Raw genomic sequence first — 57,671 nt, forward strand, 5'->3', positions numbered from 1 at the left:
TCAACATATCTGGCGTTGATTTTTGGCACGCTGTTGAGTTCTCAAGGAACGGACGCTTCCTTTGTACTCACCCTCTCGGGCTTTCCTCCGGGCTTTTCCCTTCGGTCTTGCGTTTCCGACTCTATCAGACCGTTTCCGGACCCGATTTCCTCGGTGCTTTCCAGGTTTCCGCTTCCGCGTTTCCCTTTCCGGCGGTTCCGACTTTATCAGAAGTTCTGAGTCGGATTTTCCGGCCCTTCGGGAGCGGCTTCCGTACACGCGAAGTGTCCGGGTTCTCCCTCAGGCGGAGCCGTAAACGTACTGGAGCGGGCCGCCTCGATGCAAATCGAGGCGGCCCGCTCCAGGTTCACGCGTACGAGGGGGTCGTACGACGGTCAGACCTCCACGACGACCGGGAGGATCATCGGCCTGCGCCGATAGTTGTCGGAGACCCACTTGCCGAGCGTCCGACGGATCAGTTGCTGCAGCTGGTGCGGCTCCACCACGCCGTCCTGGGCCGAGCGCTCCAGGACCTCCGCGATCCGGGGGACCACGTCCACGAAGGCGGAGTCGTCGATGCCTGAGCCGCGGGCCTGGATGTGCGGGCCGCCCGTGATCTTGCCGGTGGACGAGTCCACGACGACGAAGACCGAGATGATGCCCTCGTCCCCCAGGATCCTGCGGTCCTTCAGCGCCGGTTCGCCGACATCGCCGACCGAGAGGCCGTCGACGTAGACATAACCGGCCTGGACCTTGCCCGAGATCTTGGCCTTGCCCTCGATGAGGTCGACGACCACGCCGTCCTCGGCGATGACGATCCGGTCGTGCGGGACGCCGGTCATGGCACCCAGTTCGGCGTTGGCCCGCAGGTGGCGCCATTCGCCGTGGACCGGCATCAGGTTCTTCGGCCGGCAGATGTTGTAGAAGTACAGCAGCTCGCCGGCCGAGGCGTGTCCGGAGACGTGGACCTTGGCGTTGCCCTTGTGGACGACGTTGGCGCCCCAGCGGGTGAGGCCGTTGATGACCCGGTAGACCGCGTTCTCGTTGCCCGGGATGAGCGACGACGCCAGGATCACCGTGTCGCCCGCGACGATACGGATCTGGTGGTCGCGGTTGGCCATGCGGGACAGGGCGGCCATCGGTTCGCCCTGCGAGCCCGTGCAGACCAGGACGACCTGGCTGTCCGGGAGGTCGTCGAGCGTCTTGACGTCCACCACCAGACCCGGCGGGACCTTGAGATAGCCGAGGTCCCGGGCGATGCCCATGTTCCGGACCATCGAGCGGCCGACGAAGGCGACCCGGCGGCCGTGCTCGTGCGCCGTGTCCAGCACCTGCTGGATGCGGTGGACGTGGCTGGCGAAGCTCGCCACGATGATCCGCTTACGGGCGCTGCCGAAGACCTGCCGCAGGACGTTCGAGATCTCGCGCTCGGGCGGGACGAATCCCGGGACCTCGGCGTTCGTCGAGTCGGCGAGGAGCAGGTCGATGCCTTCCTCGCTCAGTCGTGCGAACGCGTGTAGATCTGTCAGCCGACCGTCCAGCGGCAGCTGGTCCATCTTGAAGTCGCCGGTGTGGACGACCATGCCCGCGGGGGTGCGGATGGCGACCGCGAGCGCGTCCGGGATCGAGTGGTTGACCGCGACGAACTCGCAGTCGAAGGGGCCGATCCGCTCGCGGTGCCCCTCGGCGACCTCGAGCGTGTACGGGCGGATGCGGTGCTCCTGGAGCTTCGCCTCGATGAGGGCGAGGGTCAGCTTGGAGCCGATCAGCGGGATGTCCGCCTTCTCACGAAGGAGGTACGGGACCGCGCCGATGTGGTCCTCGTGGCCATGCGTGAGGACGATGCCGTCGATGTCGTCGAGGCGGTCCCTGATGGACGTGAAGTCCGGCAGGATCAGGTCGATTCCGGGCTGCTCCTCCTCGGGGAAGAGCACGCCGCAGTCGACGATGAGCAGACGGCCGCCGTATTCGAAGACCGTCATGTTTCGGCCGATTTCCCCGAGGCCGCCGAGGGGGGTGACCCTCAGGCCGCCTTCGGGGAGCTTGGGCGGCGGGGCGAGTTCAGGATGCGGATGACTCAAAAGACTCTCCTACCCATGCGCGCCACGTACCTGTGGGCACGTGGCGCGCATGACGTTCGTGCAAATGCAGTTATCGGATGTGGGGTGCGGGCGCCGAAGCCCCGCGTATTCAGTTGTGAAGTCCGTTGTCAGAGCTGTACCCCGCCGGCGGCAAGATCGATCTTGAGCTGTGCGATCTCCTCGGGCGAGCACTCGACCATCGGTGAGCGCAGCGGTCCGGCGGGCAGTCCCTGGAGGGTGAGCGCGGCCTTGGTGGTCATGACGCCCTGGGTGCGGAACATGCCGGTGTAGACGGGGAGCAGCTTCTGGTGGATCTCGGTGGCCTTCTGGACGTCACCGGAGACGTATGCCTCCACCAGGGTGCGCAGCTCGGGTGTGACCACATGGCCGACGACCGAGACGAAGCCGACCGCGCCCACGGAGAGCAGCGGCAGGTTCAGCATGTCGTCGCCGGAGTACCAGGCCAGGCCGGTCCGGGCGATGGCCCAGCTGGCGCGGCCGAGGTCTCCCTTGGCGTCCTTGTTGGCGACGATCCGCGGATGCTCGGCGAGTCGGACCAGTGTCTCGGTGCCGATCGGGACGCCGCTGCGACCGGGGATGTCGTAGAGCATGACCGGCAGTTCGGCGGCGTCCGCGACCGCCTTGAAGTGCCGGTAGAGGCCCTCCTGTGGGGGCTTGTTGTAGTACGGCGTGACTACGAGCAGGCCGTGTGCGCCGGTGCGTTCGGCCGTGCGGGCGAGTTCGACGCTGTGGTGGGTGTCGTTGGTGCCTACGCCGGCGATGACGTGGGCGCGGTCTCCGACCGCTTCCAGTACGGCTCGTACGAGATCCGTTTTCTCCGTGTCGCTGGTGGTCGGGGACTCACCGGTGGTGCCATTGATGATCAGGCCGTCGTTGCCTGCGTCCACCAGGTGGGTAGCGAGCCGCTGAGCGCCGTCGAGGTCGAGTGCGCCGTCCGCCGTGAACGGCGTGACCATGGCGGTGAGGACCCGCCCGAAGGGGGTCTGCGGAGTGGAGGTCGGAGCCATGGGTGACACGCTACTCGCTGCTCAATGCGGGGTCTGCCCTAGGGGCAGGCGACAAGTCATGACAAATATGGAGCCCGGCACTGCCTGCTCGGGGGTTCAAGCAGTGCCGGGTCCGTTTGATCAGGCTAGATGAACTTCTCCAAATGCCGCAATACGGACACTTCGTGCGGCCCATCCGTACATGTGTGCCCGATCGGCAAACAGAGGTGCGCTACGGGGCGACACGGCCGTTGGCATTGAAGGCCGAGTAGGTGAGCGGCATGAGCTTGGCCCACTGCTCCTCCATCTTCTCGCCGACCATCTCGATCTCCCGCTGCGGGAACGACGGCACCTTCGCCAGCTCGTGCTGCGTGCGCAGGCCCAGGAAGTGCATCAGCGAGCGTGCGTTGCACGTGGCGTACATCGAGGAGAAGAGACCTACGGGGAGAACGGCCCGGGCGACCTCGCGGGCGACGCCGGCGGCGAGCATCTCCTGGTACGCCTCGTACGCCTGGCGGTACGAGTCCTCCATGGTGCGGCCGACCAACTCCTGCTGGGCCTGCGTGCCCTCCACGAACACGTACTTGCCCGGGCGGCCCTCCTGGACCAGCTTGCGGGACTCGCCGGGGACGTAGAAGACGGGCTGGAGCTCCCTGTACCTTCCCGATTCCTCGTTGTACGACCAGCCCACCCGGTGCCGCATGAACTCGCGGAAGACGAGGATCGGGGCGCTGATGAAGAAGGTCATCGAGTTGTGCTCGAAGGGGCTGCCGTGCCGGTCGCGCATCAGGTAGTTGATCAGACCCTTGGAGCGCTCGGGGTCCTTGCCCATCTCCTCCAGGGACTGCTCGCCGATGGTCGAGACGCGGGCGGCGAAGAGCACGTCCGCGTCGGACGCGGTGTGCTTGACCAGCTCGACGGTGACATCGCTGCGGAAACTGGGCTTGAGGTCGTCGGCGGGAGTGTCGGTCACGGCTCGGAGGGTCCTTCCATCACGTCTCTCGGGCGGCGCCCACTCTACGGCCCGGCACTGACATCGGGGCGTTCGGTGCCGGGCCCAGACATTCATTGGCGAACTTCTGCGAATTCGGTGAAACAGGGCACCAATTGAGGCGTTCGCTCGTCTGTCTTGGTGAGAGTCACCCGTTCGATCCCGAATCGACCCCAGAGGGGAGAAGCACCACCGATGTTCCGTCGGAGCGAACCCGTCCCGTTCGCCTTCATCGCCGAGACCGACCGCTTCCGCAGCAATGTCGCACCGCCGCCGCGCGAGCGTGCGTCCGCCGGTCAGATAACCGGGCGCTGGCTCCTGGGTCTCACCATCGTCGCCGGGATCGTGGGCTCCCTGGTCCTCGGGATGCCGGCGCTGTCCCAGAACAACCTCTCGACACAGAACCAGCAGTCACAGGCCGCGGACAACCGCTGACCTGCGACGCAGCCGAAACTGACTCATCCGGACCCCCAATGGTGGTGAGCGGGAACACGGCCGGATAGCCTCACCGGGCACAGCCCACGCATGGATTCAGTGAGGACACCAGCCGTGCCCCTGCCCTTCCTTACGGCCGACCGCGCATTCGAGGCCGCGGACGAGCTCGCGCTGCCGTTCGACGACCGCGACCGCTGGCGGCGCCCCTACCGGCCTGGACCGTGGCGGGTGGCGGCGGCGGCGCTCGTGCTGCTGCTCGCGTCGTACGTGCTGTTCGCCGCCGTCATCATCGCGTTGACCGGCTCGCGGTCCGAGGCCGCGGTGATCCTCGGCATCGCGGTGGTCGTCATCCTCTGTGCCCTGCGGCTGCTGCGCATGGGCGTGTGGGTGAGCGCGCGCGGGCTGCGCCGAGTGCGGTTCTTGTACACCCTCACGGTGCGGTGGGACCGGGTCGCCGCCGTGCGCACGGTGCAGCAGCCGGTGCGCTGGCTCGGGCTGCCGCGCACGGTGCAGGGACAGGCGCTGCTCCTCGTACGGAAGGACCGTGCTCCCGAGGATGTGGCCGCGCTGCTGACCACGCACGACATCGACTTCGTGGCGCGAGCCTCCTCCTTCGACCGGGCCGCGGACTCGGTCGAGGTGTGGTCCGACGAGTACCGGCGGAGCTGACCGGGCGAGAGCGACGTGATAGGGCCGGTCCGCAGCGAATGCGGGCCGGCCCCTTCTGCTTACGGGTGTTCAGGCCTGGACGGGGCGGCCCGCGTGCAGGGCGATCGCGCGTTGCATCGCCTTGCGGGCACGTGGGGTGTCGCGGGCGTCGTGGTAGGCGACGGCGAGGCGGAACCAGCTGCGCCAGTCGTCGGGGGCCGCCTCCGTCTCGGCCTTGCGCTTGGCGAAGACCTCGTCGGCGGAGTCACGGTCGATACGGCCGCCGGCGGTGCGCCTCAACTCGTCGACGGGCAGGCCGCCTTCGGCGTCGAGGAGGGTGGCGAGGCGGTTGGCGTTGCGGACGAACTGGGTGTTCTTCCAGAGGAACCACACGCCGATCACCGGCAGGATCAGGACCGCGATCCCGAAGGTGACGGTGATGAGCGTGCCCGACTGTATGAGCATGACGCCGCGGCTGCCGACCAGGACGAAGTAGAAGACCAGGACGGCGGCCGTGACTGCGTAGGTGAGTTTGGCGCGCATGTCGTGAGCCTCAGCCCAGGTCCAGGAAGTGTTCCAGGCCGAAGGTGAGGCCCGGGGTCGTCACCACGCGGCGGGCTCCGAGCAGGATGCCCGGCATGAAGCTGCTGTGGTGCAGGGAGTCGTGCCGGACGGTCAGGGTCTCGCCCTCGCCGCCGAGCAGCACCTCCTGGTGGGCCAACAGGCCGCGCAGCCGGACGGAGTGCACGGGGATCCCGTCGACGTCCGCGCCCCGCGCGCCGTCCAGGGCCGTCTCCGTGGCGTCCGGCGCCGGAGCCGTGCCCGCCTTCGCGCGCGCCTCGGCGATGAGCTGGGCCGTGCGCGTGGCCGTACCGCTCGGGGCGTCGACCTTCCTCGGGTGGTGCAGCTCGATGACCTCGACCGACTCGAAATACGGTGCGGCGATCTGCGCGAACTTCATGGTCAGGACGGCCCCGATGGAGAAGTTGGGCGCGATGAGGACGCCCGTCCCCGGGGACTTCGCCAGCCAACCGGTGAGCTGCGCGAGGCGTTCGTCGGTCCAGCCCGTCGTGCCGACGACCGCGTGGATTCCGTGGCCCACGCAGAAGTCGAGGTTGTCCATCACCGAGGCGGGGGTGGTCAGTTCGACGGCGACCTGGGCGCCGGACTCCGTGAGCGTCTCCAGGGAGTCGCCGCGGCCCAGGGCCGCCACCAGTTCCATGTCCTCGGCGGCCTCGACGGCTCGTACCGCCTCGGCGCCGATCCGGCCCTTGGCACCGAGGACCGCCACGCGCAGCTTGCTCATCGTTCTTGCTTCCTTACGACGGGTGTTAGGCGACGGCGTCGTGCAGTCGGGCCGCCTGCTTGTCCTTGAGCGGGCCGATGACCGACAGCGAGGGCCGCTGTCCCAGGATCTCGCGGGCGACCTCGCGGACCTCGTCCGGGGTGACCGAAGCGATCCGGGCCAGCAGGTCGTCGACGGACATCTGCACGCCCCAGCACAGCTCGCTCTTGCCGATACGGTTCATCAGCGCGCCGGTGTCCTCGAGGCCGAGGACGGTGGAACCCTGGAGCTGGCCGACGGCGCGGCCGATCTCGTCGTCGGACAGGCCGTGTTCGGCAACCTGGTCGAGTTCGTCGCGGCAGATCTTCAGCACGTCGTGGACCTGCGAGGGCCGGCAGCCGGCGTAGACGCCGAAGAGGCCGCAGTCGGCGAAGCCCGACGTGTACGAGTACACGCTGTAGGCCAGGCCGCGCTTCTCCCGGACCTCCTGGAAGAGGCGGGACGACATGCCGCCGCCGAGGGCCGTGTTGAGGACCCCGAGGGCCCAGCGGCGCTCGTCGGTGCGGGCCAGCCCCGGCATGCCGAGGACGACATGGGCCTGCTCGGTCTTGCGGCCGATCAGCTCGACCTTGCCGGTGGAGCGAAGGACGCGGCGGCCGTCGCGCGGGACGATGGGGGCCGCCTCGGGAGTGCGGAAGGCGCCGGCCTTCTCGAAGGCCGAGCGGACCTGTCGTACGACCTTGTCGTGGTCGATGTTGCCCGCTGCCGCGACCACGAGGTGGGTCGGGTCGTAGTGCTTCTTGTAGAAGCGGCGGATGCGGTCCGCGGTGAGGGCGTTGACGGTGTCGACCGTGCCGAGGACGGGGCGGCCGAGGGGGTTGTCGCCGAACATCGTGCGCGCGAACAGGTCGTGCACGCAGTCGCCCGGGTCGTCCTCCGTCATGGCGATCTCTTCGAGGATGGCGCCGCGCTCGACGTTGACGTCGTCCTCGCGGATGAGCGAGCCGGTCAGCATGTCGCAGACGACGTCGATGGCGAGCGGCAGGTCGGTGTCGAGCACGCGCGCGTAGTAGCACGTGTACTCCTTCGCCGTAAACGCGTTCATCTCGCCGCCGACCGCGTCGACCGCGGAGGAGATGTCCAGGGCGCTGCGCTTGTGCGTGCCCTTGAAGAGGAGGTGTTCCAGGTAGTGCGTGGCGCCGTTCAGGGACGGTGTCTCGTCGCGGGAGCCCACGTGTGCCCAGATACCGAAGGTCGCGGAACGGACCGAGGGCAGCGTCTCGGTGACGATGCGCAGACCGCCCGGGAGGGTGGTCTTACGGACCGTGCCGATGCCGTTGGTGCCCTGGATGAGAGTTTGGGTACGGGCGACGGCCCGCGCCTCCGAGGAGGTGCGGGCCGTCGTCGTGGTGCTGGTCGACGTCACTTGTCGTCGTCGTCCTTCTTGTCGTCCTCGGCGTTCTCTTCACCCTCGATGACGGGGATCAGGGAGAGCTTGCCGCGGGAGTCGATCTCGGCGATCTCGACCTGGACCTTCTGGCCCACGCCGACGACGTCCTCGACGTTCTCCACACGCTTGCCGCCGGCGAGCTTGCGGATCTGCGAGATGTGCAGCAGACCGTCCTTGCCCGGGAGCAGCGACACGAACGCGCCGAAGGTGGTGGTCTTGACGACCGTACCCAGGTAGCGCTCGCCGACCTCCGGCATGGTCGGGTTGGCGATGCCGTTGATCGTGGCGCGGGCGGCCTCGGCCTGCGAGCCGACCTGGGCACCGATGTAGATGGTGCCGTCGTCCTCGATCGTGATCTCGGCGCCGGTGTCCTCCTGGATCTGGTTGATCATCTTGCCCTTCGGGCCGATGACCTCGCCGATCTTGTCCACGGGGATCTTGACGGTGATGATCCGCGGGGCGTTCGGGGACATCTCGTCCGGCGTGTCGATCGCTTCCATCATCACGTCGAGGATGTGGAGGCGGGCGTCACGGGCCTGCTTGAGAGCGGCGGCCAGGACGGAGGCGGGGATGCCGTCCAGCTTGGTGTCGAGCTGGAGGGCGGTGACGAACTCCTTGGTGCCGGCGACCTTGAAGTCCATGTCGCCGAAGGCGTCCTCCGCACCGAGGATGTCGGTGAGGGCGACGTAGTGCGTCTCGCCGTTGATCTCCTGGGAGATCAGGCCCATGGCGATACCGGCGACGGGGGCCTTGAGGGGCACACCGGCGTTCAGCAGCGACATGGTGGAGGCGCAGACCGAGCCCATGGACGTCGAGCCGTTCGACCCGAGGGCCTCGGAGACCTGACGGATCGCGTAGGGGAACTCCTCGCGCGTCGGCAGGACCGGGACCAGGGCGCGCTCGGCGAGCGCTCCGTGGCCGATCTCGCGGCGCTTCGGGGAGCCGACGCGGCCGGTCTCGCCGACCGAGTACGGCGGGAAGTTGTAGTTGTGCATGTAGCGCTTGCGGGTCACCGGGGAGAGGGTGTCCAGCTGCTGCTCCATGCGGAGCATGTTGAGGGTGGTGACGCCCAGGATCTGGGTCTCGCCACGCTCGAACAGCGCCGAGCCGTGCACGCGCGGGATGGCCTCGACCTCGGCGGCCAGGGTGCGGATGTCGGTGACACCGCGGCCGTCGATGCGCTTCTTCTCCTTGATGACGCGCTCACGGACCAGGGACTTGGTCAGCGAGCGGTACGCGGCGGAGATCTCCTTCTCGCGGCCCTCGAACTCCGGGAGGAGCTTCTCGGCGGCGAGACCCTTGACGCGGTCCAGCTCGGCCTCGCGGTCCTGCTTGCCGGCGATGGTCAGCGCGGAGGCGAGCTCCGGGCGGACGGCGGCGGTGAGGGCCTCCAGGATGTCGTCCTGGTAGTCGAGGAAGATCGGGAATTCGCCGGTCGGCTTGGCGGCCTTCGCGGCGAGGTCGGCCTGGGCCTTGCAGAGCACCTTGATGAAGGGCTTCGCGGCGTCCAGACCGGAGGCGACGACCTCCTCGGTGGGCGCCTCGGCGCCGCCCGCGACCAGGGTGATGGTCTTCTCGGTGGCCTCGGCCTCGACCATCATGATCGCGACGTCGCCGTCCTCCAGGACGCGACCGGCGACGACCATGTCGAAGACGGCGTCCTCGAGCTCGGTGTGCGTCGGGAACGCGACCCACTGGCCGTTGATCAGCGCGACGCGGACGCCGCCGACCGGGCCGGAGAAGGGCAGACCGGCCAGCTGCGTGGACGCGGAGGCGGCGTTGATCGCCACGACGTCGTACAGGTGGTCGGGGTTGAGGGCCATGATCGTCGCGACGACCTGGATCTCGTTGCGCAGGCCCTTCTTGAAGGACGGGCGCAGCGGGCGGTCGATCAGGCGGCAGGTGAGGATCGCGTCCTCGGAGGGCCGGCCCTCACGACGGAAGAAGCTGCCGGGGATCTTGCCGGCGGCGTACATCCGCTCCTCGACGTCCACCGTGAGGGGGAAGAAGTCGAGCTGGTCCTTGGGGTTCTTGGAGGCGGTGGTGGCCGACAGCACCATGGTGTCGTCGTCCAGGTACGCCACGGCGGAGCCGGCGGCCTGCTTGGCCAGGCGGCCCGTCTCGAAGCGGATGGTGCGGGTGCCGAAAGTGCCGTTGTCAATGACGGCCTCGGCGTAGTGGGTCTCGTTCTCCACTAGCGTTTTCTCCGTTACTTGTCGTCTTTCGTCCCTCCCCGCCCGTGTGGCGGGGGGACGGTGGCGGAGAAGCGCTGTCTGGTGCGGGCCGGTCTTCGATCGAAGCACCCGGGGCTCTTGCCCGGGCGCCACTACCGAGGACCGGCGGCTGCGAGGCGCGCTTCTCCTCGTTCGTTTCCTACGGTGTCGTGCTGTCCTGCGTTGTCATGCTGTGTCGTGCGTATTGCGTTGTGCTACCACACTACAAAGCGGCACTGACACTCCGCACGTTTCCGCACGTACGGGCAATCCGCACATACGGCAAAGGGAGCGGCTCCCGATCGTTTCGGGAACCGCTCCCTTCACGGCGTCTTACTTGGCGCCCGCAGCACCGCGGCGGATGCCCAGGCGGTCCACCAGCGCACGGAAGCGCTGGATGTCCTTCTTGGCCAGGTACTGGAGCAGCCGGCGGCGCTGACCGACCAGGATCAGCAGACCACGACGGGAGTGGTGGTCGTGCTTGTGGGTCTTCAGGTGCTCGGTCAGGTCCGAGATACGGCGCGAGAGCATGGCGACCTGGACCTCGGGGGAGCCGGTGTCGCCCTCCTTCTGACCGAACTCACTGATGAGCTGCTTCTTCGTAGCGGCGTCGAGCGACACGCGTACTCCTCGTAGTCTGAGATGTGCCACCGAGTGCCCCTGGTCCACTTCTCAGGGGAGCTTCCTTGACTCGGGAGGCGGGATCCGCTGGGCGCTGCCTCCGGAGCCGTGAGCTCCAGGGGTGCGTACACAAACGGCCGCTACACAGCGTACCAGCCTGGGGGGATGCCCCGGTCCAGCTCCATGAAGAGCCCTGACCGGGGCTGATGCGGCCACTAGGGTGATCTGCATCTACGCGTGGACCGTAGATCACGTCGGTTCGTCCGGAAGGGGTCGCTTCGCCATGGCGGAGACGGAGCAGGAGATCAAGGCACGCAAGGAGCGCGAGCGGGACGAGCTGTACGCCCTCGACATCTCGGGCGTCGAGTGGCGCAGCGCGCCGGGCACGGAGGAGCACGAGGAGCGCGTCGAGATCGCCGACCTGCCCGACGGAGGGGTGGCGATGCGTTCGTCGCTCGACCCGGAGACCGTGCTGCGGTACACGGAGGCGGAGTGGACGGCCTTCGTGCTGGGCGCCCGGGACGGCGAGTTCGATCTGGAGCCGGCTCCGGAGGAGCAGCAGTAGTCGTGGGCGTGGAAAAGGGGCGGCACGCGTGTGTGCCGCCCCTTTCGCATGCCTACGGCTCTCAGCTGGTCATCGCCCGTGCCTGCGCGTACACGTCGAAGACGGCCAGGGACAGCGGGATCAGGGTGAGCAGGACGAAGCTCTCGGCGATCTCCAGGAAGCGGCCCCAGAAGGGGGTGACTCCGCGCTTCGGGGTGATCAGGGCGATCGCGGTGACCAGCACGGTGGAGGCGCCGACCGCGGCCGCGAGCCAGACGCTGCGGATGTCGAGGGACGTCGCGTCACCCAGGACCGCGTCCCGCACGTACGCGTGCGGCGGGTTCAGGGCGAGGCCGAGGCCCAGGAAGACGAGCGCGGCGAGGCCCGCGGCGAGGGTGGCGCCGACCTGGGCGGTGTAGCGGAACAGGTGGGCGCGCATCAGCATCGCGATGCCGGTGGCCAGCGCGAGGAGCTGGGCCCAGATGTCGCTGGAGAAGCCGAGGACGATCGCGGCGCCCACGGAGACGAGGGCGCAGCCGCCGACCAGGCCGACGAGGAGTTCGTGGCCGCGCCGGGCGCGGGCCGCGATGCGCTCGGCGTCGACGGGCTCCTGGGGCGCGGGTTCGGCGTCGCCGTAGCCGCCGCGATTGGGGTTGGGGGGTTCGAAGCCGATGGGGAGGCGGGCGAAGCGCATGGACAGGCCCGGGAGGAAGGCGAGCGCGCACACGGAGAGCGGGGCGCAGACGGCGGCCGTCTCGATGGGCTTCAGGTGGGTGAGCATCGCGACGAACGTCGTCAACAGGCCGATGGCGGAGGCGAAGACGAAGGCCACGAAGGGGCCGTCGCCGCCGGGCGAGACCAGGGTGAGGACTACGGTGGCGACGAGGACGGCCGCGCAGGCGAGCAGGAACTGGAGCCGCCCGATGCCCTGTCCTTCGGAGAAGGGCAGGAGTCCGGAGCCGACCACGGCGATGTTCGGGAGCGCGCCCAGGCCCAGGGCGACCGCCGAGCCCCGGTCGTCGTACACACGCGCGCGTACGCAGGCGATGGTGACGAGGAGGAGGCCGGCGAGGCCGGCGACGATGCCCTGGAGGCTGTTCATGTCGTGGTGGATCTGGGAACTCCAGGCCACGAACGCGAGCAGCGCGGGCAGGACGCCGGCCGCGACGAGACCAGCGGCGCGCGTCAACTCGCCGTTCCACAGGGCACGGTCACGGGTGACGGCCGAGGCGACCGCTTCGGAGACGTCGTCGTAGACGGCCGGCGGCAGCGAGTCGGCGAAGGGGCGCAGGGTGAGCAGTTCGCCGTCGAGGATGCGCTGCGCGGCGAAGGAGCGGGCGCCGTCGAGGACGGTGCCGTCGCGGCGGACGAGGTGGTAGCCGACCGGGGCGCCCTCGGCGAGGCTCTGCTGGGACAGCCGCAGGATCTCCGGGTACAGGTCGGCGACCGGTACGTCGTCGGGCAGGGCCACGTCGATCCTGCTGTCGGGCGCCACGATGGTGACGCGGCAGAAGCCGAAGCCCATACCCGCGACGGAAGGGGCTCCGGTGCCCGATCCACCGGTCGCGCCGGTCGGCGCGGAGGCCGTGATGCTCACCTGTCTGTTCCCCCTTGTCAGTGACGGACGGTCCGCGAAGTTGCCGCGCGCATCCGACATAGAGATTCCGCCGTAAAGATCCTGTGCAGGTCGTACCGTGCCACCCGTCACGCCGGCCAACGGCGCTGTCGCGCCCGGGACTCGACAAGGACCCGACGGGATCCGCCCACCGCGAACGCTGCGGTTTTGCCCGGTTTTCCCGGAACGATTCGCAACTGCTCACACGTCTCACGGGCACCCTACCGCCCGTCGTTGTCAGTGGTTGTCAGTAGGATCGCGCAGTGCGGATCGGCGTCCGCCCGACACGGGGCGGCGGACGAAACAACTCGGTCCGGCAAGGGAATTGGTGCTTAGTGAGCCAGATCGTCGTCAAGCGCCCGCCGAGGTCGCTGCCGAAGGAAGTGCCCACGGACGAGGTCATGCTGCAGGCTCCGCCGGAGCTGCCGCGCGGCCAGCAGGAGGGCGCCATGATGCAGCTCCTGCCCATGCTCGGCATGGGCGGGTCGGTGGTGTTCTTCTTCAACCCCAGTGCCCAGCCGTTCATGAAGATCATGGGCATGGTGATGATCGCGTCCACGGTCGCGATGGGCATCTCGATGCTGGTCCGCTTCCGCCGGGGCAACCAGGGGCAGATGGCCGACATGCGCCGTGACTATCTGCGCTATCTGTCCCAGACCCGGCGTACGGCCCTGGAGACCGCGCGGGCCCAGCGCGACGCCCAGTACTACCTGCACCCTTCGCCGGAGCAACTGTGGGCACTGGTCGCCGAGGGCAGCCGGGTGTGGGAACGCCGCACGAACGACGAGGACTTCGGGCAGGTGCGGGTCGGCCTCGGCCCGCAGGGTCTCGCCACTCCCCTGGTCCCGCCGGAGACCGCGCCGGTCGACCAGTTGGAGCCGCTGACCGCGGGCGCCATGCAGCGCTTCCTGGCCACGCACGGCACCCTTGAGGACCTGCCGATGGCGGTCTCGCTGCGCGCCTTCTACCACGTGACGATCAGCGGCGAGCCTGTCACCGTGCGCGGCACCGCCCGCGCGGTCGCCGCCTCTCTCGCCTCGCTGCACTCCCCCGAGGACCTGGTCGTCGCCGTCGCCACTGGGCGCGAGTCGGTGCCCGAGTGGGAGTGGGCCAAGTGGCTCCCCCACGCGCAGGCGCCGGGTCTCGCGGACGGCGCGGGCAGCATGCGGCTGATCACCACCGACCCGATGGAGCTGGAGGAGATGCTCACGGAGCGGCTCCAGGGCCGCCCGCGTTTCCACCCCGCCGGAGCGCCGGTGCCCGAACAGCCGCACCTGGTGGTCGTGTTGGACGGCGTCTCCTTGCCGCCGACCTCGTTCCTGGCCAGCCCCGAAGGCCTCCAGGGCGTGACGATCGTCGAGGTCATGCCCGGTGACCTCAGCAGCGGACGCGGTGACCTCTCGATCGTCGTGCACCCGAAGGAACTCCGCCTGGAGTCGGGCCACGGCATGGTCTACGAAGGCACGCCGGACGTCCTGTCGTACGAGGCCGCCGAGGCGCTGGCCCGCCAACTGGCGCCGCTGCGCATGGTGTCGGGCGGTGACGACGACGAACCACTGCTCGCCAACCTGGAGTTCACGGATCTGCTGAACCTGGGGGACGCGGCCTCCGTCGACCCGAAGCGGACCTGGCGCCCCCGCTCGACCGCCGAGCGGCTGCGGGTGCCGATCGGGCTCGGTGAGGACGGCCGACCCGTGATGCTCGACCTCAAGGAGGCGGCCCAGGAGGGCATGGGTCCGCACGGGCTGTGTGTCGGCGCGACCGGTTCCGGCAAGTCGGAGCTGCTGCGCACACTGGTCCTCGGCCTCGCGGTGACGCACTCCTCCGAGACGCTGAACTTCGTCCTCGCGGACTTCAAGGGCGGTGCCACCTTCGCCGGCATGGCGCAGATGCCGCATGTCGCGGCCGTCATCACCAACCTGGCCGACGACCTGACCCTCGTCGACCGCATGGGGGACTCGATCCGCGGCGAGTTGAACCGCCGCCAGGAGATGCTCCGCGACGCGGGCAACTACGCGAACATCCACGACTACGAGAAGGCGCGCGCGGCGGGTGCCCCCCTGCAGCCCGTCCCGTCCCTCGTCCTGGTGATCGACGAGTTCAGTGAACTCCTCACCGCCAAGCCGGACTTCATCGAGATGTTCGTGCAGATCGGCCGCATCGGCCGTTCCCTGGGCGTGCATCTGCTGCTCGCCTCGCAGCGCCTGGAGGAGGGCCGGCTGCGCGGCCTGGAGACGTACCTGTCGTACCGGATCGGTCTGCGCACGTTCTCGGCGGCCGAGTCGCGGGCGGCGCTCGGGGTACCGGACGCGTACGAGCTGCCGAACGTGCCGGGCTCCGGCTTCCTGAAGTACGGCACCGACGAGATGGTGCGCTTCAAGGCGGCGTACGTCTCCGGGGTGTACCGCACGAGTTCGCAGCAGTCCGCCGCGCTCGGCGGGCCGCTCCCGGTGGACCGCAGGCCGGTGCTGTTCACGGCGGCGCAGGTGCCGGTGCGGTACGCGCCCGTGCCGCGGCAGCGCCAGGCGGAGGCGGCGGACGAGAAGGACGACGCGCTCGCCGACACCGTGCTCGACGTGATCGTGCGCCGACTTGAGGCGCAGGGGCCGGCCGCCCACCAGGTGTGGCTGCCCCCGCTGGACAGCCCGCCGTCGCTCGACTCGCTGCTGCCCGGCCTCGCCGCGGTTCCGGGACGCGGCATGACGCAGCCGGGCTACGAGGGCGCGGGCCGGCTCGTCGTCCCGGTCGGCCTGGTCGACAAGCCGTACGAGCAGCGGCGCGATCCGCTGTGGACCGACTTCGGTGGCGCGGCCGGCCATATGCAGATCCTGGGCGGCCCGCAGTCCGGCAAGTCGACGCTGCTGCGCTCCCTCATCGCGTCGTTCGCGCTCACCCACACCCCGCACGAAGTGCAGTTCTACGCACTGGACTTCGGCGGTGGCGGCCTGTCGGCGGTGGCGGCTCTGCCGCACGTGGGCGGGGTCGCCTCCCGTCTCGACCCGGAGAAGGTCCGGCGTACGGCGGCCGAGGTCTACGGCGTGATGACGCGCCGCGAGGAGTACTTCCGCACGGTCGGCATCTCCTCCATCGCGGAGTTCCGCTCCCGCCGCGCGCGGGGCGACATCTCGGTGACCGACCAGCCCTGGGGCGATGTCTTCCTCGTCATCGACGGCTGGGGCAACTTCCGTACGGACTATGAGGCGTTGGAGCCGGTCGTGCTCGACATCGCGGCCCGCGGCCTCGGTTACGGCATCCATGTGATCCTCACGGCGTCGCGCTCCATGGAGGTCCGCGCGAACATGAAGGACCACCTGATGAACCGGCTGGAGCTGCGGCTCGGCGACCCGATGGACTCGGAGTTCGACCGCAAGGTCGCCGCCAACGTGCCCACGGGCGTGCCCGGTCGGGGCCAGACCCCGCAGAAGCAGCACTTCATGGCGGCGGTCCCGCGCATCGACGGCCTGTCCTCCGACACGGACCTCGCAGAGGCCACGACGGCTCTCGCGGCCGAGGTCGCCCGCCACTGGCAGGAACCCGGAGCACCCGAAGTCCGCCTGCTGCCAAGGGAGTTCGCGGCGGCCCAACTGCCCCCCGGCGACCGTTTCCCGAACCGGGGCGTCTCCTTCGCGCTCGACGAGGACAACCTGGAGCCGGTGTTCGTCGACTTCGACCAGGACCCGTTCTTCCTCGTCTTCGGCGAGAGCGAGTCCGGCAAGTCGAACCTGCTCAAGCTCATCATCAAGCGCCTCACCGAGCGCTTCGACGGCTCCGACTGCAAGCTCTTCGTGGTCGACAACCGGCGTTCCCTGCTGGGCGTGACCCCGCCCTCGCACCTGGCCGAGTACATCCCCATGTCGAACCAGATGCAGCACCACATGGACGCGCTGGCCGACCTGATGCAGCGCCGGACACCGACGTCCGACGTCACTCCGCAGCAGCTCCGGGACCGGAGTTGGTGGCGGGGCCCGCAGGTGTTCGTGATCATCGACGACTACGACCTGGTGTCCACGTCGAGCGGCAACCCGCTGTCCGGTCTGACAGAACTCCTGCCGTTCGCCCGGGACGTGGGCGTGCGCTTCGTCGTCGCCCGCTCCACGGCGGGCGCGGGGCGCGCCGGTTACGAGTCCTTCATGCAGCGGATGAAGGAACTCGGCGCCCAGGGAGTGGTGTTGGCGGGCGATCCGGCCGAGGGCGACCTCCTGGGCGGCGTACGGCCGCGGCCGATGCCCGCCGGGCGGGGCGTGTTCGTGTCCCGAAAGCGCGGCAAGCCGCTGGTCCAGGTCGGCCAGGTCCCGGACACGACGGAGTGAGGAAGGTGCCGGCAGGAGCGGCACGGAAGGCAGTGCGGCGGACCGTCCTCGGTGTCGCGCTGCCGGTGGCGCTCGGCGGCGGCTGATACGGCTGCACGGACCGACGCAACACCGCGCTGGCGCCGCACTGTGCCGACCGGCCCGCTTCCCTCGTCGTGTCGATAGCGCACGCCCGGAAGACGGCCGGAGTCGGCACCGTCCACCGGACCTTCGCGTCCGTGCGCCCGACGCCGCGCGGTTCGCCGCTCTTCGTGACCACGTACACCGCCTCCGTGTCGACGCCGAGGAGTGCCGCCACCTCGGCCGCCGGACAGGTCCCCTTCGGTTCGCCGGTGGACGCGACGTACGTACGCAACCCGCCCCGGCTGTCCGTGCCCACCACCAGCCGGTCGGAGAGCGACAGATAGCCGTTCTTCGCCACGACGCCGGGCGCGCTCCAGCGGCGCGCGCCGTCCTTGACGCCGTAGGCCGCGTTACCGCCGCTCGCGGCGCGGAACACGAGGACGTCCCGCACGGTCAGGAGCCGCGGCGAGTAGACGTCGGCGACGTTCTCCAGCTCCCAAAGCGTGGGCGGCCGGCCGGAGTTGACATCACTCACCACCGCCTGCGCCGGAGTGCGCACCGCCGGTGGGACGTTGAAGGGGCTGCTCGTCAGGCGCCCGGTCACCCCGTCGTCCGAGCCGAGCAGCCAGGCCGTGGCACCGCCCCCGGCGGCGACCACCGCACCCACGGTGGAGAACCGCACGATCAACCGGCGCCGCGTCAACTGCGCTGCTCCGTCCGTCAGTTGAGCGGTGACCTCGGTGGTCAGCCGACGGGCGCCGGTCTCCCGGTCCCTGATGGCATCGGCGAGCCGCCCCCGGCCCCACACCCGGGCCGCCCGCCGGGACACGGCCATCCCCCGCGTGATCTGAGCGGGCACGGGCCGCGCCGCCGACTCCTTGGCCGGGCAGGCCTCGATGATCGCCCTCAACTCCGCTACTACGCCGTCCAGTTGCAGCTCCCCATGGACGACCGCGTACTGCACGACGGCCACATGGGAGCCCTCGAAGGTACGGCGTCCGGTGGCCGCGTAGGCGAGCACCGCGCCCAGCGAGAACACGTCCGCGGCCGAGGTGACACGCTGCCCGAGCACCTGCTCAGGTGCGCCGTAGCCGGGGGGACGGGGGCCTGGCCGGTGGTGGTGGTGAGGGTCAGCCCGTGTTCGGGGCGGGCGATGCCGAAGTCGATGACGCGCGGTCCGTCCGAGGTCAGCACGATGTTCGGCGGCTTGAGATCGCGGTGGATGAAGCCCGCCGCGTGGATGTCGGCGAGGGCATCCGCGAGGGCGGCGCCCAGGGCGCGTAGCGCGGGCGCGGGGAACGGGCGCGGGGAGCGGGCGCGGGGAGCGGGCCGTACTCCTCGACCGCCTCGGCGAGAGTGAGTCAACCGAGGAACTCACTGGCGATCCACGGCCGCGCCCTCGGCCCGCGCCTCCGGGACGGCGGCAACTCCCTTGCCCCGCACGGCCTGTGCGGCCCGCGCCTCGCGGACGAAGCGCCGGGCCAGCTCGGCGTCGTGGGCGAGTTCGGGGCGCGGCACCTTGACGGCGGCGAGGGTACCGGCGGTGTCCTGACCGACGTAGACCTTGCCCATGCCGCCTTCGCCGAGGACGCCGAGGAGGCGGTAGGGGCCGAGGCGGACCGGGTCGCCGGTGCCGAGAGGATTCATCGTGGGGGTCCTTCGCCGGGGTCCCTGGTCGGGGTCCTTCGTCGGGTGGAGCACGGTGGTCACCTGAGCGGATAGGCGGACAGCCGGTCGTCGTCCACGGCGAGGATCAGCCGGGCCTGCGGATACTCGTGGAACTGTTCACTGGCCGTCCGATACGTGAGTACGGTGCCGTGGCCCGCCAGACTCACCGCCCTCAGTTGCAGCCCGTTCTTGTAGTACGCGTAGCGGGTGCCGACGACCGGTCGCCAGACGGTGTAGGCCTGTTGGGCCTCGGTGGTCGCCTCCCGCCACAGGACCTCGCCCCGCGCCGGGTCGACCGCCATGAGCCCGATGTCCGCCCCGACGGTCTACAGCACCCCGCTCTTCAGCGTCGGCGGCCGTAGATCCGCCCGAGCCGGGTGGCCCACGCCCACGCCCGCGTCCCGTCGCTCAGCCGCAGCACCTGGAGCTGGGAACCACCGAGGTAGACGTACGTCCCGTCCATGGCCAACTCGCTCCGCAGCGCCTCGGGAACGCTCACGTTGCACGGCGTCTCCCACCGGACCGCTCCGCTGCGGATGTCCCGTACGACGAGGTGCGTCTGCGTCTTCGACAGCGTCTGGAGGGTCATCAGGTAGTCGCCGGTGACCTTCGCGGCGAGGAAGTGCAACTTCCGGCTCCCACGCGCCCGTTGCGGCAGCACCCGGGTCCAGATCGTCCTGCCGGTCCTGAGCTCGTCCGCCCGCAGGGTCCAGTTCTGCGCGGGCAAGAACCCTTTGTCCGCGGGGACTTGACCCCGGCCCACCGCCACATACGCGATGTCGCCCGAGACACACAGGAGTTGGTTCGGTATGAGAGCGGGCGTGGCGTCCGCGAGGCTCGTCGGGGTCGGCTGCGCGAGGCCCCGGCTCTCGTTCCAGGAGTCGACCGACACCGACTCCAACTCCGCCGACCGCGTGGGGTCATGACCGAGCAGGTACAACCGGCCGTCCGCTACGGCCGCCTGCCACCAGTTCATCGTGAGGGCAACGTTGCGCTGCCGCCGCCCAGTTGACGGATCGAGGCGTCTGGCGGTCGAGTTCAACGGCAGCCAGATCGAACCGTCGGGCCTGATAGGGCATGAGGAGCCCTCAGCCGAGTACGTCGAGGCCGCCGTTGGTGCTGCTGGTTCCGCCGTTGGTGCTGCTGGTTCCGCCGTTGGTGCTGCTGGTTCCGCCGTTGGTGCTGCTGGTTCCGCCGTTGGTGTCGTACTGCCACAGCGGATCGAGGTTGCGGGTCGGCGCGGCGACTTTCCTGGCGGGAGCGCCGCCACTCCCCCGGTACCACCACACACCGCCCGCGGCCGCGGTTGCCGTGAACGCCCCGCCCGCGGCCAGGAACCCGCGCCGCGAGGGACTCCGCCCGGACAACGCGGTGACCGCTTCGGCGCCCTCCTCGACCACCGGCGCGGGTAGCCGCTGCGGCACGATCCGCCATACGTCGGCGGCCCGCCGCCCGATCTCCGCGAGCAGCGCGTCGGGCAGATGGTCGGCGAACTCGCCTCTCCCGTCGTGCAGTTGGGCGGCGAGTTCCGCCATGCGGGGCCGCTTCTCCGACTCCTTGGCCAGGCACTGGGCAAGCAACGGCACGAGCGGCGCCGGTACGTCAGGGAGGTCGGCCTCCGCGTACCGCACCCGGTACAGCAGATCGGCCGGCTGTCCGCTCCCGAACGGAGCGCGCCCGGTAGCCGCGAACACGAGCACACCGGCCAGCGCGAAGACGTCACCGGCCGCGTCGTGCTGCCGCCCGGTCGCCTGCTCCGGGGACATGAACGCCGGTGTGCCGACGGCGGCGCCGGTGCGGGTCAGCGGGTCGTCGCCGATGGCCCGCGCGATCCCGAAGTCGATGACCTTCGGGCCGTAGGCGGTGACGAGGATGTTGGACGGTTTCAGGTCCCGGTGCACGACGTCCGACCGGTGCAGCCGGTCCAGCGCGGAACACAGGGCGGCACCCAACGCCCGTACCGACTCCTCGGGCAACGGCCCCGCACTCCGGACGGCCTCGTCGAGGGCGGGCCCGAGCACGCACCCCGTTGCCAGCCAGAGGATTTCACCGCGCGGATCGGCATCCATGACCCGGGCACCGAACCGGTCCCCGATGACCCGCGCCGCATCCACTTCGAGCCGGAACCGGGTGCGGGCGCCCGATCGGGTCGCGATCCCAGCGTGCATGGTCGTGACCGCGACCGTAGGGCCATTGGCGGCACGCGCCACATACACGGTGCCCATGCCACCGCTCCCGAGCCGGGCGACGAGCCGGCACAGGCCGAGGGTCACGGGATCGTCGTGGGTGAGTGGTGTCGGCATCGGCTCTTGTCGTCAGACGGTCAGGTCGGCAGGGGCTGGGGGACCGCAGCCGGATACGACAAGCCCGACCGCGCCTACTCGGACAACTGCACCTCGGCGGCCGGCACGGAGGCCGACCGATGGACGACGGCGGCGACGACCCGGGCGGGCAGCCAGCCGGCGTCGAGCAACGGGTCGGCCCGCGAGCCGACCCCGAACCCACCACCCGTTGCGGAAGCGACAGTTGAGGAATGAGTTGGGGAATCGGACGCCAGTTCCCCGATAATGTCGGAGAGTTGAGGACGATGCGCCGGATCCCGGGCCAAACACCCCACCACCAGCGAGCGCAGCACGGTCGGCAACTCCCAACGCTCCGGCGTCGTATGCCCCGTGGCGGCGTACGCGAGCGTCGCACCCAGCACGTATACGTCGCCCATCGGACGCGACTGCCCACCGGCCCCCTGCTCGGGCGCGAGGCTCCCGGGGTCGAGCCCCGGCACCTCCCACCGCGGCGCCCCGTCCGGCGCGGCGGCCCGCACCGCCCCGAAACACCCGAGCCGAGGCCCGTCACCGGCAAGCAGCACGGCAGCGGGCGACACACCCGCATGCGTCAACTCCTGCCCGTGCGCCACAGCGAGCGTCTCGGCCAGCGCTACGGCGAGCGCCAGCACCGTCCTCTCGGAAGGGGACCGCCGTTGACACCGAGGGCGACGGGGAGGGGAAGGGCGGGGATGTAGGTGCGGGCGTGCCAGGGTCTTTCGGCGGGGGTGACGGGTTCGGCGGCACCGAACTCCGGCGCAGGCGCGGCAAGTTCGGTGGCCGGGAGAACCCAGGGCCCGAGGAGATAGCGCGAGGTGTCGGCCTCGGCCAGGAAGCGCCGTGGATCGGCCTTCGGCAGGGGCGTGCTCAGCAGGACGGTGCGATCGCCGTCGGCGCTGAGGGTGATGAAGCGGCGCTCGGGGACGGGGGTGTGGACGGGGAGGTGACTGTCGAGCCGGGTGACGATCGTGCAGGGGCCGATCTGCCTGTGGCGGCCGCAGGGCGTCCGCGTTCGGCAGCAGAGCGTCCGCGTTGCGACGTGGGCGTTGCTTCCGGCATGGGCATGCGCCCATCTTCCCGCCCTTGCCTTTGCCCTGACCCTCGTCCTCGCCCGCGCCCTCGTCCATGGCTCGGTACGGCAGCGGGGTGGACGCCTCCCGCGCGCGCCCACCCCGGTTGCTTCTGCGTTCGTCGTCCTACTGGAAGTAGCTGGCGGCCTTCTTGTCGCCCTCCATGTAGGTACCGCCCGACGTGTACACGACGTGGCCGATGCCGGTCAGCGCGGTGTGGATGTCGTTGGCTTCCTTGTCCCACCGGTGCAGCTTCTCGTTGAAGGTGTTCTGCGCGTCACCCTCCCAGTACTGCAGGCTCTTCACGACCAGCGCGCGAAGCTCCTGAAGGTCCTGCTCCAGCTGCTTCGCCTCGTTGCCGATCTTCGTGGCCGCGAAGTCCAGCCCGTCATAAGTGACGGAAAGGCCGTCGGAGTTACGGCTCATGCGTGTGTACCTCGTCTCGTTCGAGTGGGGCTGTGGGAACTCAGTAGGAGCTGAGCGAGGACGTGGGCACGGTCGGAGCGCCGTCCTGGAGGTCGATCTTGTTGACCGCCGCGCGGACTTCGTCTTCCTTGCTGTCCTTGATGTTCCGCGTCGCGGTCATCGCCTCGATGACGTCACCGAGAATGGTGCCGATCTTCTGCAGCGACTCATTGATCTCGTACTGCTTCTTGTCGAACGCGGCACGACCGATACCGTGCCACTGACCTTCGAGCCCGTCGATCACACCCTGAAGCCCGTGCACGCGCTTGGCGATGCCGTCGTACTTGTCGAGCATCTGCTTCTGAATATCGACTACTGCGGCATCTTCGAGCTTCTGCTTGTTGGACATGGTCAGCTCACCTTTCTTGTGTTGACCGAATCGCGGTCTGCGTGGATATCCGGGTCACCTGGCTCGCCGTGCGCGCGTTACGGCCACGCCCGCGCCGGCGATGACGAGCACTGCGGCGGCACCGCCGAGTGCGATCCAGAGCGTGTTGCTGTTGTTGGACGACTCGGCGCTTGATCCCGCTGCCGAGGTACCGCCGGTAGAACCCTTCCCCTGGGCCTTCGACGTGGCTGACGCGGAGGGAGTCGATGCCGCCGAGGAGGAACTCGCCGAGTCGGCCAGCAGGTTGCCGCCGCCGTTCTCCTGCGCGAGCGGGTCGACGTTGGCGGCGCCCGCGTCGTACTTGGCGTTCTCCAACACCTTGCGAGGACGGACAAACCCGAAACCGGCGTACTTGCTGGGGTCGTTCTTCGCCCACGTCCGGCTCGCCGTGTCGATCAGGGAGCGGGTGACCTGGTTGACCGTCCAGGTGGGGTGGGCGGACCAGATGAGGGCGGCGGAGGCGGAGGCGATCGCGGTCGCCGCACTTGTGCCGGCCGTGTCGCAGTATGTGCGGAAGGCGGTATCGCACCACCCCGGGATCCCCTCACCGGGTGCCACGAGGTCGACGAAATTCCCGTACGAGGAGAACTTCGTGACGGCGAACGATGAATTGACTGCGGCGATGCCGACTACATAAGGGTAAGCAGCGGGATAGTCGATATTGCCAGTGCCTTTCCCCGTACCCGAGTTGCCCACTGCGGCGACCATCAACTTGCCTTTTGAAGCGGCATACTTGACCGCCTCCTCCAGCTCCGGGCTGACAAAACCTCCGAAGGACATGCTGATGATCTTTGCATCGGTGTCGGCTGCGGCCCTGATCGCCTGCCACGGTTTGGGAGTCTTCTTCTCCTCCGCTGCACCGGCCTTAAACCCTTGAAAGGCGGCGCGATAAGGGACGATCTTCGCGCCCGGCGCCAGCCCCTGGAGGCTACCGCCGGATCCGGTACCCGCAATCAACTCGGCCATGGTTGTCCCATGGCCGTCGTAGTCGACCGTCGAGCGGTACGCGACCGCCTTGGGCACCTCGTCGACGAGGACCTGGCCCTTCAACGAAGGTGTATTCAGGTTTACTCCGCTGTCGATGACAGCGACCTTTACGCCCTTCCCCGTGCTGACCTTCCACATCTGGTGGACCTGCATCTCGTCCAGGTACCACTGCTTCGACTGAACGTCGTCCGCGCCGGCATTCGGCGCGAATCCCACGCTCACTACAGCCAGGGCGCCGAGGACCGCACCTACGGCACGTACTCGTCCGGCACGGCGTGTCCTGAGCAGCGCAGCCTTCCGGGCTGGACGGCTGTTCCCTGACTTCATGACGTTGACTGACCTCGCTCGCGCTCAGTTGACGGCCGGCGGCACGTCGCGCCGCGGCTGGTTGGGCAGGTGTGTCTCTTCGTCCGCTACGAGGTGGTCGGGGCACGAAGCTCCGTCCGCTCGCTCTTTGTCGCCGGGCTTCCGTTGGTTGCCGGGTCCGCGTACAAGGCCGGAGCCACCGCGCGTCATGCCATTGCGTTCGGCTCGGGCAGCGGATTTTCGTTCGGTGGGCGCGGCCGTGACGCCCTCGGACGCGCCCGTACCGCCACGGGGCTTCGATGCGTTCGGGGTCGGCTTGGCAGCAGGATCGGGCGCTCCGAAGACTCCACGCTGCCCCGGTCGACCGGGCACGGACCGAGAGCCGGTCGCTTCCTCGGCTCCGATGACGTTTCCACGGGGAATCCTGGACCCGCCCTTCGCCGAGTTGCCTGTGCCGTTGGTGGGCCTTCCGCCGACCACACCGTTCGAACGACCGGCGCCCGTGGCTGAACCGCCATTGGCTCGCGGAGTGGTCGTACCGTTCGCTCTCGGGGTTCCGCCGGTGACACCGCGACCCATCGGGGACGGCTTGGCTCCAGCGGCGGAGCCCTTGGCCAACGACCGGCCGGTCTCGGTGGCGCGGCCCATTTGACTCGTGGGCCCGCGGCTTGCCGACCGCCCCGTGTTTGAGTTCTTCAGGTCCGATGTACCGCTGCGCCCTTGCGCAGAGACCGGGTTCCGAAGGCCTCCGGAACCGCCCGTGCTCCTGCCCAGGGGACCGTTGGGCATGGGGGTTCCGAAGCCGCTGTCGAAGGCGTTGACCTGACCACCCCCAGGGACTGGGGTACCTGTGACTGGCGGATTGTGGACCGTCGTGGGAGTAGTGGTGGCTGGTGGCAATGTGCCCACGCTGTCGATGTTCGTATGCGTGGGAACGTCAGGAGGTGCGACGTGACTGGTGACGTGCTTGGCAGGCGATGTGACGTCGCTCACGACGTGCTTGCCTGAATCACCCGTGGCCGACGCGACCGGGGTGTGATGCCTCGCGGCGCTGACCGTAGTTGTCCCCTGTACGTGGTCCTCACCTGACTTCGGGGAGCCGTCGACGCGCCTTAGCGTCGTAACAGGTCGCGGCACCCCCACATCCGGCATATCCGTGAACTCAGGCGCCGTGCTGTTCAGCGCCGCCAGCTCATCCTTGGACACCACGTAGTACGACGACAGCCGATTCATCTGGTTGATCGCCTCTTGGCGATCCTTCTCCACACGTACGGCCGCGGTGTACTCGTCCTTGTTCGCGACCTTCTCCGCCGCCGTGAACGTCGTGGGGTGTTTCCGCTCCACCTGCGTATCGCGAGCGGGCATGGCACTGCGCACCGACGCCAGGCCCATCGCGGCGGCGGTGATCTGATCGCCCGCGCCTCCGGCGAAAGTGCTCAGACTCTGGGTCTGAGTGACGAGTTCAGTCCCCCACTTACGGAACGCGTCGCCCGACTTCCCGGCCCACTGGACCCTGTCGATGTGACCGCTGAGCTCGTCGGCCGCCGCCTTGATCGCGTCACGCGCGTCCCACAGGGCCTTGCCGGAGGACTCCAGGTCCTCCGGGTTCGTCCGCTCCACGAGGTCGACCATCTCGTTGAGGGGGCGGTTCTCGAAGTTCGTGCGACGGTCGCCGGACGGCCCATGCACGGAGTCATGGACGGCCTGGCCCTCCGACGTGCTCTCGACCACCGCACGCAGAGGGTTGTAGACGAGGCCGGCCAAGAGCCCCTTCTCTCGCGGGCGCTCCTCGACACCCCGAGCCAGATCGGTGAACTGATTCTGGCTGGTGACCCTGTGCAGGTCCGCCTTGTGCTGATCGTCAGTCATCGTCACCCACTCATCCCGGAGTTGGCGGTGTTGGTGCGCTCGGGACCCGAGTCGGTGTTGATCCTCGCGATCTCCGTCTGGATCTCCCAGAACCGCCGCCGCTGATCCTCTTCCACCCCGTCGAACGTTCCCCTGGCACCCTGCACGGCGATGCCGATCGCCTCGATCTGCAGATGCAGCGTCTTGGACAGGGAGGTGAGCTTGTTGTGGACCGCGTGGTACTCGTCGTACAGGCCGTCCGCCTCGTGGAAAGCGCCACGCCCACCCCTGTGGATCGACCCCGCGCTGACCGTCTGCGCACCCACCCGTTTCGGATTCCCGGCCGAACTCTCAAGATCACTCAGGACCTTGTCCACCCGGCTCACGAAGTCCGTCAGCGCTTCGCTGCTCGCCTCCAGGTCCTTCGCCCTGGAATCCGACACGCCCCCCACCACGTCCGCCGGAACCACGACGCCCCTCCCCGTTTCCCCGTACATCCATCGGCACGGCCAAGCCGCGCCAATCCCATCCGCTCACCGTACGATCGCAAACCGAGCCGCACCTGACAACGCGTTTACCACTGTAGTCAACCTGTACATCGGCTCCAACCGAGCTGTGTGTTAACTCAGTTACGCAACCGGCCCGGACGCCACAGTTTGCCCGATTCGCCGGTTCGACTCCCACCGGTCACACGGCCCCTGATGGCGTTACCCATCCTCCGGCCGCCCAACCGTGACCACGGCCAACCTCCTCGAACACGTCACGCTTCACGATCTTCATCACATTTCCACACGCTACGGGCCGCCGGAACGGGCAACTTCCGTACGCCGCCTCCCTCATGGCCGCAGCCGTAGCCAGGCCGACGCCGCACCACGCCAGAGGCGGCCGTCGGAGCGTTCGACAGCCGACACGCAGCAGGTGACGGGCGACAGCACGCCCCGGGACCCGCCCCGGCGACCCACCCCTCCCGCCGACAACACGGCATCGAATGATCTTTGCGACTACAAAACCTGAGCCTGACAAACCAGTTGCCGCGTTGACGCCCACTTCACCCCGGCCACGAACGCACTCATTGGGCAAAGCGCAAACTACGGGGCATATCGGAATACGGCGGTAACGGGGAGATATCCACGCATGGCATGGGACGAGTGGGAGCAGCTCAAGGCACGGGCGGCGGAGCGACATTCGGCGAAGACGGAGGTGAACCAGCTGCCGTTAGCCCCGGGCGGGAGCGGCGCCGCCGTGAAGCTCTCCGGGCAGATGGACTGCCTTCAGGAGAGCGAACTCCCGGCACCCTTGGGCGACTTGAGGAAGTTCACCTGAACCCGTGGCGTCTTCCCCGAAACTTCACACCCCGACAATCGCCGCATTGCGGACCTGGCCAGGACTTTACCCGGAGCAGGTTGCTAGCTTGACCGGAGTTCGGGTGTCGAGCACACGGGGGAAGGTCCGTCCATGGCGTGGGAAGAGTGGGAGCAGCTCAAGGCTCAGGCCGCTGATCGGCAGTCGCCTGCCATGCGGTTGAACCATGTCGACGGTGGCGGCGGGACGTACGGGCCCTATGTACTGCCCGCGGAGTACGGCGATCTCCGGGTCGGGCAGAAGGACCTGACCAAGATCGGGAGTGCCGCGAACTCCCTCTACAACCAGTTGTGGGACAAGGCGCGCGTCGCCGTGCCCAGCAGTGACTCCGCGGCCGGTGATCTGTCGAAGCAGGGGTTCGCGCTCGGTGCCGGGCTCCAGCATGTGTCGGCGCGGTGGGAGGAGCAGCTCAAGTCCCTGATGGACGCGTGCGCGCAGATCTCCAACCACATGCACACCACGACGAAGCTGCACGCCGGTGACGAGGGCTATATCCAGCGGCAGATGAGCAGTATCGACGCGCTGGACGCCGGCTTCGACGAGCGGGTCGGCCTGCCGGGCGAGAAGAATCCCGTCTATTCCGGAGACAAGGAAAAGAAGGACTAGAAGGACTAGAAGGACCAGAGGGAGCAGTGACCGCCGGGCGGACAGCGGCTCAGTCGCACCGCCGGACGGCGGCGCCGGTTCCGTACTCTCCTCCCCCCTCCTCCCCTCCGTCCTCCCCCCTCGCTTCTCTCGCCTTCTCCAAGGACACGTACCCATGCAACTCGACGCTCTCCGCGACGCGAATTTCAAGCTGCTCGACGACGCCGTGACCGACTGGTCGACGCTCGTCGGGCACCTTGAGGAACTCAAGAAGGACGCCGAGGACGACCTCCACCAGGCCGCCAACAAGGCCGACTGGGCCGGTGTGAACGCCAAGGTGTCCAAGGAGTTCATCGGCAAGACCGCCGGTGAGTTCGCCGACGCCCACACCCAGGCCAAGTCGATCCACAACATCCTCAGCGACACGCGGGACGAACTGAAGCGCTACCACGGGCAGTTGGTCGATGCCATCGAGGGCGGCCGGAAGAAGAACCTCACGGTCATCGGCTACGACGGCGGTTTCACGGTCACCACGAACGTTCCCCCGGAGGGCCGCGCCCAGGGGGACAAGGACAACGCGAGCGAGATCACCGCGCTCCGGGATCAGCTCCAGGGGATTCTGAACAAGGCGACCGAGAGCGACGAGACGGCGAAGACGGTCCTCCAAGCCATCGCGGATCAGAGCCAGTTGGGCTTCACGGACGCCGACTACGCCAACCGGGACGACGCCGCCGCGGCCGTCAGGGAAGCCGACGAGCTGGCCGAGCTCGCGAAGAAGAACCCCGACGATCTGACGGTCGCGGACTTCGACCGGCTCAACGCCGGGCTCAAGAAGTACGGCGGCGACGAACTCTTCGCGGAGCGGTTCGCCACGCATCTGGGGCCGCAGAAGACGCTGGAGTTCTGGACCGGGATCACGGACGCCAACAGGGGGAACTACGAACTGGGGCGCGAGCGGCTCGATCAATTCGACGATCTGCAGCGCAACTTGAGCATGACGCTGGCCCACGCGTCGCAGAGCGACTCGGCGGCGATGGCCGACTGGAAGCGCACGATGATCGCCCTCGGCGACAAGCCGCTGTACGGCGACCGCGGTGGCCCGATGGGCTTCCAGGTCATGAGCAACCTCATGCGGGCCGGCGACTACGACGACCGGTTCCTTCAGGACTACGGCACCAAGCTCATGGAGACCGAACGCAAGCTCACCGGCAACGGCGTGCACCGCAACGGGTTCTGGCAGCTCATGGGCGGAGATCCCTGGCTGAACCGGATCGGGGACGACAGCGGCTCCGATCCGCTGACCGGTTACCTCAAGGGCCTGTCCAACAGCCCTGACGCGGCTACCTCGTTCTTCAACCAGGAGTACGTCTCGAAGGACAACCCGGACAACCCCTTCGAGCGGGACTCGGACGACGAGAACGACTACAAGGGCAAGGTCTCGCTCTCCAACTTCCAGTACCTGTTCGAGGAAAGGGACTGGCCCCAGGAGACCGACCTCCATGGGGACGACATCCACACCGGTCAGAACAATCTGGCCCAGGCGTTGGAGGCGGCCACCACGGGGCATCCGGCCGGCGAGATGCCCACGGCGGACAACACGTCGGCCCATACCGCGGCACAGGCCGGCCTGATGAGGGAGATCGTCAACTCCATTGCCGACGACCCCGCTCGGCTGAAGGACCACTCCTACATGTCGGACAGCATCGGCCAGATCGGGTCCGAGTATCTTCCCGACATCCACCGGGCGATGGCCGACGGCCCGGAGGTGAGGGACGGGACATCCGGGTGGAACCTGCTGTTCCCGCTCGCCGGTGAGGACGCGAAGCTGGACCACAGTGCCGTGACCCGATTCCTCGTCACCGTCAGCCAGAATCCCGAGGGCTACAGCGCTCTGAGCGTGGGTGAAAAGGCCTATACGGCCAGCTTGATGGACTATCACCTGAATCCCGATCTTCCCAACGCACATCGCTACCCGCACGACGCGCAGGAAACGATCACGAGCATCTCGCGCAAGTCCGGAGAGTTCAGCGGTCTTCTCGCGCAGGGACGACAGGAGGCCGTCCTCGGCCCGGCCAACGAGAAGGACGGCGATTTCGACAACGCCGTGAATCAGAAGAAGAACACGATCTCAGGCATTGTCGGCACCGGAGTCGGCATCGGTACGAGCTTCATCGCCAGTCCCGTGGTCGGCGGCGTGGTCGGCGGCGTCGCGGGAACCGTGACGTCGGTGGTACTGGAGGATTTCTACAAGGATGAATCCGGTCAATACCGTTCAGAGGTGGGCGGTGACATCGCGACGCGTTGGGAAACCGTGAAGGACACGACGACCAACGTGAATTACCTGGCAGCCAGCGAAGCGGCCAAGGCCCATCACGCGAACTACACGGACAAGATCGACACTTGGGTGAGTGAAGGCACCGCGACCGGCTTCAGCGACGCGAATACCGACATTCACGCGATGGCCAAGGACATGGACACCGAGATCCCCGACTGATGGCTGACCGATCCGTGACCGATCCACGACTCCCCCACCCACCGGCAGAATCACCAACGGTATTGGACAACGCGATGCAGGGACTCTCGGGCAGCGGACGACGTCATGCCGTTGTCGCCTTCGGAGCGGCGCTCCTCGTCGTGGTATCGGCTGCCTGCTCTTCGCCGTCCCCCACACGCGAGTACGCCGTACCGAAGGATCTGTGCGGCACCAGGATTTCCAGTACGACGCTGGAACCCGTACTGCCGCCCGGGAAGAAGATCAGCGCGCAGCCGACGTCCTCGGTCGGAGTGCAGCGCTGCCGACTCCAGGTCGACGGGAAAACGGTGCTCTCCGTCAGCACGGAGAAACGAGCGGCCGGCGCCTCCGCCAGGGACGTGGCCATGTCCGCGATCGGTGTCGATCCCAATGACTCCACCGCGGACAACGGGCAGTTGATCTATTCGAAGACCGGCGCCGTCGCGAAGGTGGGGTGCCCCGCTTCCGCGTCGTCGGACAGTTCGCTGTGGGTCACGGCGCGCGCCACCCATGCCTCAGCCGCGTCGGACCTGCGGCGGCTCGTCGAGCAGTACGCGGCCACCGTCGCGAAGACCGACGTCTGCCGGGACTGACGCCCCCACCGTCCTGCCCGTCAACACGCCCCCTCCCGCGTCTCCACCGTCAACCGATACCCGGGATACGTCAACGTCCCCACGCCGCCGGTGATCCCCGGCGGCGTGTAGTCGTGCGCCTTCGAACGCACCCGGACGACATGCGCGCAGAACGCCTTGTCCGTGCCGTGTGCCGTGACGGTGAGGTTGGCCTCGGTGGGTGTGTCGGTGTCGGACGGTTCGGCGGAGACGCCGGTCTGCGGGGCGTCGCCGCCGCCGTTCTCGGCGACCTTGTCCTCGATCAGCGACTTGTAGTCGTCGAAGTAGAGCGGGGTGTCCGCCTGGTCGACCTGGAACGTGAAGCCGTCCAGGTCGTCCGTCGCGCCGCGTACCGCGCTCGTCAACTCGCCCTCGCTCCACGCCAGGTCGTCGGAGACGCCGAACCCCTGGAGGGCCGAGTAGACACCGAGGCCGGCCATCGCGACGAGGACGACACGGGCCACCGTGAAGGAGGCGTCGGGAACTTCGGGGGCCGACGGGTTGATGCCCTCCCGCCAGGCCCGCACCCGGTCCGCCTTCACACAGGCCATGGCCAGGAGTACGGCGGACAGGACGAGGACGAACACGTTCAGCTTGGTCAGCGTGTCCATCGGCCGCCCGTCACCAGGTCGTTGGTGTTCACTTCCGTCAACTGCCCATCAGGTAGAGGTTGTTGGGGGCGCACACCGACCACGGACCGACAACGACCAGGCACCGGACCGTCAACTGCCCGTCCCGCCCGTCACCCGTCCACGCCGTCGCCGCACATCCCGCACCGCCACCGCCGTCCCCCCCAACCCCGCCACCACGACCAGCCCCCCGACCACCACATACGTCCCCAGCCGCAGATCCCGTTCGTCCGCCGTCTCGCCGAAGTGGAGGGGGGCGACCGAGGGCGCCTCGCCCTTGGCCACGCCGCCCTCGGGCTCGGGGGTTGCCACGGGGTGTTCGGGGTCCACGTCCGTCAGGGCCTTGACCGGGTCCACGACGCCCCAGCCGACGAGGCGGTCGTGGCCGGAGATGGAGCGTTCCGCGGTCTGTTCGATCTGGGCGACGATCTGCTGGGCCGACCACTTGGGGTACTTGGACTTCAACAGGGCGGCCACGCCCGCGACATAGGGCGCCGAGAAGCTCGTACCGTTGTCGGAGCAGTGGCCGTTGCCCGGGACCGTGGAGACCATGTCGACGCCCGGGGCCGCCACGCCGACGAACTCGCCGGACTGGGAGAAGGAGGCGCGTTCGTTGTTGCGGTCGGAGGCCGCCACGGCGAGGACGCCGTCGTAGGAGGCCGGGTAGGTGATCTGGACGTTGCCGCCGAGGCCGTCGTTACCGGCCGAGGCGACGACCACGACCCCTTTCTTCAGGGCGTAGTTCACAGCCTGTTCGAGGCTGTCGGCGGGAGCTACGGCGTTCGCCGTGTCCTGGGAGATGTTGATGACGCCGGCGCCCTTCTTGACGGCGTCGAGTATCGCCGTCGCCAGGGTCGCGGCCGTGCCGTCGCCCTCCGCGTCGTTCTGCTTGATCGGGATGATCGTCGCGTCGGGGGCCAGGCCCACGAAGCCGGTTCCCTTGGCGGGGCGGGCCGCGATGATGCCCGCCACGCGCGTGCCGTGGCCGACCGTGTCGGTGGTGCCCTGGTTGTTGCCGCGGTCGATCTTCTCGCCCTTGGCGTTCTTGGGGGGCAGCAGGTTCTCCCCCGCCGACGCGTCGACCGCCTTCTTCAACTGCGGGTTCTTGACGTCGACCCCGGTGTCGATGACCGCCACCTTGACGTTCTTGCCGGTGGACTGCGCCCACAGTTCGTCCAGGTTGACGCGTTGCAGCGCCCAGGGGCGGCTGGCGTAGAGCTTCGACGGGAACGTGCACTGGCCGTCGTCCGCCCACGCCGGGGTCACCGACAACGGCGACACCAACAGCGGTACGGCCACCATCGAGGTCGCCGCCGTGACCCTCAACGTCCGCGAGATCAGCATGAGTTGAACCCTTCCAAACCCTTCCCCACCCTGACCTGCCCCACCCTGCCCGCCCTTCCCGTGTCGCGCCTACGAACCCTGCGGCTGCCGTGCCGCCGCCTCCGACAGGCGTGGGCCCGTCGGCAGGAACGTCGACCACTCCGCGGGGACGGGGGCCGGGACGACCTTCTCGTAGCCGAGGCGGGTCTGGGCGATCTTGGCCTCGTTCAGTTCTTCCTTGCGCTGCTTGGCCGTCGTACCGATGCCGCTGTCGACGGTGGCGCTGTCGCTGTTGGACTGGAGGGCGTAGCGCAGGCCCGTGTCGGTGACCAGGAAGACCGGGCCCGCGTCGGCCTCGGTGCCCATGACCTGGCGGTAGAGCTGACCCGAGCCGGCCGTGACGTACGCACTGGAGGAACCGGTGGGGAGGGAGGCGGGGAAGTCCGTGCCCACCCAGGTGGAGAGGGTCGTCCTGTTGCTCTTGCCGACCGAACGCAGCACATTGCAGACGGTGTTGCGGCCGTTCGCGGCGCTACCGCCGTCGTTGACCATCCTCGGTGCGTACGTCGGCCAGTTCTTGTCGGCCTCGAAGGTCGTGCTGTCGGTGACCGCGCCCGGGCTGACCGGCTGTGCCTCGCCCGTCTGTCCGGCCTGGAGGAGGTCACTGCTGTTGAGCAGCAGCGTGGCGACGAACTCCGAGATGCCCGCCACCTTGCCAGGCAGCACCACGTAATACCTGCGTGCCTGGCCGTCGTTGGCGCTGATGACCTCGCCGACCTTGTCGTACTTCCGGACCTCCGGAGCGGCGAGGGCGTTCGCCCCCGCGCCCGGGGTGCCGGTGATCTTCGGGATCTCGACCGGGTCACCCTTGTGCAGGGTGTCGAGCCACTCCTGGGAGACGCGCTGCGGGGCGCGGCTCTGGGTGTCGAGGGCCTTGAGGAGTTCCTTGTCGGAGGGATCGGCCAGCGGGTAGGCGGTGCCCTTGGCGTCGACGACGTACTGGTGCTTGCCGTCCGGACCGACGACGTACATCAGGTCGCCGCCGGAGAGCCTGCCGCCGCCCTCGGTCTTCGACCAGTCCTTCTCGGCGAGGACGAACGCCGCCTTCTGAATGGACCGGCCGCCGGCGGAGGGGCTCTCGCAGACCGCCCAGCGCTTCGCCGCCTCGGCCTCGCCGTCGGAGGGCAGGCGGTCGGGGGCGTACGGGATGCCGATGGTCGCGCCGTGCGGGGGCTTGCCACTGTCGAGGACGTTCTCGTCGACGGTGATGACGGTGTCCTTGCCGGGGTCCAGGAGGAGCTTGGCGGAGGCCATGTTGAGCACCGGGTGGAGCTGGACCTCCTTGTCGGTCTCCAACACCACATACCGCGTGGTCGACTTGCTCGCCACGATGACGTGCTCGTTGGGGGTGGCCCAGCCCTTCGGGGCCGTCGGCTTGAACATGCCGATGCCGCCGAACACCGCGAGGATCACCACGCCGACGACGAGACCGGGCACCAGCGCGCTCAGCGGTTTCGGGGCCCCTTCGTCCGAGCCCGACGGCGACGGCTGGAGGAAGGACGCGAGCGTGCGGCGCTTCGCGAAGGTGTAGGCGTTGAGTTCGTCGCGCCGTGATGCCATCTGTGTCCGCTCTCTCCCCGTGCGGAGCCGTGGAGGACCTGTGGAGATACGGTCCCTGCCCCCGATTGCCTCTGATACCTCTGGTGTCAGACCCGCCCCCTACTATGCCTGTTGCGCGGGTGTGCTTGTGTCACGGGTAGGGTGCTCTGGCTCTGCGGAGACCGGAGAGCAGGGAAGTTCGGGAGAGTTCGGGGGATTTGGAGTGATGGCTTCAGCAACGCGGAACCGGTCGCGATCGCAATCGGCACCGACATCCGGATCGACATCGACACCGGCCTCCGGATCTGCGTCGACCTCCGGATCGGCATCGGCTTCGGGATCCGGTTCCTTCACGCCGCGTCTGAAGTCGCGCTCGGGGCGCGGGGGTTCGTTCACGACCCAGCGGCTGGTGCTGCTGGAGCTCGCCGCCGCGCTCGTGGTGTCCGGCTGGCTCGTCGGTCCGATGGCGCTCGTGCCCGCGATCGCGCTCGCCGCGCTGCTCGTCCTCCTCGCTGTCGTACGACGCCGGGGGCGCTCCCTGCCGGAGTGGCTCGGCACGCTGCTCGCGCTGCGCGCCCGGACCCGGCGGGCCGCGAGCACCCCGGTGCCGCCGGGGACCGACGCCGGTCTCGCGCCCGCCGTGGAGTGCGACCCGAACCTGCGGACGTACAGCTACCACCGCGGCGACGACCGCGATCAGCGGCCGGTCGGGATGGTCGGCGACGGCGACTTCCTCACGGCGGTGCTCCAAGTGGAGTCGGACGCGGGCGCGTTGCGTGCCGAGCGCGGGCGCAGACCGCTGCCCGTGGGTCTCGTACGGGACACCCTCGAAGTCGACGGAATCCATCTCGAATCCGCGCAGATCGTGGTGCACACACAGCCCGCGCCCGCGCTGCATCTGCCGCAGCAGTCGGTCGTGGTGAGCAACTACGCGCCGTTGCAGGCCCAGACGGGCTCCCCCGCCGTCCGTATCACCTGGATCGCGCTGAAGCTCGACCCCGAGCTGTGCCCCGAGGCGGTGGCCGCGCGCGGCGGCGGACTGATCGGCGCGCAGAAGTGCCTGGCGCGCTCGGCGGAGCATCTGTCGAGCCGGCTGTCCGGTGCCGGGCTACGGGCCACCGTGCTCTCGGAGGAGGAGCTGACGGCCGCGATCGCCACCTCCGCGTGCGCCAACCCGATGGTGACCGCGCAGGCCGGGCGGAGCGAGGCGCCGCAGCGGCGGACCGAGGAGTCCAGCCGCAGTTGGCGCTGCGACAACCGCCGGCACACCACCTACTGGGTGCGCCGCTGGCCCCAACTGGGCGACTCCGGCGCCTCGTTGGCGCAGTTGGTGGCGCAGCTGACCGCCGTCCCCGCGCTGGCGACGACGTTCAGTCTGACGCTGGCCCGGGGCGAGCGACAGGACGTGGCGCTCACCGGGCATCTGCGCATCACCGGCCGCAGCAACCAGGAACTGACCGACGCGCGGCGCGAGTTGGAGCAGGCCGCCCGGCAGGCCCGGACCGGCCTCGCCCGCCTGGACCGTGAACAACTCCCCGGCGTTCTCGCCACGTTGCCCCTCGGAGGTGCCCGCTGATGACCATGACACCCACCGAACCCCGGGCCACCGGTCTCACCTCCCGGCTGCGCGCCGGCATCGGCCTGCTCGGCCCGCGCCATCCCCGGCACACGCTGCCCGTCGACCAGGTCGAGGCGCTGTCGCTGCCCATCGGGGACGACGGCGTGGTGGTCGGCATCGACCCCGAGGGCCGGCCCGCCGTGCTCGGGGTCAACCGCCCGACGCCGTACGACATCCTGCTGATCAGCGGCCTCTGGACGGCCCAGGTGCTGGCGCTGCGCGCCGCGGCCACGGGAGCGCGGGTCGCCGTCGAGACGGGACGCCCGCAGGCCTGGATGCAGATGGTGCACGCGATGGGCGGCGGACAGAACGGCCTCGCGGTGTACGACGTCGGCCGCGTCCCCCCGCAGGGCGCCTCCGCCGGTACGCCGGTGCTGGTGGTGCGGGACTGCGGGATGCGGCCGCCGCGCGGGCGGGTGACGTCGGCGCCGTGGCAGTCCGTGCTCACGCTGCTGCCGTATCTCAGCCCGGTCGCACCGCGGTTGATGCGGCAGGCGCGGCTGGTGGGTGTGCAGCGGGTGTCGCCGGACGAGGCGGCGGAGATCGGGCGCGTGATCGGCCTGCCGCGCACGGAGCTCGACGCACTGCCCACGCTGCCGGACGGCGTCACGCTGTGGTGCACGGAGCGGGACCGGCAGTACGTGCTGACCCAGCCGACGGAGGCGGAGGTCGGTCTGCTGGGCGTGGCCCGCCGGATGGACTGACGGGCGGACCGACCGGTTGCCCAGCGGACCGACAGCACCGAGCGAACAGAACGAGATACCCCGACCGTCCCATTTGGCCGTTTTCCAGGGGGATTTGATCCGCTATCGCCGGTCTCGGTCAGCCGTGCGCGCACGAAGGGGTGGGCGGGCCTGCCGAGTCCACGGTTTTGGTGATTAGGCTGGGACGGGGCACGTCACGAGTATCCGCGAGCGGGTGGTGCGTGGCCCAGGGGCCCCAGGGGGACAACCCGGCGCATCGGACGGTGCGAACCGTCGCCCCGGCACGGCATGAGGGTGCTCGACCACACCAGGAGGAATTGTGAGCAGCGATCGGGACGGGATCCGCGGGGGCTGGGCCACGCCCGGCGATGACCAGCCCGACGACGAGTCCGCCATCGAGATGACGGGCGAGTTCACGATCGACTACGCGCCGCCGGCCTGGTACACGCAGAACTCCTCGGGCGCGACTGCCCAGACGCCCCAGGCTCCGACCCCGCCGAGCGGCACGGCCACCCCGCCACCGCCTCCGGCGCCGCCGATCGGCCTCCCGTTCGCGGTGCCGACGCTGCCCGAGAGTGCCGGTTTCCAGTCCGGCTGGGCTCCCTCGCTCCCCGACGAGGAGGACGACGAGGACGCGGAGCACGGCGACCTCGTGAGCGGCTCCACCATGCGGATCTCCGCGGCCTCGCTGAAGCGGGAGGCCAGGGAGTGGGGTGTGGTCCCGAATGCGGCATCAGGGCCCGCGGAGACCCCGGCCGATCCGGCCCCGGCCCCGGCCCCGGCCGAGGGCCCCCGAGAAGGTACCGACGGCGCGGAATCGGGCACCGGAGGGCAGCACCCGGAGGTCGCGGCAGCCGGTGAGCCGGTTCCGGCCGACGGTGAAGCACCGGAGGACGGCGACACCGAAGGCACCGACGGCGCCGAGGTGAGCGCTCAGGACGAGGACGGCACGGAGTCGCCCACCGACGAGAGCGGCGAAGCATCCTCCGAGTCGACGCCGGACCCCGCCGACTCGGCCGACACCCCGGCGGGCGACCAGGCAGGCGCCCCGGACGACGAGCCGAACAACCCCGACGCCACGACACCCGCGCCCCCGTCCACGCCGGAGGCCGACTCCCCCCAGGGAGCAACTCCGGCCACGGGTGCCGCCGTTGGCGTACCGCCCCTTCCGCCGGCCTGGACCCGCCCGCCGACCCCGCAGACCGGGGTCCCGCCGCTGCCGCCCTCCTACCAGCCCGCCGCGCCGCCCTCGGCCGACCAGTGGCCCGCACAGCCCCAGGGGCAGGCCCAGGACCAGCCGCAACCCCAAGTCCAGCCGCAGCCCGCGCCGTTGAGCGCCATGGCACCCCCGCATCCCGTGCCGCACCAGCCCGTCGCGCCCCCGACGCAGCCGCCGCTGCCGCCCCAACAGCAGCCCACGTTCCAGCCACAGGCACCGCAACCCGCCCCGGCCGCCTCCTGGACCGCACCGCCGCAGGACGGCTACAGCTTCCCGCCGCCATCGGCGCAACAGGGCCAGCCCGCCGCCAACACCCCGGACCAGCAAGGCGGTTACGGCTTCCCCCCGGCCCCCGTACAACAGGGCCAGCCCAATCCCGCTGCCCCGAACCAGCAGGGCGGCTACGACTTCCCTCAAGCGCCCGCGCAGCAGGGGCCGCCGACCCCCAACACACCCGCCCCACAGGGGGGTTACGGCTTCCCACCGCCATCGACACAACAGGGCCAGCCCGCCGCCAACACCCCGGACCAGCAAGGCGGTTACGGCTTCCCGCAACCACCCGCACCTCAGGGCCAGCCCAACCCTGCCGCCCCGAACCAGCAGGGCGGCTACGACTTCCCTCAAGCGCCCGCACAGCACGGGCCGCCGACCCCCAACACACCCGCCCCACAGGGGGGTTACGGCTTCCCACCGCCATCGACACAACAGGGCCAGCCCAACCCCAACACCCCAGACCAGCAAGGCGGTTACGACTTCCCCGCTGCCCCCGCGCAACAGGGTCAGCCCAGCCCCACCGCCCCGAACCACCAAGACGGCTACGGCTTCCCGCAGCCGCCTGCACAACAGGCTCCGCCCAACCAGCAGAGCGGCTACGGCTTCCCCCGTACTCCCGGTCCTGAAGCGGGACCCGCGGGCAACCCGCCCGTTTTCCCGCAAGGCGGACCCGGCGGCGCACCGCACCCGCAGCCCGGTGGTCCCCAGGGCCGCCCCGACCTGCCCCCGCAGGCTCAACAGCCGCAGCCGCAGCCGCAGGCGCAGGCACAGTCGCACCCTCAACCCCAGCCCCCCGCTCACCCCCCGATCGATCCCCGCACCGGCGCCGCCTGGCCGCAGCCCATGCAGCACGACCATCGGCAGCCGACCAACCCCGGTGCGGCGCCACTGGGTTACACCGCTGCCGTCGAGCTGTCGTCCGACCGGCTGCTCAGCAACAAGAAGCAGAGGGCGAAGAGTGGCCGCCCCGGTGCCGCGTCCTCCCGTTTCAAGCTCGGCGGCAAGAAGGAAGAGGCCGAGCGGCAGCGGAAGTTGGAGCTGATCCGGACGCCGGTGCTGTCGTGCTACCGGATCGCGGTCATCAGCCTCAAGGGCGGCGTCGGCAAGACCACGACCACCACCGCGCTCGGCTCCACCCTCGCCACCGAGCGCCAGGACAAGATCCTCGCGATCGACGCCAACCCGGACGCCGGCACGCTCGGCCGTCGCGTGCGCCGCGAGACCGGCGCGACCATCCGCGACCTGGTCCAGGCGATCCCGTACCTCAACTCGTACATGGACATCCGCCGGTTCACGTCCCAGGCGCCCTCCGGTCTGGAGATCATCGCCAACGACGTCGACCCGGCCGTCTCGACCACGTTCAACGACGAGGACTACCGCCGCGCGATCGACGTGCTGGGCAACCAGTACCCGATCATCCTCACCGACTCCGGTACCGGTCTGCTCTACAGCGCCATGCGCGGTGTGCTCGACCTCGCCGACCAGCTCATCATCATCTCGACGCCGTCCGTGGACGGTGCGAGCAGCGCGAGTACGACGCTGGACTGGCTGTCGGCGCACGGGTACGCGGACCTCGTCTCGCGCTCCCTCACCGTCATCTCCGGTGTCCGCGAGACCGGCAAGACGATCAAGGTGGAGGACATCGTCAGCCACTTCGAGACGCGCTGCCGGGGTGTCGTGGTCGTGCCGTTCGACGAGCATCTCGCCGCCGGCGCGGAGGTCGACCTCGACATGATGCGGCCGAAGGTCCGGGAGTCGTACTTCCACCTCGCCGCCCTGGTCGCCGAGGACTTCGTCCGCCACCAGCAGATGCACGGCCTGTGGACGAGCGACGGCAACCCGCCCCCCGTGGCGGCTCCGCCGATGCCGGGCCAGCAGGGTTACCCCGGAACACAGGGATACCCGGGGGCGCAGGGTCATCCCGGGCAGCAGGGTTATCCGGCGCAACAGCAGCCGTACCCGGGCCAGCCCGCTCCGGGTCAGCAGACTCCGTACCCCCCGCGGCAACACCAACCGCAGCCTCAGCCGGGCCAGCAGCCCTACGGCCAGCAGCCTTACCCCCCTCAGCAGGGACAAGGTCAGCCTCCCGCCCAGCAGCCCGCGCCGCCCTACCCCCAGCACCCGGGGCAGCAGGCTCAGTCCTACCCGCAGCACCCGGGCCATGCCCAGCCGCCGGAGGGCACCCCGCCCCCGCCGTCCGCACCCCCGCAGCAGTAACCCACCGCCGAACGCGAAGGGCGGCCGGTGCCCACAGGCACCGGCCGCCCTTCGGCGTCGTAGAAACAAGAACAGTTACCCGGCGTCCCCGGTCTCGCCCGTGCCCGTGCCCGTGTCCGTGTCCGTGTCCGCCGAGATCAGCTCGCGGCAGCGCTTCACGTCCTGTGCGATCTGCTCCAGAAGGCCCTCCAGCGACTCGAACTTCGCCTGGCCGCGCACGAACGCGAGGAAGTCGACGGCGACATGCAGGCCGTACAGGTCGAGGCCGACGCGGTCGATGGCGTACGCCTCGACCGTGCGCTCGGTGCCGTCGAACTGCGGGTTCGTGCCGACGGAGATCGCGGCCGGCATGGCCTCCCCCTCGACGTGGAGGTAACCGGCGTAGACGCCGTCCGCCGGGATCGCCGTGTGGGGCAGGGTCTCGACGTTGGCCGTCGGGAAGCCCATTTCGCGACCGCGCTGGGCGCCGCGGACCACGACACCCTCCACCCGATGCGGGCGGCCGAGAATCTCGCGGGCGCCCTCGACGTCGCCCTCGGCGACCAGACGCCTGGTCAGTGTGGAGGAAAAGGGCTCACCACCGCCCGCCGCACCGCTCACGTAAAGATCCACCACCTCTACCTCGAAGTCGTATGTCTTGCCCTGCTCGATCAAGAAGGCCACATTGCCCGCGGCCTTGTGGCCGAAGCGGAAGTTGGGGCCCTCGACGACCGCCTTCGCGTGCAGCTTGTCCACCAGGACCTTGACCACGAAGTCGGCCGGGGACAGCTTCGAGAACTCCTTGGTGAACGGCAGGATCAGCGCCGCGTCCACCCCCAGCTCGGCCATCAGTTCGGCGCGGCGGTGGTGCGGGGCGAGCAGCGGCGGGTGGCTGCCCGGGCGCACGACCTCGCTGGGGTGCGGGTCGAAGGTGACGACGACGGAGGGAACGCCCAGCTCACGGGCGCGCTCCACGGCATGCCGGATGATCAGCTGGTGCCCGCGGTGGACCCCGTCGTAAGAACCGATGGTGACGACGCTGCGCCCCCAGTCCTCAGGGATGTCCTCCAAGCCACGCCAGCGCTGCACTGTGACCGCTCCTCATCGAACCCGTGTCCGTATGTAGACCTGTGTCGTCGACCTCTTACGCAGGTCTAAGGGTGCCATGCCGGGGGCCTGTGACCCGCATCGGCATGGAGGCTGTGACCGGGCGCACGTACCGAGCCCGTTATACGGGAACCCCCACCCCCGCCAGGTTCTCGATCATGCGCCGGGTGCTGGGTCCGACCACCGCGGCCCAGTCCTCCGGGGTGTCGGCCAGCCAGCGGGCCATCAGGGCCGCGAAGCCGGGCACATGGCGGCCCAGATCGACGAGCCCGCGGTCGAAACGGGTCGCTCCGGCGGGGGTGCGGACGAGCAGCCGCCCGGTCCGGTGGACGAGGTCACGGATCTCGTCGTCGTCGCGCCGCCCTGCCGTGTGCAGCAGTGCGTCGAGTACGGCGGGGTCGTGCTCGTGCGTCAGCAGGAACTCCAGGAGTTCGCGGCGCAGGGGGCGGGAGGCGGTGGTGCCGGGGGCGGCCAGTACGGCCGCGAGAGCCGTCCGCGCCGAGGCCGGGCCGCCGTCCAGGAGGCCGGTGACCAAGGGGAGGAGGAGGGCCCGGGCGGCGGGGCCGTGGTCGAGGCAGCGGTCGACGTAGACGCCGAGGTACCCGACCGTCTCCGGCCACCGTACGGCGGTCTCGCGCACCAGGACGGCGGCCCGGTTCGCGAGGGCGGGCGTGGTGATGTCGGCGAGGGTGCGGACCGCCTCGCTCGCGTGCGGTCCGTGCAGGCGGGCGCGGAAGGCCTCCAGGACCGGTTCGGGGTCGGTGGTCAGGGCGGCGGCCAGCGCGCCGGGCGGGAACTGCGGGTCGCCGGACGCGAAGTGCCGTAGCGCCTGCGGGAGATGGCGGGCGCGGGTGTGCGGATCGCGGACGAGGAGGGCGAGGGCGCCGCCGTGCAGCGAGCGGTCGGCGGGACGGGCGAGGAGGAACTGGGCCGCGTAGCGCAGGAGTTCGCGGTCGGCCTCGGTCCGTACGTGCGGGGCGGCCCGCAGTCCGTACGCCACCGCCGCCACCCGGCGGCCCGGCCGCTCGTCGTGCGCCCACCGGTCCACGGCCCGGCACACGGCCGAGGGTTCCTCCTCGGCGAGCACGGCGAGGAGTTCGTCGGCCCGCCCGTGCGCACAGCCGACGAGCACCTCCGTCAGATCGTCCAGCGCCCGCCGTCTGTGCGTGTGCAGCAGCGCCTGCGCGGCCGTCGCCACGGTCGCGTCGGGCGTCGCGGGCAACGGCCGTTCGTCCTCGAACCAACGGGTCAGCAGCGGCTGTACGGTGACCGGGTCGGCGGCGAGCAACTCGGCGGCGGTGTCCAGGAATCGGGGCCCGGTGCGGTCCTGCGGGGGGCCGTCGGCGAGGACCAGTCGGCGCAGCAACGCGAAGCGCTCGGCCGCCGGGAGATTCAGCGCGGTCCAGAACTCCGGCGCGAACTCCTTTGGTACGGCTGCCTGTTGCTCCCTCCTCTGCACCAACTGGTCGGCCAGCAGCCGCAGTGCTCCCCTGTACGGCGTCGCGTCGGGCACGCGGCGCACCACCTCGGCGAGCAGCCGCGCGGCCCACCAGGAGTCCGGGTCGGCGGCCAGGCAGTCCGCCAACTCCTCCAGCCGTAGCGCCAGTTGGCGAGTCCCGTGGTGCCGGGCGAGGAGCAGCAGGGCCTGTACGACCGGGCCGATGCGGTGGTGCGGTACGGGGAGTGGATGTCCCGCGCGTGGCGTCCTGGAGCGGTGGACCAGGGCCCTCAGTGCCTCGTCGAGGTCGAGGTGCGTGCCCTGGATCCAGTCGGCCAACTCCTCGTGGGCGAAGCGGTATCCGGTACCGGCGGGCACGATCAGCCCTTCGGTGAGGACGGCTGAGGCCCACCCGGTACCGCCGCCGAGCCGCGCCGGTGCGAGTCCCCACGGGAACACCGCCTCGAACGACTCCCGGTCCAACTCCCCCTGCCCCGGGCCGAGACTGCGCCGCGCCGCCTCGTGCACCTGCCCGGACACCTTCGCGGCGAGCCGCCGAACGGAGGTGCCGCGCAGGCCGTTCTCGGCGGCGAGCCGAACGGCGATCCGCAGGCACATGAGGTCCAGGTAGGCCGAGAACACGTCGTCGCGGTCGAGTCGGACACCCGGGGCGGCGGGCAGCGCGGCAAGCACCTCGGAGAGAAGGCGGAGGGCGAGGGGATGCCGGGCATCGGTGTCGGCGAGGACACCGTCCGGAACGGCGTACGCTGCGCGGGCTCGGCGGGCTTCGCCTTGGCCCAGGTCTCCGAGGTGAACGCACGGTGGACGCACCGCCCCGGAGGCTGCGTCCCCAGACCCCCCTTCGGCCTGAACGGCCTCGTCCTCAACCGCCGGACGGGCTGAAGCATGCGGACCGGGGTCGTACAACAACTCCCCCGAAAACCCCGCCCCCGCCCCCTCCCAATACTCCGCCCGACACCCCACCACCAACCGCGCCCCACTCCCCCGCAACCACTCCCCCGTCCCCCCGGTCCACTCCCCCAACCGATGCGCGAGCACCGGCGGCATCTCCTCAGGTCCGTCCAGCAACAGCAGCAGCGGGCGCCCGGCGTCGCGTGCGACGCGTGCCAGTCGTTCGGGGGTCACGTCGCCGAGGCCGCCGGGGAGGGCGACGGAGGCGGCCAGGATGCGGGCCGCTCGTTCCAGCGTTCTGCGGGCCGCGTCCGCCACCGAGTCGTCGCCGTCGCGCAGGTCGGCGCCGCGCAGCCAGAGAGTGGGGGCCGGTTCGGTACCGCCGTTGCGTCGGGCGGCCAGCGCCGCGAGTTCCGTCGTACGGCCGCTGCCGGGTGGGCCGACGAGGGCGAGGACGGTGGCCGGGCTCGATGTGAAGCGGGCGAACTCCCGTGCCACTTCGGGGCGTTCCACCGGCTCGATCACGTATGCCCCGTCGACGTCGCGGCCCGAACCGACGAAGCCCGCGAGCGCCCCGGGTGGGCCGTCCGAGCCCACCGAGGTCGCCGTCAGTTCCAGCACCCCGGCCAGGTTGAGGTCGGCGCCGTAGGCGGGGACGGTCGCCGCGTTGCGGGTCAGGAGGGCGGTCAACGCCGAGTCGGAGGTGGGCGGTTGGCGTAGCGGGACCGCGAAACCCGTGTCCCGTTGGCCGGATTGCAGGGCTGTGCCGAGGATGCCGATCACCGCGCCGGTCTCGGCGTCCAGGACCGGTCCGCCGGCCGCTCCGCCGCCCAGGCGCAGCGCGTCCCGGCCTGCCGTGCCGATCGCCAACTCCAGGGCGTCGTCCAGGAGATGGAAGCGGTCGGTGGCCGTGTACGTCACGGAGGTCGCGCCCAGGAGGCGTGCCTCGCGCCAGCGGTCCGCGGCCACACGGACGTATGTGCCGGTCTCCACGCGGTCCCGGACGGTGACGGGGAGCGGGTCGACGCCGAGGCCCTCGGTGCGGACCAGGGCCAGGTCGAGGGCCGGCAGCGGGGTCACCGCGTCGGCGGTCACGAGGCAGGTGCGGTCGCCGGCGGCGTGCAGGAGGAGGCGGGGCAGGCCGTCGACCGCCTCGTGGCTGGTGATCACCGTGCCGTGGTGGTCCGCGACGAATCCGGTGCCGCGCGGGCGCCCGGCCAGGTCGCGGATGCGCACCAGGGCGGAGTCACCGGTCGCGTCGTCGACGGGCGGTGCGGCGGCCTGCGTCGGCCGCTCTTCCCGTACCGCTTCCCGCGTCCGACGGCCGCCGCCCGTCCGCGGGCCACGTCCCGCCATGGTCGAACCTCCCCGCCGTACCCGTGCCCTGTGTTCGACGGTAGGCGTGGCGTGATCAGCGGGACAGATCGCGTGGTGAACGCGCCCCCTTCCGCTCCCTCGGTTCACTCCGAGCGCCTGCCCGGACGGGTGAATAGAAGCGGAGGGTTGGATACACCCTAGGGGTGGGGGAACCGAGGGGGGACCGTGGAGCGGCGGGAACGTAGACCCCGTGACCGCCGCTCCACGGGCGGGAGTTGAGAACCCGCCCGGCCCGACGACTGACTCTCAGGCGAAGACCGCGAGGCTCTTGGCCTTGCCCTTCTGTTCCTCCACGAGCGCCAGGAAACGGCCCTCGGGGTCGAAGACACCCACCGCGCCGACGCCCGTGTACTCCTCGGGGATGTCCAGGCGGACACCGTTGAGCAGCAGCTTGGCCCGCCGGTCGTCCACGGACCAGCGCGGGAACGCCGCTTCGGCCGCATCGGCGATCGGCATCACGGTCAGCTCCTCCTGGAGCTGGTCCAGGGTCCTGGCCGTGTCCAGCTTGTACGGGCCCACGCGGGTACGGCGGAGAGCGGTGAGGTGGCCGCCCACGCCGAGGTCCGCGCCCAGGTCGCGGGCCAGGGCCCGGATGTAGGTGCCGGACGAGCAGACCACCGAGACCACCAGGTCCAGGACGGGGGTGCCGTCCTCGGCGACGGCGTCCCGGACGTCGTAGACCGCGAAGGAGGAGATGGTGACGGGGCGGGCGGGGATCTCGAAGTCCTCGCCGTCGCGGGCCCGTTTGTAGGAGCGCACGCCGTTGATCTTGATGGCGCTGACCTTGGACGGGACCTGCATGATCCGGCCGCTGAGCTTGGCGATCCCGGCGTCGACGGCGTCCCGGGTGACCTTCGAGGCGTCTGTCGACCCCGTGATCTCGCCCTCGGCGTCGTCGGTCAGGGTCGTCTGGCCCAGGCGGATCGTGCCCAGGTACTCCTTCTCCGTGAGCGCGAGATGGCCCAGGAGTTTTGTCGCCTTCTCGACTCCGAGGACGAGCACGCCCGTCGCCATGGGGTCGAGGGTGCCTGCGTGCCCGACGCGGCGGGTGCGGGCGATGCCGCGCATCTTGGCGACCACGTCGTGCGAGGTGAAGCCCGACGGTTTGTCGACGATGACAAGGCCGTCGGGCGTCCGGGGTTTCTCGGTCATTCGGAGGCGTCGTCCTCGTCGTCGTCCTCGCCGGGCTTCTTGTACGGGTCCGCGTCGCCCGCGTAGGCCGCGCCGGCCGAGACCTCGCGCACCTTCTCGTCGGACTGCCGGGCCTTGTCGAGGAGGCCCTCGATGGTCTTGGCGGTGTCCGGGAGGGCGTCGGCGACGAAGGTGAGGGTCGGCGTGAACTTCACGCCGGCCGCCGTGCCCACCGCGGAGCGCAGGACGCCCTTGGCGCTCTCCAGACCCGCGGCCGCCTCGGCGCGCTGCTCGTCGTCGCCGTAGACCGTGTAGAAGACGGTCGCCTCCCGCAGGTCACCCGTGACGCGGGTGTCCGTGATGGTGATGTGGGTGCCGAGCCGCGGGTCCTTGATCCCGCGCTGCAGCTTCTTGGCCACCACCTCTCGGATGAGGTCCGCCAGCCTCTTGGCGCGCGCGTTGTCGGCCACTGGTCCGTCTCCTTAGTAACTACTTCGTGCTGCTTGCTTCAGTCTTCGTCGCTGTGGAGCCTGCGTCGAACCGAGAGCAGTTCCACCTCGGGCCGCGCGGCGACGAGTCGCTCGCAGCGGTCCAGTACGTCGGTGAGGTGTCCCGTGTCCCCGGAGACCACCGCGAGCCCGATCTCGGCTCTGCGGTGCAGGTCCTGACTGCCCGTCTCGGCCACGCTCACCGCGTACTTGCGCTGGAGTTCGGCCACGATCGGACGGACGAGAGAGCGTTTCTCCTTCAGCGAGTGGACGTCGCCGAGGAGCAGGTCGAAGGACAGAGTCCCCACATACATGTGTGTCCGGATGTCCCGCCGGTTCGGGGTATGGGCGCCGGTCTTGGACGCCGATACAGGAACCGTACACGCAACGGCCGGGGCCGATCGACGGAATTCTCTCCCCGCCGACCGGCCCCGATCGCGTGCTGTGACGATCAGCCGCGAGGCTTCTCGCGCATCTCGTACGTCGCGATGACGTCGTCGACCTTGATGTCGTTGAAGTTGCCGAGGTTGATACCGCCCTCGAACCCTTCGCGGATCTCGGTGACGTCGTCCTTGAAGCGACGCAGACCGGAGATGTTGAGGCTCTCCGCGATGACCTTGCCGTCGCGGACGAGGCGCGCCTTGGTGTTGCGCTTGACCTCTCCGGAGCGAACCAGGACACCGGCGATGTTGCCGAGCTTGGACGACTTGAAGACCTCGCGGATCTCCGCCGTACCGAGCTCGACCTCCTCGTACTCCGGCTTGAGCATGCCCTTGAGGGCCGCCTCGATCTCCTCGATGGCCTGGTAGATCACCGAGTAGTACCGGACGTCGACGCCCTCGCGCTCCGCCATCTGCGCCGCGCGGCCCGCAGCGCGGACGTTGAAGCCGATGACGATCGCGTCGGAGCCGGTCGCCAGGTCGATGTCCGACTCGGTGACCGCACCCACGCCGCGGTGCAGGACGCGGATGTCGACCTCTTCGCCGACGTCGAGCTGGAGCAGCGAGGACTCGAGAGCCTCCACCGAACCGGACGCGTCGCCCTTGATGATGAGGTTGAGTTCCTGCACCAGACCGGCCTTGAGGGCCTCGTCCAGGTTCTCCAGGGAGAACCGGACTCCGCGCCGGGCGAAGTTGGCGTTGCGCTCGCGCGCCGCGCGCTTCTCGGCGATCTGACGTGCCGTGCGGTCCTCGTCGACGACGAGGAAGTTGTCGCCGGCGCCCGGGACGTTGGTGAGTCCGAGGACGAGGACCGGGGTCGAGGGACCCGCCTCTTCCACGTTGTCGCCCTTGTCGTCGAGCATCGCGCGGACACGGCCGTAGGCGTCGCCGACCACCATGGTGTCGCCGACCCGCAGGGTGCCGCGCTGGACCAGGACGGTCGCGACGGCGCCGCGGCCCTTGTCCAGGTGGGACTCGATCGCAATACCCTGCGCGTCCTGCTCCGGGTTGGCCCGCAGGTCGAGCGAGGCGTCCGCGGTGAGGATCACGGCCTCCAGCAGGCTCTCGATGTTGAGGCCCTGCTTGGCGGAGATGTCGACGAACATCGTGTCGCCGCCGTACTCCTCGGCCACCAGACCGAACTCGGTGAGCTGACCGCGCACCTTGGTCGGGTCGGCGCCCTCGACGTCGATCTTGTTGACCGCGACCACGATCGGCACACCGGCCGCCTTGGCGTGGTTCAACGCCTCGATCGTCTGGGGCATCACACCGTCGTTGGCCGCCACCACGAGGATCGCGATGTCGGTCGACTTGGCACCACGGGCACGCATGGCGGTGAACGCCTCGTGACCCGGGGTGTCGATGAAGGTGATGCGACGCTCTTCTTCGTTGACGACGGTCGCGACCTGGTAGGCACCGATGTGCTGGGTGATGCCACCGGCCTCGCCCGCGACGACGTTCGTCTTGCGGATGGTGTCGAGGAGGCGGGTCTTACCGTGGTCGACGTGACCCATGACGGTGACGACCGGCGGACGGACCACCAGGTCCTCCTCGTCGCCCTCGTCCTCGCCGAACTCGATGTCGAAGGACTCGAGCAGCTCGCGGTCCTCCTCCTCGGGGCTGACGATCTCGAGGACGAAGTTCATCTCGTCCGCGAGGAGCTTCAGCGTCTCGTCGGAGACGGACTGCGTGGCAGTGACCATCTCGCCGAGGTTCATCATCACGCCGACGAGCGACGCCGGGTTGGCGTTGATCTTCTCGGCGAAGTCGGTGAGGGACGCACCGCGCGACAGACGGACGGACTGTCCGTTGCCACGAGGCAGCATCACACCGCCGACCGACGGGGCCTGCATGGCCTCGTACTCCTGGCGCCTCTGCCGCTTCGACTTGCGACCACGACGCGCGGGACCACCGGGACGACCGAAGGCGCCCTGTGTGCCACCACGGCCACCCGGACCACCGGGACGACCGCCGAAGCCGGGACGGCCACCGCCGCCACCGGCGGGGGCACCCGGACGGCCGGCGAAACCGCCGCCACCGCCACCGGGACCCGCGGGACGACCGGCGAAACCGCCACCGCCGCCACCGGGACGACCGGCGAAACCGCCGCCGCCACCGGGACGACCGCCGCCACCGGCACCGGGACCGCCGGGACGACCGCCGCCCGCACCGGGACCGCGGCCACCGGGGCCGCCACCGGGACGGGGGCTGCCCGCAGCGGGACGCTGCGGCATCATGCCGGGGTTCGGACGGTTGCCACCGGGGCCACCGCCCGGACGCGGAGCGCCGCCCTGCGGACGGGGCATGCCGCCCGGGGAGGGACGCGAGCCGCCGGGAGCGCCCGGACGGGCACCGCCCGCGGCACCCTGGGGACGGGGACCGCCCTGACCTGCACCCTGCGGACGCGGAGCGCCGCCGGGAGCACCGCCCGGACGGTCCTGGCCGCCGGGCCGCGGAGCACCGGGACGGGGAGCGCCGGGGCGCGCCATGCCGGTGGAACCGCCGGAGGTGAACGGGTTGTTGCCCGGACGGGGACCGGCCGGACGAGCACCGGGACGCGCGCCCTGACCGGCCGGTCGGGGTGCGCCGGGACGGTCGCCGCGGTCACCGCGCTCGGGACGGTCGCCACGACCCTGACCACCCTGACCGGGACCACTCTGGCCGGGACCGGCCGGACGGGCACCGCCCGGACGGGGGGCCTGGCTCGCCGGACGCGGGGCGCCCGGACGGGGAGCGGAACCGGAGCCGCCGGTGGAGGCAGGGGCGGCGGGAGCCGCCGCGGGTGCCGCCGGAGGCGCGGTGAACTCGGGCGTGGTCGGCGCCGGCGAGGCCGGGGCCGGACGCGGCGCGGGCCGCGGGCCCGGACGGGGGCCGGAACCACCGGCGGAGGCCGGTGCGGCGGGCGCGGCCGGGGCTGCGGGAGCCGCGGCGGCACTCTCGGCGACGACCGGCTTCGGGGCCGGCGGACGCGGGGCGGCAGGACCCGGACGGGCACCCTGCGCCGGAGAGGGGGCTCCCGGACGGGCCGGGGCAGCACTGCGCGCGGGGGCGGGCTTGCCGCCTCCGCTGCCCTGCTGGAGGGCGTCTGTCAGCTTGCGTACAACGGGCGCCTCGATCGTCGAGGACGCCGAACGGACAAATTCACCGAGTTCTTGGAGCTTGGCCATGACGACCTTGCTCTCCACCCCGAACTCCTTGGCGAGTTCGTATACCCGGACCTTAGCCACTTCGCTCCTTTTAGGTCCGGGTGCGTCCGGACCGTCGCTACTTCATGGGCGTACTCATCGCGTGCTCATCGAGTGCTCATCGCAATCTCGACCTACTTCCAACTCGCGGAATACCGGGCCGCACGGAGGTTCCGTACGACTCGCTCTTACGGTGTTGCCTGCTCGACGGAGAGACGCAACGTCTTTGTGTCGAGCGTTCCCTGGGCACGCAGCGCCCGTGGGAAAGCCCGGCGACGTACCGCCAGGTCGAGACAGACCAGGGCGGGATGCAGATACGCACCCCGGCCGGGCAGCGTACCGCGATGATCGGGGACGCATTCGCCCTCGACCGCCACGATCCGCAGCAGTTCTCTCTTGGCCGCTCGCTCCCGGCACCCCACACAGGTGCGTTCAGGGCATGCGCGGGCTCGCGTCCGGCCAGACACTGCTAAGTCTACCTCCCCGCACCGACCTCACCCCTGCGGGGGAAGAATCGAACGGTTGTTGTCGTGATCTAAGCCACTCGCGGCCGAGATCTATTCCCCGCCCTGGTCGGACGGCTGTTCGGTGTCCGGACGGATGTCGATCCGCCACCCGGTGAGCCGGGCCGCGAGCCGGGCATTCTGCCCTTCCTTGCCGATCGCCAGCGACAGCTGGTAGTCCGGCACCGTCACGCGCGCGGAGCGGGCCGCGAGGTCCACCACCTCGACCTTGGAGACCCGGGCCGGGGAGAGCGCGTTGCCCACCATCTCGGCCGGGTCGTCCGACCAGTCGACGATGTCGATCTTCTCGCCGCTCAGCTCGCCCATCACCGCGCGCACCCGGCCGCCCATGGGGCCGATGCAGGCGCCCTTGGCGTTCAGACCGCTGCGGGTGGAGCGGACGGCGATCTTCGTACGGTGGCCGGCCTCGCGCGCGATGGCGGCGATCTCCACCGACCCGTCGGCGATCTCCGGCACCTCCATGGCGAACAGCTTCTTCACCAGATTGGGATGCGTACGGGACAGCGTCACGGACGGACCGCGCACGCCCTTGGCCACCCGGACGACGTACGACCGAAGGCGCATGCCGTGCGGGTACGTCTCGCCGGGGACCTGCTCCTGCACCGGCAGGATGGCCTCCAGCTTGCCGATGTCGACGAGCACGTTCTTCGGGTCGCGGCCCTGCTGGACGACTCCGGTGACGATGTCGCCCTCACGGCCCGCGTACTCGCCGAGCGTCGCGTCGTCCTGCGCGTCCCGCAGGCGCTGCAGGATGACCTGCTTGGCGGTGCTGGCGGCGATCCGGCCGAAGTCGGACGGGGTGTCGTCGAACTCGCGCGCCTCCTGCCCCTCCTCCAGGTCCTCGGGGTCCTCCTTCGCCCACACGGTCACATGACCGGTCTCCCGGTCGAGCTTCACGCGCGCGTGGCGGCGGCTTCCCTCGGTGCGGTGGTAGGCGATGAGGAGCGCCGACTCGATCGCCTCGACCAGCAGGTCGAAGGAGATCTCCTTCTCCCGCACCAAGCCCCGCAGGGCACTCATGTCGATGTCCACGGCTACGCCTCCTCTTCGTTCTCTTCGGTGTCTTCGGTGTCTTCGGTGTCTTCGACATCGGTGTCCGCGATGCCGGTGTCCGCGATGTCGTCGTTCTTGCTCTTGCGGTTGAACTCGACCTGGACGCGGGCCTTGACGATCTCCGCGAACGCGAGCCGCTTGGCGGTGGGCTTGCGTCCCTTCACGCCGGGCACTTCCACGTCCACACCGTCGTCGTCCACGGTGATGATCCGGGCCACCAGCTCACCGCTGTCGGCCAGTTGGAACTTCACCAGTCGGTCGGTGGCGCGTACGTAGTGACGGTGTTCGGTGAGCTCGCGCTCGGCACCGGGTGTCCCGACCTCAAGGGTGTATTCGCCCGCGCCCATCGCGTCGGTCTCGTCGAGCTTGGCGGAGAGCGCGCGGCTCACATCCGCGATCTGGTCCAGATCGGCACCCGTGTCCGAGTCGACGACCACGCGCAGCACCCGCTTGCGTCCCACCGAGTCCACCGCGACCTCTTCGAGATCGAGTCCCTGGGAGCCGACGAGCGGTTCCAGCAGTTCTCGCAGCCTCTCGCTCTGGGTCGTGCTCATCCGGGTGACTCCTCGGCCGCGTGTGCTGTTGTGGGTAGGGCGTGTGTCTGCTCAAAGGGTATCCGGTCCGAGGGTGTGTTGCCGTCCACGTGCGGCTGGACCGGTGCCGGTGACTGCCCTCGGGCGGGTGCGCGGGTACCGTGATCACGGGCATGCCGCCCCTCCCTCTTTTCGCCCGCCTTTTCGTTCGTACGAGCCCCCCGAGGACGATCTGCCGTGCCGTTCCCCCCACCTCCGCGCACCCTTCCGGGGCTGCGCAGAAGGAGCCTGCTCGCCTCGGCCGCCGGAGCCGCCCTCCTGGTGGGCTGTTCCACCGACGGGGACGACTCCGGGACCACGGGCGGCAGCGAGTCCGCCGCCGAACACGCACGCGCGCGTGCGGCCACCGACAGCGAGACCCTCCTCGATCGCTACGACGCGGTACTCACCGCGCACCCGACCCTCGCGGAGCGCCTGAACCCCCTGCGCGCGGAGGTCGTCCGGCACGCGACGGCCTTCGGGGGCGGAAGCGGCGGTTCTACGGCTTCTTCCTCGCCGTCGCCGTCGCCGTCGGCGTCCGCGTCGCCCGCCCCCGTCGCGGCGACCCCTGGTGATGCCCTGGCCGATCTGGCCACCGCCGAGCGGGCTCTCGCCGACCGACGGGCCAAGGCACTGATCGACCTGCCCGGCGAACTGGCCCGCCTGCTGGCCTCGGTGGCCGCCGCGGGGGCCGCGCACGCGTATCTGCTGACGGAGGGTGCCAAGTGAGCAGCGAGGAGAAGGCCGCGGAACTGACCGCCCTGCAGGCGGCCCTGGCCGCCGAGCACGCGGCGGTGTACGGCTACGGCGTGGTCGGCGGCCGCATCCGCGAGGGCCGGCGCACCGAGGCCAAGGCGGCCTACGACGCCCATCGCGCCCGGCGCGACGCGCTGGTCCGCGAGGTGCGGGACCTGGGCGGCAAGCCCGTGGCCGCGTCCGCCGGATACGCGCTGCCCTTCCCCGTGCCGGACTCGGCGGCGGCCGTACGGCTCGCCGCGGAGCTGGAGGACCGGGTGGCCGGGGTCTACTCGGACCTGGTGCGGGCGTCGACGGACGGGGTACGCGGTACGGCGACCGAAGCGCTGCGGGAAGCGGCGGTGCGGGCGGTGCGCTGGCGCGGCGGGAGCGTACCCTTCCCTGGTCTCGCCGAGCGGGCCGCGACTCCCACGGCCTCGGCGACACCCACGGCGTGATCCGTACGGGGACGCAGACGGCAGGACCGTAGGAAGGGAACAACTCGCGCATGGCTTTCGAACCGCCGCGGCGTCTGGTGAGGGCGCTCGGGGAGACGGCACCGAGCGGTGACGACTGGTTGGAGAAGCTGCCCGAGCTGGCCCAACAGGCTGTTGATCTACGCGAGTTGACCGTGGAACGGGTGCAGGTTCCCGGTGGGCGCAGCAGTCTGGTCGTGCTCGTACGGCGGCCCGACGGGACCCCGGCGGTGCTGAAGCTGGCCCCGCGCCGGGCGCGTCCCGAGAGCGAGCGGGCCGCGCTGGCCCGCTGGGGCGGGCTGGGTGCCGTGCAGCTCGTCGAGCCGTTCGGCGCCGAGGGCGTGCTGGTGCTGGAGCGGTTGCAGCCGGATGTGTCGGTGCGGTCGTTGCCCGAGGCGAAGGCGTTGCTGGAGGCGGCGGGGACGTTGCGGCGGCTGTGGGTGGAGCCGCCCGGTGATCACACGTTCGAGACCGTCGCCGAGCGGACGGGGCGACAGGCTCTGGTGATGCGTGACAGTGGGGCGGAGGTTGCCTCGTTGGTCTCGGCCGCGCTGGATGCGCGGGAGGCGTTGTTGGCCGCGCCGCCGGAAGTTCGGTTGCTGCACGGGACGTTTCGGCAGAGCAAGGTGCTGGCGGGTGAGCGGGTGCCGTGGCTTGCCGTCGGGCCGGATCCGGTTGTTGGTGAGTGTGCGTTTGATCTGGCTCGGTTGGTGCGGGACCGGGTCGAGGATTTGATCGCCACACCCTCGGGGGCGTCCACAACTCGGCGGCGGGTCAAGCGACTTGCTGAGTCGCTGGATGTGGATCAGGAACGGTTGCGGGGGTGGACGTTGTTCCGGGCGGTGGAGTCCGGGGTGCGGGCACTGCGCGTGGGGCGGCCCCGGGATGCTGAGTTGTTGCTGGAGTTTGCCGGGTGGCTGTAGGTCGTGTGTTGGCTGCGGGTGCGTGGGGGCTGGTCGCGCCCACGCGGCGGAGCCGCAAATCCAAACAGCCCCGCGCCCCTAGACAGTGGGCGTTGGCTTCAAAGCTAGGACCGGGCAGTCGGAAGCCGCTTGGCGAGCTCGTTTCGTTGCGCGCGGCGGTATCGGGGTGCCGTCCAGTAGCGGGTAGCCCCACTCGTCCAAGGTGATGTGGTCCGGGAGGAGTTCCGCGCAGAGGCCGTGTGCCTGGCAGGACGTCCAGTCGATGTCGAGCTGTTGTTGGTCCATGGTCAGTGGGCCTCGTTCGGGATCGGGAGCAAGGGGGTGCGGTCCGTTGTCGTGCACAAGCCCCTTGCGTGGGCGTCGAGTTCGGCCGCGAAGGTGGTCAGCGCGCTGCGGACCAGGCGGACCGTGCCGTCGGGGTGGTGGCAGGCGCCTCGGCCGTCCACCAGGCCGGACCAACGGGCCACGTCCTGGCGGGTGTTGGCCTGGGGGCCGGGGGTGGCCAGGGTCTGGAAGGCGGAGGCGATGCGCGGCAGGCCGTTGAGGCAGGGGCCGCACTGGCCGGCCGATTGCAGCGCCAAGTAGCGGAGGATACGGGCGGTTTCGGCTACCCCGCAGCGGTCTGTCGGGAGTGCGGCCAGGACTCCCGCTCCCAAGTCTCCTGCGTCCAGGGTGCGTTGGGCTGCCTCGGCGGTCGGGATCCAGGTGCCGTGATAGCCGCCGACCAGTACCGCCGATGTTCCCCGCAGGGGCAGAAGTCGGTTCAGGGGGAGGCCGAACGGGGCTTCTACGACCCGGACTTCACGGTTCGGCACGTGCAGGGTGCACAGCGTGCTGCCGGGCTGGGTGGGGGTGCCCGCGCTGCGGAACCAGTCGGCGCCGTAGCGGGCGACCAGGGCCAGGTGGGCCAGGGTCTCGACGTTCTGGACGAGTGTCGGGGCCTTGTGCACACCGCGTTCGCGGACCGGCGGGCGCTGGTGGCGGGGCAGTGGGGCGTTCCCGGAGACGTACTGCGCGAGGGCCGACGCCTGGCCGGACAGGAAGCGTTTGGGGAGGCGAACGACCTTCACCTCAAGCGGATCGTTTCGCTGTGCCAGGGCCGATTCCAGGTAGGACGCGCCGTCCTCCACCGCCAGGTGCGCCTCCCCCGCGCCCACCGCTCGGGCCGCCAACTGCAGCCCGTCCAGGACCAGATGGGGTGACAGGCGCAGGAGCGTCTTGTCCTTGCGGCTGGCCGGTTCGCCCTCCGCGCCGTTCGCCACGGCCACGGGTGCGCGGCCCGTGCGGCGGCTCGCGTCGGCCACCGCGACGAGCTTGCGGTACGTCGGGAACGCGGCGCCTCCGCGTCCGGTGAGGCCGGATTCGGCGACGGTTCTCAGCAGGCCGTCGGGATCGCCGTACGACAGTGGGCCGTAGCGGAGTTCGTGGGTGGCGAGGTCGGCCGCGGTGCCGCCGGGGGCGAGGAGGCGGGGGGACATGTAGACGTCGGTGAAGGTCGTCGTGGTCGTGGTCATGAGCGGGCTCCTTCGGCTGTGCGGAGCAGGGCCGCGGGGGTGCGGCGGGAGGCGCGGGCGGAGTGGGCCGTGCGGATGCCGAAGGCGGCGACCACGGCGGCCACGCAGGACACGGTCAGCCAGGTCATCCAGTCGGTGCCGGTGTCCGAGCCGATGCCGATGCCGTGGATCAGGGCGACCGGCCAGGAGGCGTAGGCCAGCCAGTGGACGGCCCGCCAGGTGCGGTGGCCGAGGCGTTCCCGCAGGAGGCTGGTGACCAGGACCGCGAGCATCAGGTCGAGGGCGACCGTGCCGAGGCCGAGCCAGAACGGCTGGTAGTCGGAGACGAAGGGGACGACCGCGTCGAGGACGGTGATGTTCACGTATCCGTCGATCACGGCCACCGCGATGTGCAGCGCCAGGAACGCGGTCGCGGAGAGGGAGAGCGTGCGGTGGAGGTTCACCGTGCCGAAGCGTGGCAGGCCGGGGAGCCGGGTGCGCAGGCGGACCGCGATGCCGAGCAGGACCACGACCGTGAACAGGACCAGGCAGACGGCTCCGGTGGCGCGGTTGGCGTACCAGAGGGTTTCGGAGCTCATGCGGCGACCGCCGGGGAGGTCGGCCAGCCCGGGGTCGTGACGACCGTGCCGTCCTGGGCGACCAGGCGGGCCGGCAGGCCGAGCCGGGTCAGCCAGCGTTCGGCGCCCGCGCCCTTGACCAGGGACGCCGTGCTCGCCGCGTTGGCGTCGGCGCAGGTGGCGGCGGCCACCGAGACGGTGCGCCAGGGGCTGCGGACGGGCAGGCCGGTGCGCGGGTCGACGATGTGGTGCAGTTCGTGGCCGCTGCGGCGCCAGTTGCGGGCGGAGGTGCCCGAGGTGGCGAGGCCGCCGG

General features: G+C 70.0%; 50 protein-coding genes (1 of these 50 running past the window's edge). 14 read left to right on the forward strand and 36 right to left on the reverse strand.

The window, feature by feature from the left end:
• Positions 1 to 374 precede the first annotated feature (374 nt).
• The 3 genes from ACIRRY_RS29760 to thyX form a co-directional block, all read right to left on the reverse strand.
• A complete protein-coding gene (locus ACIRRY_RS29760) occupies positions 375 to 2,060 on the reverse strand; it encodes a ribonuclease J (protein WP_403978381.1) in 1,686 nt (561 codons plus the stop codon).
• A 128-nt stretch (positions 2,061 to 2,188) separates the two neighbouring features.
• Entirely contained in the window at positions 2,189 to 3,088 is a 900-nt protein-coding gene (gene dapA / locus ACIRRY_RS29765; protein WP_403978384.1) for a 4-hydroxy-tetrahydrodipicolinate synthase, read from the reverse strand.
• Between the two features lie 211 nt (positions 3,089 to 3,299).
• Complete coding sequence (thyX, locus tag ACIRRY_RS29770) at positions 3,300 to 4,040, reverse strand: FAD-dependent thymidylate synthase (RefSeq protein ID WP_403978387.1); 741 nt, start codon at positions 4,038 to 4,040, stop codon at positions 3,300 to 3,302.
• Positions 4,041 to 4,253: 213 nt separating this feature from the next.
• Here thyX and ACIRRY_RS29775 point away from each other — a divergent pair, with 213 nt between their 5' ends.
• Together ACIRRY_RS29775 and ACIRRY_RS29780 are read left to right on the forward strand one after the other, a co-directional pair.
• The gene (locus tag ACIRRY_RS29775; RefSeq protein WP_403978390.1) at positions 4,254 to 4,493 is read left to right on the forward strand and encodes a hypothetical protein; all 240 of its coding nucleotides are present in this window, start codon (positions 4,254 to 4,256) and stop codon (positions 4,491 to 4,493) included.
• A gap of 114 nt (positions 4,494 to 4,607) precedes the next feature.
• On the forward strand, positions 4,608 to 5,162 hold the full coding sequence (locus ACIRRY_RS29780; protein WP_403978393.1) for a hypothetical protein: 555 nt from the start codon (positions 4,608 to 4,610) through the stop codon (positions 5,160 to 5,162).
• 69 nt (positions 5,163 to 5,231) lie between these two features.
• Here the strand turns inward: ACIRRY_RS29780 and ACIRRY_RS29785 are convergent, their stop codons facing one another.
• The 5 genes from ACIRRY_RS29785 to rpsO all read right to left on the reverse strand — a co-directional run bounded on the left by ACIRRY_RS29785 (position 5,232) and on the right by rpsO (position 10,710).
• The gene (locus ACIRRY_RS29785) at positions 5,232 to 5,684 is read right to left on the reverse strand and encodes a hypothetical protein (RefSeq protein ID WP_403978396.1); all 453 of its coding nucleotides are present in this window, start codon (positions 5,682 to 5,684) and stop codon (positions 5,232 to 5,234) included.
• 10 nt (positions 5,685 to 5,694) lie between these two features.
• Entirely contained in the window at positions 5,695 to 6,447 is a 753-nt protein-coding gene (dapB, locus tag ACIRRY_RS29790; protein ID WP_403978399.1) for a 4-hydroxy-tetrahydrodipicolinate reductase, read from the reverse strand.
• Between the two features lie 25 nt (positions 6,448 to 6,472).
• Complete coding sequence (locus ACIRRY_RS29795) at positions 6,473 to 7,852, reverse strand: M16 family metallopeptidase (protein WP_403978402.1); 1,380 nt, start codon at positions 7,850 to 7,852, stop codon at positions 6,473 to 6,475.
• A complete protein-coding gene (locus ACIRRY_RS29800) occupies positions 7,849 to 10,071 on the reverse strand; it encodes a polyribonucleotide nucleotidyltransferase (protein ID WP_403978405.1) in 2,223 nt (740 codons plus the stop codon). The genes ACIRRY_RS29795 and ACIRRY_RS29800 overlap by 4 nt, the downstream gene beginning before the upstream one ends.
• 351 nt (positions 10,072 to 10,422) lie before the next feature.
• Positions 10,423 to 10,710 (reverse strand): 30S ribosomal protein S15, encoded by a 288-nt coding sequence (rpsO, locus tag ACIRRY_RS29805; RefSeq protein WP_019064787.1) that lies wholly within the window; start codon positions 10,708 to 10,710, stop codon positions 10,423 to 10,425.
• A gap of 283 nt (positions 10,711 to 10,993) precedes the next feature.
• On the opposite strand from rpsO, the gene ACIRRY_RS29810 reads away from it, so the two are divergent.
• A complete protein-coding gene (locus tag ACIRRY_RS29810; protein ID WP_403978408.1) occupies positions 10,994 to 11,275 on the forward strand; it encodes a DUF397 domain-containing protein in 282 nt (93 codons plus the stop codon).
• 61 nt (positions 11,276 to 11,336) lie between these two features.
• Here ACIRRY_RS29810 and eccD read toward each other — a convergent pair whose 3' ends face one another.
• Complete coding sequence (gene eccD / locus ACIRRY_RS29815) at positions 11,337 to 12,851, reverse strand: type VII secretion integral membrane protein EccD (RefSeq protein ID WP_403978410.1); 1,515 nt, start codon at positions 12,849 to 12,851, stop codon at positions 11,337 to 11,339.
• Positions 12,852 to 13,204: 353 nt separating this feature from the next.
• On the opposite strand from eccD, the gene eccCa reads away from it, so the two are divergent.
• Entirely contained in the window at positions 13,205 to 17,179 is a 3,975-nt protein-coding gene (gene eccCa / locus ACIRRY_RS29820; protein ID WP_403978413.1) for a type VII secretion protein EccCa, read from the forward strand.
• Between the two features lie 981 nt (positions 17,180 to 18,160).
• Here eccCa and ACIRRY_RS29825 read toward each other — a convergent pair.
• The 11 genes from ACIRRY_RS29825 to ACIRRY_RS29875 form a co-directional block, all read right to left on the reverse strand.
• Positions 18,161 to 18,607: a phosphotransferase gene (locus tag ACIRRY_RS29825; protein WP_403978416.1), complete on the reverse strand. Its 447-nt coding sequence runs from the start codon at positions 18,605 to 18,607 to the stop codon at positions 18,161 to 18,163.
• 9 nt (positions 18,608 to 18,616) lie between these two features.
• Entirely contained in the window at positions 18,617 to 18,889 is a 273-nt protein-coding gene (locus tag ACIRRY_RS29830; RefSeq protein ID WP_403978419.1) for a hypothetical protein, read from the reverse strand.
• Positions 18,890 to 18,948: 59 nt separating this feature from the next.
• Complete coding sequence (locus tag ACIRRY_RS29835; RefSeq protein ID WP_403978422.1) at positions 18,949 to 19,212, reverse strand: hypothetical protein; 264 nt, start codon at positions 19,210 to 19,212, stop codon at positions 18,949 to 18,951.
• A 41-nt stretch (positions 19,213 to 19,253) separates the two neighbouring features.
• On the reverse strand, positions 19,254 to 19,886 hold the full coding sequence (locus tag ACIRRY_RS29840) for a PQQ-binding-like beta-propeller repeat protein (protein WP_403978425.1): 633 nt from the start codon (positions 19,884 to 19,886) through the stop codon (positions 19,254 to 19,256).
• Between the two features lie 112 nt (positions 19,887 to 19,998).
• Entirely contained in the window at positions 19,999 to 21,213 is a 1,215-nt protein-coding gene (locus ACIRRY_RS29845; protein WP_403978428.1) for a serine/threonine-protein kinase, read from the reverse strand.
• Positions 21,214 to 21,287: 74 nt separating this feature from the next.
• Positions 21,288 to 21,863 (reverse strand): hypothetical protein, encoded by a 576-nt coding sequence (locus ACIRRY_RS29850; protein WP_403978431.1) that lies wholly within the window; start codon positions 21,861 to 21,863, stop codon positions 21,288 to 21,290.
• 564 nt (positions 21,864 to 22,427) lie between these two features.
• Positions 22,428 to 22,727, reverse strand: coding sequence for a WXG100 family type VII secretion target (locus ACIRRY_RS29855; RefSeq protein ID WP_043683472.1), 300 nt, complete (start codon positions 22,725 to 22,727; stop codon positions 22,428 to 22,430).
• Positions 22,728 to 22,767: 40 nt separating this feature from the next.
• Positions 22,768 to 23,115 (reverse strand): WXG100 family type VII secretion target, encoded by a 348-nt coding sequence (locus tag ACIRRY_RS29860; protein WP_200683897.1) that lies wholly within the window; start codon positions 23,113 to 23,115, stop codon positions 22,768 to 22,770.
• Between the two features lie 54 nt (positions 23,116 to 23,169).
• Entirely contained in the window at positions 23,170 to 24,357 is a 1,188-nt protein-coding gene (locus ACIRRY_RS29865; protein WP_403979057.1) for a S8 family serine peptidase, read from the reverse strand.
• Positions 24,358 to 24,492: 135 nt separating this feature from the next.
• Positions 24,493 to 26,316 carry a hypothetical protein gene (locus tag ACIRRY_RS29870; RefSeq protein ID WP_403978434.1) on the reverse strand — a complete coding sequence of 608 codons (1,824 nt, stop codon included), beginning with the start codon at positions 26,314 to 26,316 and terminating at the stop codon, positions 24,493 to 24,495.
• A 2-nt stretch (positions 26,317 to 26,318) separates the two neighbouring features.
• Positions 26,319 to 26,738: a hypothetical protein gene (locus ACIRRY_RS29875; RefSeq protein WP_403978436.1), complete on the reverse strand. Its 420-nt coding sequence runs from the start codon at positions 26,736 to 26,738 to the stop codon at positions 26,319 to 26,321.
• A gap of 691 nt (positions 26,739 to 27,429) precedes the next feature.
• Between ACIRRY_RS29875 and ACIRRY_RS29880 the strand changes: the two genes are divergently transcribed.
• The 4 genes from ACIRRY_RS29880 (at position 27,430) to ACIRRY_RS29895 (ending at position 31,347) form a co-directional block, all read left to right on the forward strand.
• Positions 27,430 to 27,618 (forward strand): hypothetical protein, encoded by a 189-nt coding sequence (locus ACIRRY_RS29880; RefSeq protein ID WP_403978439.1) that lies wholly within the window; start codon positions 27,430 to 27,432, stop codon positions 27,616 to 27,618.
• 132 nt (positions 27,619 to 27,750) lie between these two features.
• Positions 27,751 to 28,263, forward strand: coding sequence for a hypothetical protein (locus ACIRRY_RS29885; RefSeq protein WP_403978442.1), 513 nt, complete (start codon positions 27,751 to 27,753; stop codon positions 28,261 to 28,263).
• Between the two features lie 154 nt (positions 28,264 to 28,417).
• The gene (locus ACIRRY_RS29890) at positions 28,418 to 30,736 is read left to right on the forward strand and encodes a hypothetical protein (RefSeq protein ID WP_403978445.1); all 2,319 of its coding nucleotides are present in this window, start codon (positions 28,418 to 28,420) and stop codon (positions 30,734 to 30,736) included.
• A 74-nt stretch (positions 30,737 to 30,810) separates the two neighbouring features.
• The gene (locus ACIRRY_RS29895; RefSeq protein ID WP_403978448.1) at positions 30,811 to 31,347 is read left to right on the forward strand and encodes a hypothetical protein; all 537 of its coding nucleotides are present in this window, start codon (positions 30,811 to 30,813) and stop codon (positions 31,345 to 31,347) included.
• Positions 31,348 to 31,367: 20 nt separating this feature from the next.
• Here the strand turns inward: ACIRRY_RS29895 and ACIRRY_RS29900 are convergent, their stop codons facing one another.
• The 3 genes from ACIRRY_RS29900 to eccB all read right to left on the reverse strand — a co-directional run bounded on the left by ACIRRY_RS29900 (position 31,368) and on the right by eccB (position 34,937).
• Entirely contained in the window at positions 31,368 to 31,976 is a 609-nt protein-coding gene (locus tag ACIRRY_RS29900) for a hypothetical protein (protein WP_403978451.1), read from the reverse strand.
• Between the two features lie 111 nt (positions 31,977 to 32,087).
• Entirely contained in the window at positions 32,088 to 33,296 is a 1,209-nt protein-coding gene (gene mycP / locus ACIRRY_RS29905; protein WP_403979060.1) for a type VII secretion-associated serine protease mycosin, read from the reverse strand.
• A gap of 111 nt (positions 33,297 to 33,407) precedes the next feature.
• Positions 33,408 to 34,937, reverse strand: a complete 1,530-nt coding sequence (eccB, locus tag ACIRRY_RS29910; protein ID WP_403978454.1) for a type VII secretion protein EccB — start codon at positions 34,935 to 34,937, stop codon at positions 33,408 to 33,410.
• Positions 34,938 to 35,142: 205 nt separating this feature from the next.
• Between eccB and eccE the strand changes: the two genes are divergently transcribed.
• From eccE to ACIRRY_RS29925, 3 genes are all read left to right on the forward strand, one after another.
• Positions 35,143 to 36,492, forward strand: coding sequence for a type VII secretion protein EccE (eccE, locus tag ACIRRY_RS29915; RefSeq protein WP_403978457.1), 1,350 nt, complete (start codon positions 35,143 to 35,145; stop codon positions 36,490 to 36,492).
• On the forward strand, positions 36,492 to 37,238 hold the full coding sequence (locus ACIRRY_RS29920; RefSeq protein WP_403978460.1) for a hypothetical protein: 747 nt from the start codon (positions 36,492 to 36,494) through the stop codon (positions 37,236 to 37,238). The genes eccE and ACIRRY_RS29920 overlap by 1 nt, the downstream gene beginning before the upstream one ends.
• A 319-nt stretch (positions 37,239 to 37,557) precedes the next feature.
• Entirely contained in the window at positions 37,558 to 40,947 is a 3,390-nt protein-coding gene (locus tag ACIRRY_RS29925; protein ID WP_403978463.1) for an SCO5717 family growth-regulating ATPase, read from the forward strand.
• Between the two features lie 75 nt (positions 40,948 to 41,022).
• Here the strand turns inward: ACIRRY_RS29925 and ACIRRY_RS29930 are convergent, their stop codons facing one another.
• The 9 genes from ACIRRY_RS29930 to rimP all read right to left on the reverse strand — a co-directional run bounded on the left by ACIRRY_RS29930 (position 41,023) and on the right by rimP (position 53,135).
• The gene (locus tag ACIRRY_RS29930) at positions 41,023 to 42,015 is read right to left on the reverse strand and encodes a bifunctional riboflavin kinase/FAD synthetase (RefSeq protein ID WP_403978466.1); all 993 of its coding nucleotides are present in this window, start codon (positions 42,013 to 42,015) and stop codon (positions 41,023 to 41,025) included.
• Between the two features lie 139 nt (positions 42,016 to 42,154).
• The gene (locus tag ACIRRY_RS29935; protein ID WP_403978469.1) at positions 42,155 to 45,739 is read right to left on the reverse strand and encodes a trypsin-like peptidase domain-containing protein; all 3,585 of its coding nucleotides are present in this window, start codon (positions 45,737 to 45,739) and stop codon (positions 42,155 to 42,157) included.
• A gap of 267 nt (positions 45,740 to 46,006) precedes the next feature.
• On the reverse strand, positions 46,007 to 46,912 hold the full coding sequence (truB, locus tag ACIRRY_RS29940; RefSeq protein WP_403978472.1) for a tRNA pseudouridine(55) synthase TruB: 906 nt from the start codon (positions 46,910 to 46,912) through the stop codon (positions 46,007 to 46,009).
• Complete coding sequence (rbfA, locus tag ACIRRY_RS29945; protein ID WP_403978475.1) at positions 46,909 to 47,361, reverse strand: 30S ribosome-binding factor RbfA; 453 nt, start codon at positions 47,359 to 47,361, stop codon at positions 46,909 to 46,911. Before rbfA ends, truB begins: the two co-directional genes overlap by 4 nt.
• Positions 47,362 to 47,399: 38 nt before the next feature.
• Positions 47,400 to 47,693 carry a DUF503 domain-containing protein gene (locus tag ACIRRY_RS29950; protein WP_403978478.1) on the reverse strand — a complete coding sequence of 98 codons (294 nt, stop codon included), beginning with the start codon at positions 47,691 to 47,693 and terminating at the stop codon, positions 47,400 to 47,402.
• Positions 47,694 to 47,830: 137 nt separating this feature from the next.
• Entirely contained in the window at positions 47,831 to 51,046 is a 3,216-nt protein-coding gene (gene infB, locus ACIRRY_RS29955) for a translation initiation factor IF-2 (protein WP_403978480.1), read from the reverse strand.
• A 146-nt stretch (positions 51,047 to 51,192) separates the two neighbouring features.
• A complete protein-coding gene (locus tag ACIRRY_RS29960) occupies positions 51,193 to 51,471 on the reverse strand; it encodes a YlxR family protein (protein ID WP_200690319.1) in 279 nt (92 codons plus the stop codon).
• 90 nt (positions 51,472 to 51,561) lie between these two features.
• Positions 51,562 to 52,560, reverse strand: a complete 999-nt coding sequence (gene nusA, locus ACIRRY_RS29965) for a transcription termination factor NusA (protein ID WP_403978483.1) — start codon at positions 52,558 to 52,560, stop codon at positions 51,562 to 51,564.
• A gap of 2 nt (positions 52,561 to 52,562) precedes the next feature.
• Positions 52,563 to 53,135: a ribosome maturation factor RimP gene (rimP, locus tag ACIRRY_RS29970; RefSeq protein ID WP_403978485.1), complete on the reverse strand. Its 573-nt coding sequence runs from the start codon at positions 53,133 to 53,135 to the stop codon at positions 52,563 to 52,565.
• A gap of 216 nt (positions 53,136 to 53,351) precedes the next feature.
• Between rimP and ACIRRY_RS29975 the strand changes: the two genes are divergently transcribed.
• The 3 genes from ACIRRY_RS29975 to ACIRRY_RS29985 are packed head-to-tail and all read left to right on the forward strand — an operon-like array spanning position 53,352 to position 55,287.
• Complete coding sequence (locus ACIRRY_RS29975; RefSeq protein ID WP_403978488.1) at positions 53,352 to 53,882, forward strand: hypothetical protein; 531 nt, start codon at positions 53,352 to 53,354, stop codon at positions 53,880 to 53,882.
• Positions 53,879 to 54,346, forward strand: a complete 468-nt coding sequence (locus ACIRRY_RS29980; protein WP_403978490.1) for a ferritin-like domain-containing protein — start codon at positions 53,879 to 53,881, stop codon at positions 54,344 to 54,346. The genes ACIRRY_RS29975 and ACIRRY_RS29980 overlap by 4 nt, the downstream gene beginning before the upstream one ends.
• A 50-nt stretch (positions 54,347 to 54,396) precedes the next feature.
• Entirely contained in the window at positions 54,397 to 55,287 is an 891-nt protein-coding gene (locus tag ACIRRY_RS29985) for an aminoglycoside phosphotransferase family protein (RefSeq protein ID WP_403978493.1), read from the forward strand.
• A 78-nt stretch (positions 55,288 to 55,365) separates the two neighbouring features.
• On the opposite strand, the gene ACIRRY_RS29990 is transcribed toward ACIRRY_RS29985, so the two are convergent.
• The 4 genes in view from ACIRRY_RS29990 to ACIRRY_RS30005 are tightly spaced (at most 2 nt apart) and all read right to left on the reverse strand, a layout consistent with a single transcriptional unit that may run on beyond the window.
• The gene (locus ACIRRY_RS29990) at positions 55,366 to 55,572 is read right to left on the reverse strand and encodes a ferredoxin (RefSeq protein WP_403978496.1); all 207 of its coding nucleotides are present in this window, start codon (positions 55,570 to 55,572) and stop codon (positions 55,366 to 55,368) included.
• A gap of 2 nt (positions 55,573 to 55,574) precedes the next feature.
• Positions 55,575 to 56,801 carry an NADH-ubiquinone oxidoreductase-F iron-sulfur binding region domain-containing protein gene (locus ACIRRY_RS29995; RefSeq protein WP_403978499.1) on the reverse strand — a complete coding sequence of 409 codons (1,227 nt, stop codon included), beginning with the start codon at positions 56,799 to 56,801 and terminating at the stop codon, positions 55,575 to 55,577.
• Entirely contained in the window at positions 56,798 to 57,379 is a 582-nt protein-coding gene (locus ACIRRY_RS30000) for a ferric reductase-like transmembrane domain-containing protein (protein WP_403978502.1), read from the reverse strand. Before ACIRRY_RS30000 ends, ACIRRY_RS29995 begins: the two co-directional genes overlap by 4 nt.
• Positions 57,376 to 57,671 carry the 3' end of an FAD:protein FMN transferase gene (locus ACIRRY_RS30005; RefSeq protein ID WP_403978504.1) on the reverse strand. The gene runs 664 nt beyond the window's last position, so only the last 296 of its 960 coding nucleotides appear in the window; its start codon lies off the right edge, out of view — the gene reads right to left on this strand; its stop codon occupies positions 57,376 to 57,378. Before ACIRRY_RS30005 ends, ACIRRY_RS30000 begins: the two co-directional genes overlap by 4 nt.

This window comes from Streptomyces sp. NPDC101776 (assembly GCF_044766845.1).
Classification (GTDB): Bacteria; Actinomycetota; Actinomycetes; order Streptomycetales; family Streptomycetaceae; genus Streptomyces.

Coding starts and splice junctions, on each gene's coding strand:
- dapA (WP_403978384.1), bottom strand. CDS start 3,088: ATGGCTCCGACCTCCACTCCGCAGACCCCCTTCGGGCGGGTCCTCACC.
- ACIRRY_RS29775 (WP_403978390.1), top strand. CDS start 4,254: ATGTTCCGTCGGAGCGAACCCGTCCCGTTCGCCTTCATCGCCGAGACC.
- ACIRRY_RS29785 (WP_403978396.1), bottom strand. CDS start 5,684: ATGCGCGCCAAACTCACCTACGCAGTCACGGCCGCCGTCCTGGTCTTC.
- dapB (WP_403978399.1), bottom strand. CDS start 6,447: ATGAGCAAGCTGCGCGTGGCGGTCCTCGGTGCCAAGGGCCGGATCGGC.
- ACIRRY_RS29810 (WP_403978408.1), top strand. CDS start 10,994: ATGGCGGAGACGGAGCAGGAGATCAAGGCACGCAAGGAGCGCGAGCGG.
- ACIRRY_RS29830 (WP_403978419.1), bottom strand. CDS start 18,889: ATGAATCCTCTCGGCACCGGCGACCCGGTCCGCCTCGGCCCCTACCGC.
- ACIRRY_RS29835 (WP_403978422.1), bottom strand. CDS start 19,212: ATGGCGGTCGACCCGGCGCGGGGCGAGGTCCTGTGGCGGGAGGCGACC.
- ACIRRY_RS29840 (WP_403978425.1), bottom strand. CDS start 19,886: ATGAACTGGTGGCAGGCGGCCGTAGCGGACGGCCGGTTGTACCTGCTC.
- ACIRRY_RS29845 (WP_403978428.1), bottom strand. CDS start 21,213: ATGCCGACACCACTCACCCACGACGATCCCGTGACCCTCGGCCTGTGC.
- ACIRRY_RS29855 (WP_043683472.1), bottom strand. CDS start 22,727: ATGAGCCGTAACTCCGACGGCCTTTCCGTCACTTATGACGGGCTGGAC.
- ACIRRY_RS29860 (WP_200683897.1), bottom strand. CDS start 23,115: ATGTCCAACAAGCAGAAGCTCGAAGATGCCGCAGTAGTCGATATTCAG.
- ACIRRY_RS29870 (WP_403978434.1), bottom strand. CDS start 26,316: ATGACTGACGATCAGCACAAGGCGGACCTGCACAGGGTCACCAGCCAG.
- ACIRRY_RS29880 (WP_403978439.1), top strand. CDS start 27,430: ATGGCATGGGACGAGTGGGAGCAGCTCAAGGCACGGGCGGCGGAGCGA.
- ACIRRY_RS29885 (WP_403978442.1), top strand. CDS start 27,751: ATGGCGTGGGAAGAGTGGGAGCAGCTCAAGGCTCAGGCCGCTGATCGG.
- ACIRRY_RS29890 (WP_403978445.1), top strand. CDS start 28,418: ATGCAACTCGACGCTCTCCGCGACGCGAATTTCAAGCTGCTCGACGAC.
- ACIRRY_RS29895 (WP_403978448.1), top strand. CDS start 30,811: ATGCAGGGACTCTCGGGCAGCGGACGACGTCATGCCGTTGTCGCCTTC.
- ACIRRY_RS29900 (WP_403978451.1), bottom strand. CDS start 31,976: ATGGACACGCTGACCAAGCTGAACGTGTTCGTCCTCGTCCTGTCCGCC.
- mycP (WP_403979060.1), bottom strand. CDS start 33,296: ATGGTGGCCGTACCGCTGTTGGTGTCGCCGTTGTCGGTGACCCCGGCG.
- eccB (WP_403978454.1), bottom strand. CDS start 34,937: ATGGCATCACGGCGCGACGAACTCAACGCCTACACCTTCGCGAAGCGC.
- eccE (WP_403978457.1), top strand. CDS start 35,143: ATGGCTTCAGCAACGCGGAACCGGTCGCGATCGCAATCGGCACCGACA.
- ACIRRY_RS29920 (WP_403978460.1), top strand. CDS start 36,492: ATGACCATGACACCCACCGAACCCCGGGCCACCGGTCTCACCTCCCGG.
- ACIRRY_RS29935 (WP_403978469.1), bottom strand. CDS start 45,739: ATGGCGGGACGTGGCCCGCGGACGGGCGGCGGCCGTCGGACGCGGGAA.
- truB (WP_403978472.1), bottom strand. CDS start 46,912: ATGACCGAGAAACCCCGGACGCCCGACGGCCTTGTCATCGTCGACAAA.
- ACIRRY_RS29950 (WP_403978478.1), bottom strand. CDS start 47,693: ATGTATGTGGGGACTCTGTCCTTCGACCTGCTCCTCGGCGACGTCCAC.
- rimP (WP_403978485.1), bottom strand. CDS start 53,135: ATGAGCACGACCCAGAGCGAGAGGCTGCGAGAACTGCTGGAACCGCTC.
- ACIRRY_RS29985 (WP_403978493.1), top strand. CDS start 54,397: ATGGCTTTCGAACCGCCGCGGCGTCTGGTGAGGGCGCTCGGGGAGACG.
- ACIRRY_RS29990 (WP_403978496.1), bottom strand. CDS start 55,572: ATGGACCAACAACAGCTCGACATCGACTGGACGTCCTGCCAGGCACAC.
- ACIRRY_RS29995 (WP_403978499.1), bottom strand. CDS start 56,801: ATGACCACGACCACGACGACCTTCACCGACGTCTACATGTCCCCCCGC.
- ACIRRY_RS30000 (WP_403978502.1), bottom strand. CDS start 57,379: ATGAGCTCCGAAACCCTCTGGTACGCCAACCGCGCCACCGGAGCCGTC.